The organism is Reyranella sp., from assembly GCF_036558665.1.
In the GTDB taxonomy this organism is placed as follows: domain Bacteria; phylum Pseudomonadota; class Alphaproteobacteria; order Reyranellales; family Reyranellaceae; genus Reyranella.
Genome location: NZ_DATBFE010000048.1, coordinates 1 through 46,096 on the forward strand (window position 1 = coordinate 1; position 46,096 = coordinate 46,096).

Annotated in this window: 47 protein-coding genes and 1 tRNA gene; 27 read left to right on the forward strand and 21 right to left on the reverse strand. The window is 66.1% G+C overall.

Annotated elements, in window-relative coordinates; all coding sequences use genetic code 11:
* The 4 genes from VH499_RS07085 to VH499_RS07100 all read right to left on the reverse strand — a co-directional run.
* The coding region (locus tag VH499_RS07085; RefSeq protein ID WP_332052001.1) for a hypothetical protein at window positions 1-327 on the reverse strand (327 nt) is incomplete at its 3' end.
* Between the two features lie 10 nt (window positions 328-337).
* Entirely contained in the window at window positions 338-1,546 is a 1,209-nt protein-coding gene (locus VH499_RS07090; RefSeq protein WP_332052002.1) for a CCA tRNA nucleotidyltransferase, read from the reverse strand.
* The gene (locus VH499_RS07095; protein ID WP_332052003.1) at window positions 1,543-1,776 is read right to left on the reverse strand and encodes a hypothetical protein; all 234 of its coding nucleotides are present in this window, start codon (window positions 1,774-1,776) and stop codon (window positions 1,543-1,545) included. The genes VH499_RS07090 and VH499_RS07095 overlap by 4 nt, the downstream gene beginning before the upstream one ends.
* Window positions 1,777-1,951: 175 nt before the next feature.
* Complete coding sequence (locus VH499_RS07100) at window positions 1,952-2,518, reverse strand: CoA pyrophosphatase (protein WP_332052004.1); 567 nt, start codon at window positions 2,516-2,518, stop codon at window positions 1,952-1,954.
* 132 nt (window positions 2,519-2,650) lie between these two features.
* On the opposite strand from VH499_RS07100, the gene VH499_RS07105 reads away from it, so the two are divergent.
* From VH499_RS07105 to VH499_RS07145, 9 genes are all read left to right on the forward strand, one after another.
* The gene (locus VH499_RS07105; protein ID WP_332052005.1) at window positions 2,651-3,664 is read left to right on the forward strand and encodes a MoxR family ATPase; all 1,014 of its coding nucleotides are present in this window, start codon (window positions 2,651-2,653) and stop codon (window positions 3,662-3,664) included.
* Between the two features lie 20 nt (window positions 3,665-3,684).
* Window positions 3,685-4,575 carry a DUF58 domain-containing protein gene (locus VH499_RS07110; protein ID WP_332052006.1) on the forward strand — a complete coding sequence of 297 codons (891 nt, stop codon included), beginning with the start codon at window positions 3,685-3,687 and terminating at the stop codon, window positions 4,573-4,575.
* A gap of 135 nt (window positions 4,576-4,710) precedes the next feature.
* Complete coding sequence (locus VH499_RS07115; protein WP_332052007.1) at window positions 4,711-7,521, forward strand: DUF4159 domain-containing protein; 2,811 nt, start codon at window positions 4,711-4,713, stop codon at window positions 7,519-7,521.
* A complete protein-coding gene (locus tag VH499_RS07120; RefSeq protein WP_332052008.1) occupies window positions 7,518-9,617 on the forward strand; it encodes a hypothetical protein in 2,100 nt (699 codons plus the stop codon). Before VH499_RS07115 ends, VH499_RS07120 begins: the two co-directional genes overlap by 4 nt.
* Before the next feature lie 81 nt (window positions 9,618-9,698).
* Window positions 9,699-10,145, forward strand: coding sequence for a nuclear transport factor 2 family protein (locus VH499_RS07125; RefSeq protein WP_332052009.1), 447 nt, complete (start codon window positions 9,699-9,701; stop codon window positions 10,143-10,145).
* 105 nt (window positions 10,146-10,250) lie between these two features.
* Window positions 10,251-10,967: a pirin family protein gene (locus VH499_RS07130; protein ID WP_332052010.1), complete on the forward strand. Its 717-nt coding sequence runs from the start codon at window positions 10,251-10,253 to the stop codon at window positions 10,965-10,967.
* Between the two features lie 65 nt (window positions 10,968-11,032).
* On the forward strand, window positions 11,033-11,806 hold the full coding sequence (locus VH499_RS07135; RefSeq protein WP_332052011.1) for an SDR family NAD(P)-dependent oxidoreductase: 774 nt from the start codon (window positions 11,033-11,035) through the stop codon (window positions 11,804-11,806).
* A 27-nt stretch (window positions 11,807-11,833) separates the two neighbouring features.
* Window positions 11,834-12,355 (forward strand): hypothetical protein, encoded by a 522-nt coding sequence (locus tag VH499_RS07140; protein ID WP_332052012.1) that lies wholly within the window; start codon window positions 11,834-11,836, stop codon window positions 12,353-12,355.
* 330 nt (window positions 12,356-12,685) lie between these two features.
* Window positions 12,686-13,777, forward strand: a complete 1,092-nt coding sequence (locus VH499_RS07145) for a serine hydrolase (protein WP_332052013.1) — start codon at window positions 12,686-12,688, stop codon at window positions 13,775-13,777.
* A gap of 27 nt (window positions 13,778-13,804) precedes the next feature.
* On the opposite strand, the gene VH499_RS07150 is transcribed toward VH499_RS07145, so the two are convergent.
* From VH499_RS07150 to VH499_RS07170, 5 genes are all read right to left on the reverse strand, one after another.
* Entirely contained in the window at window positions 13,805-14,791 is a 987-nt protein-coding gene (locus VH499_RS07150) for an NADPH:quinone oxidoreductase family protein (RefSeq protein ID WP_332052014.1), read from the reverse strand.
* A gap of 4 nt (window positions 14,792-14,795) precedes the next feature.
* Window positions 14,796-16,631, reverse strand: coding sequence for a carbamoyltransferase (locus VH499_RS07155; RefSeq protein ID WP_332052015.1), 1,836 nt, complete (start codon window positions 16,629-16,631; stop codon window positions 14,796-14,798).
* An 18-nt stretch (window positions 16,632-16,649) separates the two neighbouring features.
* Window positions 16,650-16,802, reverse strand: a complete 153-nt coding sequence (locus VH499_RS07160) for a DUF5989 family protein (protein WP_300783093.1) — start codon at window positions 16,800-16,802, stop codon at window positions 16,650-16,652.
* A gap of 22 nt (window positions 16,803-16,824) precedes the next feature.
* Window positions 16,825-17,256, reverse strand: coding sequence for an SxtJ family membrane protein (locus tag VH499_RS07165; RefSeq protein ID WP_332052016.1), 432 nt, complete (start codon window positions 17,254-17,256; stop codon window positions 16,825-16,827).
* A 75-nt stretch (window positions 17,257-17,331) separates the two neighbouring features.
* Complete coding sequence (locus VH499_RS07170) at window positions 17,332-17,991, reverse strand: TetR/AcrR family transcriptional regulator (protein WP_332052017.1); 660 nt, start codon at window positions 17,989-17,991, stop codon at window positions 17,332-17,334.
* Window positions 17,992-18,132: 141 nt separating this feature from the next.
* Here VH499_RS07170 and VH499_RS07175 point away from each other — a divergent pair, with 141 nt between their 5' ends.
* From VH499_RS07175 to VH499_RS07195, 5 genes are read left to right on the forward strand one after another with little or no spacing between them, the layout of a single operon-like run.
* Entirely contained in the window at window positions 18,133-18,774 is a 642-nt protein-coding gene (locus tag VH499_RS07175) for an HAD-IA family hydrolase (RefSeq protein ID WP_332052044.1), read from the forward strand.
* A gap of 14 nt (window positions 18,775-18,788) precedes the next feature.
* Window positions 18,789-19,343 (forward strand): regulatory protein RecX, encoded by a 555-nt coding sequence (locus VH499_RS07180; protein ID WP_332052018.1) that lies wholly within the window; start codon window positions 18,789-18,791, stop codon window positions 19,341-19,343.
* Window positions 19,344-19,378: 35 nt separating this feature from the next.
* Window positions 19,379-19,729 carry an arsenate reductase (glutaredoxin) gene (arsC, locus tag VH499_RS07185; protein WP_332052019.1) on the forward strand — a complete coding sequence of 117 codons (351 nt, stop codon included), beginning with the start codon at window positions 19,379-19,381 and terminating at the stop codon, window positions 19,727-19,729.
* 4 nt (window positions 19,730-19,733) lie between these two features.
* Entirely contained in the window at window positions 19,734-21,404 is a 1,671-nt protein-coding gene (locus tag VH499_RS07190; RefSeq protein WP_332052020.1) for an adenylate/guanylate cyclase domain-containing protein, read from the forward strand.
* A gap of 56 nt (window positions 21,405-21,460) precedes the next feature.
* The gene (locus tag VH499_RS07195; protein ID WP_332052021.1) at window positions 21,461-21,946 is read left to right on the forward strand and encodes a tetratricopeptide repeat protein; all 486 of its coding nucleotides are present in this window, start codon (window positions 21,461-21,463) and stop codon (window positions 21,944-21,946) included.
* A gap of 74 nt (window positions 21,947-22,020) precedes the next feature.
* Here VH499_RS07195 and VH499_RS07200 read toward each other — a convergent pair whose 3' ends face one another.
* Window positions 22,021-22,860 carry a universal stress protein gene (locus VH499_RS07200; RefSeq protein ID WP_332052022.1) on the reverse strand — a complete coding sequence of 280 codons (840 nt, stop codon included), beginning with the start codon at window positions 22,858-22,860 and terminating at the stop codon, window positions 22,021-22,023.
* A 159-nt stretch (window positions 22,861-23,019) separates the two neighbouring features.
* On the opposite strand from VH499_RS07200, the gene VH499_RS07205 reads away from it, so the two are divergent.
* Entirely contained in the window at window positions 23,020-26,532 is a 3,513-nt protein-coding gene (locus VH499_RS07205) for an indolepyruvate ferredoxin oxidoreductase family protein (RefSeq protein ID WP_332052023.1), read from the forward strand.
* Window positions 26,533-26,601: 69 nt separating this feature from the next.
* Here the strand turns inward: VH499_RS07205 and VH499_RS07210 are convergent, their stop codons facing one another.
* Window positions 26,602-27,201 carry a YqgE/AlgH family protein gene (locus VH499_RS07210; protein ID WP_332052024.1) on the reverse strand — a complete coding sequence of 200 codons (600 nt, stop codon included), beginning with the start codon at window positions 27,199-27,201 and terminating at the stop codon, window positions 26,602-26,604.
* 128 nt (window positions 27,202-27,329) lie between these two features.
* On the opposite strand from VH499_RS07210, the gene VH499_RS07215 reads away from it, so the two are divergent.
* From VH499_RS07215 to VH499_RS07230, 4 genes are all read left to right on the forward strand, one after another.
* The gene (locus VH499_RS07215; protein WP_332052025.1) at window positions 27,330-27,812 is read left to right on the forward strand and encodes a peroxiredoxin; all 483 of its coding nucleotides are present in this window, start codon (window positions 27,330-27,332) and stop codon (window positions 27,810-27,812) included.
* 172 nt (window positions 27,813-27,984) lie between these two features.
* Window positions 27,985-28,650 carry a hypothetical protein gene (locus VH499_RS07220; RefSeq protein WP_332052026.1) on the forward strand — a complete coding sequence of 222 codons (666 nt, stop codon included), beginning with the start codon at window positions 27,985-27,987 and terminating at the stop codon, window positions 28,648-28,650.
* Window positions 28,651-28,716: 66 nt separating this feature from the next.
* Window positions 28,717-29,592, forward strand: coding sequence for a shikimate dehydrogenase (locus VH499_RS07225; RefSeq protein ID WP_332052027.1), 876 nt, complete (start codon window positions 28,717-28,719; stop codon window positions 29,590-29,592).
* A 21-nt stretch (window positions 29,593-29,613) separates the two neighbouring features.
* Window positions 29,614-30,435 carry an SDR family NAD(P)-dependent oxidoreductase gene (locus VH499_RS07230; protein WP_332052045.1) on the forward strand — a complete coding sequence of 274 codons (822 nt, stop codon included), beginning with the start codon at window positions 29,614-29,616 and terminating at the stop codon, window positions 30,433-30,435.
* Here the strand turns inward: VH499_RS07230 and VH499_RS07235 are convergent.
* From VH499_RS07235 to VH499_RS07250, 4 genes are all read right to left on the reverse strand, one after another.
* Window positions 30,425-31,186, reverse strand: coding sequence for an SDR family NAD(P)-dependent oxidoreductase (locus tag VH499_RS07235; protein ID WP_332052028.1), 762 nt, complete (start codon window positions 31,184-31,186; stop codon window positions 30,425-30,427). The two genes, VH499_RS07230 and VH499_RS07235, sit on opposite strands and share 11 nt — an antisense overlap.
* Before the next feature lie 30 nt (window positions 31,187-31,216).
* Window positions 31,217-31,735 (reverse strand): methylated-DNA--[protein]-cysteine S-methyltransferase, encoded by a 519-nt coding sequence (locus tag VH499_RS07240; RefSeq protein WP_332052029.1) that lies wholly within the window; start codon window positions 31,733-31,735, stop codon window positions 31,217-31,219.
* 111 nt (window positions 31,736-31,846) lie between these two features.
* Window positions 31,847-32,497: a DNA oxidative demethylase AlkB gene (gene alkB / locus VH499_RS07245; protein WP_332052030.1), complete on the reverse strand. Its 651-nt coding sequence runs from the start codon at window positions 32,495-32,497 to the stop codon at window positions 31,847-31,849.
* Between the two features lie 140 nt (window positions 32,498-32,637).
* Window positions 32,638-32,714: transfer RNA gene (locus VH499_RS07250), tRNA-Arg, on the reverse strand.
* 132 nt (window positions 32,715-32,846) lie between these two features.
* Between VH499_RS07250 and VH499_RS07255 the strand changes: the two genes are divergently transcribed.
* The 4 genes from VH499_RS07255 to VH499_RS07270 are packed head-to-tail and all read left to right on the forward strand — an operon-like array spanning window position 32,847 to window position 35,722.
* On the forward strand, window positions 32,847-33,278 hold the full coding sequence (locus VH499_RS07255; protein WP_332052031.1) for a DUF4864 domain-containing protein: 432 nt from the start codon (window positions 32,847-32,849) through the stop codon (window positions 33,276-33,278).
* Between the two features lie 14 nt (window positions 33,279-33,292).
* Window positions 33,293-34,177: a DMT family transporter gene (locus tag VH499_RS07260; RefSeq protein ID WP_332052032.1), complete on the forward strand. Its 885-nt coding sequence runs from the start codon at window positions 33,293-33,295 to the stop codon at window positions 34,175-34,177.
* A gap of 28 nt (window positions 34,178-34,205) precedes the next feature.
* Complete coding sequence (locus VH499_RS07265; protein WP_332052046.1) at window positions 34,206-35,396, forward strand: molybdopterin-dependent oxidoreductase; 1,191 nt, start codon at window positions 34,206-34,208, stop codon at window positions 35,394-35,396.
* Window positions 35,397-35,407: 11 nt separating this feature from the next.
* Entirely contained in the window at window positions 35,408-35,722 is a 315-nt protein-coding gene (locus VH499_RS07270; RefSeq protein WP_332052033.1) for a cytochrome c, read from the forward strand.
* A gap of 7 nt (window positions 35,723-35,729) precedes the next feature.
* Here the strand turns inward: VH499_RS07270 and VH499_RS07275 are convergent, their stop codons facing one another.
* From VH499_RS07275 to VH499_RS07285, 3 genes are all read right to left on the reverse strand, one after another.
* The gene (locus VH499_RS07275; protein ID WP_332052034.1) at window positions 35,730-36,572 is read right to left on the reverse strand and encodes a GNAT family N-acetyltransferase; all 843 of its coding nucleotides are present in this window, start codon (window positions 36,570-36,572) and stop codon (window positions 35,730-35,732) included.
* A complete protein-coding gene (locus tag VH499_RS07280; protein ID WP_332052035.1) occupies window positions 36,573-37,916 on the reverse strand; it encodes an LLM class flavin-dependent oxidoreductase in 1,344 nt (447 codons plus the stop codon). It abuts the gene before it with no gap.
* An 87-nt stretch (window positions 37,917-38,003) separates the two neighbouring features.
* Entirely contained in the window at window positions 38,004-39,593 is a 1,590-nt protein-coding gene (locus tag VH499_RS07285) for an NAD(P)/FAD-dependent oxidoreductase (protein ID WP_332052036.1), read from the reverse strand.
* Between the two features lie 77 nt (window positions 39,594-39,670).
* On the opposite strand from VH499_RS07285, the gene VH499_RS07290 reads away from it, so the two are divergent.
* From VH499_RS07290 to VH499_RS07305, 4 genes are all read left to right on the forward strand, one after another.
* Window positions 39,671-41,974 carry a xanthine dehydrogenase family protein molybdopterin-binding subunit gene (locus VH499_RS07290; protein ID WP_332052037.1) on the forward strand — a complete coding sequence of 768 codons (2,304 nt, stop codon included), beginning with the start codon at window positions 39,671-39,673 and terminating at the stop codon, window positions 41,972-41,974.
* 62 nt (window positions 41,975-42,036) lie between these two features.
* On the forward strand, window positions 42,037-42,420 hold the full coding sequence (locus tag VH499_RS07295) for a hypothetical protein (RefSeq protein ID WP_332052038.1): 384 nt from the start codon (window positions 42,037-42,039) through the stop codon (window positions 42,418-42,420).
* An 84-nt stretch (window positions 42,421-42,504) separates the two neighbouring features.
* Window positions 42,505-43,269: an FkbM family methyltransferase gene (locus tag VH499_RS07300; RefSeq protein WP_332052039.1), complete on the forward strand. Its 765-nt coding sequence runs from the start codon at window positions 42,505-42,507 to the stop codon at window positions 43,267-43,269.
* A 166-nt stretch (window positions 43,270-43,435) separates the two neighbouring features.
* Window positions 43,436-43,654 carry a dodecin gene (locus VH499_RS07305; protein ID WP_332052040.1) on the forward strand — a complete coding sequence of 73 codons (219 nt, stop codon included), beginning with the start codon at window positions 43,436-43,438 and terminating at the stop codon, window positions 43,652-43,654.
* A gap of 12 nt (window positions 43,655-43,666) precedes the next feature.
* On the opposite strand, the gene VH499_RS07310 is transcribed toward VH499_RS07305, so the two are convergent.
* From VH499_RS07310 to VH499_RS07320, 3 genes are all read right to left on the reverse strand, one after another.
* Window positions 43,667-44,494: a hypothetical protein gene (locus tag VH499_RS07310; RefSeq protein WP_332052041.1), complete on the reverse strand. Its 828-nt coding sequence runs from the start codon at window positions 44,492-44,494 to the stop codon at window positions 43,667-43,669.
* Window positions 44,495-44,611: 117 nt separating this feature from the next.
* The gene (locus VH499_RS07315) at window positions 44,612-45,319 is read right to left on the reverse strand and encodes an ABC transporter ATP-binding protein (protein ID WP_332052042.1); all 708 of its coding nucleotides are present in this window, start codon (window positions 45,317-45,319) and stop codon (window positions 44,612-44,614) included.
* A complete protein-coding gene (locus VH499_RS07320; RefSeq protein WP_332052043.1) occupies window positions 45,316-46,077 on the reverse strand; it encodes an ABC transporter ATP-binding protein in 762 nt (253 codons plus the stop codon). Before VH499_RS07320 ends, VH499_RS07315 begins: the two co-directional genes overlap by 4 nt.
* Window positions 46,078-46,096: the final 19 nt, after the last annotated feature.

Below are 46,096 nucleotides of genomic sequence, written 5' to 3' on the forward strand. Positions count from 1 at the left end.
CCCCCACCAGAAGGCGAAGCGGTCGAGAAAGACGGTAGACTCGGTGCCGAAGGTGAGGCGGCCGTAGAGGTAGTCGACGAAGGCGGTCGAGGGTGGCCAGAGGAGCGCCGCGAGCAGCGCCGCCTCGAACCAGCGCGGGCCCCTGGTGCGGCGCGCGTGGATGATCGCCATCGAGATCACGTAGGGCAATGGCACCAGCACCTTGTACCATTCGACGGCGCTCTGCGAGAGCGCCATCGCGATCCAGGTGTCGCCGATCACGTCGTTCACGATCACCATGGCGGCGATCGCAAGCCACAAGAGCAGCGTCAGTCCCGGCCGGATCATGCGGCGTGGATCACGCCGCCCGAGCGCGACGCTGGAGTTCGGCGAGGCAGGCCGCGCGATCGGCCTCGAAGTCGCCCGCCACCCACCAGTCCTCGACGGCGGAAATCAACGCACCGATCCGGGGGCCGGGCGCGAGGCCCATCCTGAGCAGATCGCCGCCATTCACCGGCAATTCGGGCGGCGTCCAGCTTCCGGCGAGCGCGAGCGCGCCGCGCCAGTCGCCCGGCGTGTCGACCGCGAGCAACAGCCGGTCGACGTAGAGCTTGTTGCCGAGGCGATAGATGCCAGCGCGCCACGCCCGCAGGCCGCCGGAAAGATCGAGCACGGGCTCGCGCGCCAGCATCACGCCGAGCCGCAGCGAGTCCTGGGTCGAGAGTCTCAGCCGCTTGCCGATCGCCGTCGCATCCGTCCCGACGGGCAGGATCGCCGCCAGCCGGCGCAGCCTGTCCGGTGCGGACTCGCGCGCGATCAGCGTCCGGAGCCGTGCGGCCCCGGCATATTCCGGCAGCCAGCGATCGAGCGTACCCGCCTCGACCATCGCCTCGAGCGCATCGGCCGGCGCCGGCGCCTCGAGCAGGCGCAGCAGCTCCCTGGCGACGCGTTCGCCCGAGAGCGCGCCCAAGGTTCCGGCGTTGCGCCGGCAGGCCTCGAAGCCTGCCGCGTCGAGCGGCGGCCGGCCATACCAGGCATGGAAGCGGAAGAAGCGCAGCACGCGCAGGCGATCCTCGGCGATGCGCCGGTCGGCATCGCCGATGAAGCGCACGCGTCCGGCGGCGAGATCGGCGCGGCCGTCGAACGGATCGTAGAGCGTACCGTCGCGATCGGCATAGAGCGCGTTGAAGGTGAAGTCGCGGCGCGACGCATCCTCCAGCCAGTCGTCGGTGAAGGCGACGACGGCGCGCCGGCCGTCGGTCTCGACGTCGCGTCTGAGCGTCGTGAGCTCGAAGGTGCGGCCCTCGGCGAGGGCGGTCACCGTGCCGTGCTTCACGCCGGTCGGGATCGCCTTGACGCCGGCCGCCCCGAGGGCGGCGAGCACCGTTTCCGGCGCCTTGTCGACGGCGAGGTCGATGTCGTCGATCGCGCGGCCGAGCAGTGCGTTGCGCACGCAGCCGCCGACGAAGCGCGCCGTGATGCCGGCCGCTTCGAGCGCGGCGAACAGGCGGTGCGACGGTCCGTCGTCCATCCAGGCCGGCGGGTCGAGGCGCGCGCCGGGCTTCATGGCGCGAAGAGTCCGCCATAGCCCTGGCTCTGGGTGAAGAACATCAGGAGGACGCCGACGATGACGCAGACGAGGCCCGCGATCGCCAGCCAGGTGAGCGGGAGGTCCTGCCATTCCGGCAGGGTGCCGGCGAGCTTGCGCTCCTCCTTGATCTTGACGCCCCACGCCCAGAGGAAGAAGGCGGCGGTCGGCGCCGTCACCAGGACGATCACCAGCAAGAGGATGCGCATGGCGCCTTCCCGATCAGACCCTCCCCTTGGCGGGCGCCGCCAAGGGGAAGTCGATCCATCAACCGTGTCGTCCGGGTCGCGCGCGGCAACCCGTGCACCGGGGCGACCGACCCTTCGCGATGCTGATCAAGGATCCCTCGCCGCGCTCGGGATGACGCCTTCCTTGCCGCTCGAGTCATGTCCGGCCGCCGCTGGTCAGGATGAAGTGCAGGTTCTTCAGCATACCGGCGGTGGCGCCCCAGATGTAGCGCTCCCCATAGGGCATCGCGTAGAAGCGCCGCTCGCGGCCCTGGTAGAGGCGGCTGCCGATCTGGTGATTGACCTCGTCGAGGAAGTGGTCGAGCGGCACCTCGAAGACGTCGGCCACCTCGCGAGGGTCCGCGTGAAGGGTGAATCCGGGCCGCACAATGCCGACGATCGGTGTGATCTCGTACCCTGTCCCGGTTCGATAGGGATCGATGGCGCCGACCACATCGACGAAGCGGCGCGCCAGACCCACCTCCTCCTCGGTCTCGCGCAGCGCCGTCGCCACGGCGTCGGCGTCGCCTTCCTGGCGGCGACCGCCGGGAAAGGAGATCTGGCCGGCATGACTGGGCATGTCGTCGGTGCGCTGGGTGAGCAGAACCGTCACGCCCGGCGCGCGTTTGACCAGCGGCACCAGCACCGAGGCCGGCCGCCAGTCCTGCGGCGCGGACGCGATACCGCTCAGGGAAAGGTCGCTGCCGAGAGGAGGCGGGTCCACGGGCAAGCCCGATGCCAAGCGAGTGCTTCGTTCACGCACCCGGCGCACAATTTCGTCAACCGTCATGCCCTTGTTCCGGCCTCAATTCTGGGCTTCCCTCAATCCCGATCCCATCGACAACAGGAGCGCCTCGTGGCCCCCGACACCTCGACCGCCACCGACGCCGACGCCCAAGCCGCCCTGGCCGATATCGAGCGGCTGGGCGGCCAGTTGCGTGCCGCCCGGACCGCCATCGGCAAGGTCATTTATGGCCAGCAGGATGTCATCGATCAAACCCTGGTTGCGCTCCTGTCCGGAGGTCACATCCTGCTGATCGGCGTCCCGGGGCTGGCCAAGACCAAGCTGGTCGAGACGCTGGGCGTCGTGCTGGGCATGGATGCGAGGCGCATCCAGTTCACGCCCGACCTGATGCCGGCCGACATCCTGGGCTCGGAGGTGCTGGAGGAAACCGACGCCGGTCGCCGCTCTTTCCGCTTCATCCAGGGACCGGTCTTCGCCCAGCTCCTGATGGCTGACGAGATCAACCGCGCGAGCCCGCGCACCCAGTCGGCGCTCCTGCAAAGCATGCAGGAACGGCACGTGACGGTGGCCGGCAAGCGGTACGACCTGCCGCTCCCCTTCCATGTGCTGGCGACCCAGAATCCGCTGGAGCAGGAAGGCACCTATCCCCTGCCCGAGGCCCAGCTCGACCGCTTCCTGCTGCAGGTCGATGTCGGCTATCCGGACGAGGAGGCCGAGCGCCAGATCATGATCGCCACCACCGGCGCCAACATCCCGACGGCGACCCAGGCCTTGACACCGGGCGACCTGATGGCGGCCCAGGCCTTGGTCCGCCGCCTGCCGATCGGCCAGAGCGTGGTCGATGCGATCCTGAAGCTGGTCCGCGCCGGCCGTCCGGAGACGAGCGATCTCGATGTCGTGCGCCAGCGCATGGCTTGGGGACCGGGGCCGCGGGCCAGCCAGGCCTTCATGCTGGCCTGCCGCGCCCGCGCCATCATCCAGGGACGGCTGGCGCCCTCGGTCGACGACGTCGCGGCCCTGGCCGGACCCATCCTCCGCCACCGCATGGCGGTCAACTTCTCGGCGCGCGCCGAGGGCATCACCATCGATTCGGTGATCGACCAGATGTGCGCGCGCCTGGCCTAGGCATTGCAACGCCCGAACTGATGGCTGCGTCGACTTTCAATCGCTCGCTCGAGCTTGCCGGCACTCTTCCCCCGCTGATGGTGGCGGCCGATCGTGTCGCCGCGACCGTGATCCAGGGCGTACATGGTCGCCGCCGCGTCGGCCAGGGCGATGCCTTCTGGCAATACCGCCAGTATCGTGACGGCGACAGCGCAAGCCGCATCGACTGGCGCCAGAGCGCGCGCAGCCGCAGCCTGTTCGTGCGCGAGACGGAATGGGAAGCCGCGGCCAGCGTCTGGCTGTGGCGCGATGCCTCGCCCTCGATGCAGTACGCCTCGCTGCGCAACTTCGACACCAAGGCCCAGCGCGCCGAGCTGATCGTGCTGGCGCTCGCCAATCTCCTGACCGACGCCAGCGAGCGGATCGCCATCCTGGGTGGCGGCATGCGGCCGAGCTCCGGGCGCGTCGCGGTCCGTCGCCTGGCGGAGGCCTTCGCCGCCGAAATGCAGAACGGCGAGAAGCTCCCCAGCCTGCCGCCGCTGGTGCCCTTGCCGGCGCATGGAACGGTGGTGCTGGTGTCCGACTGGCTCGACCCTCTCGACCGGATCGAGGCGGTCGTGCGCCACTATGCGAGCGCCGGCGTGCGCGGCCATCTCGTCCAGATACTCGATCCGGCCGAGGAGGATCTGCCGTTCAACGGCCACGTGAAGTTCGAAGGCCTCGAGGCGGAAGGCCAGCACACGATCCGCCGCGTCGAGACCGTGCGCGAGGCTTATGGCGCCCGGCTCGCCGCCCAGCGCGAGGGCCTGCAGCGCCTCGCCCGTCCGGCCGACTGGACGGTGCATCTGCACCGGACCGATCGACCGGCGCAAACCGTGCTGCTTTCTCTTTACCTGGCGATGGCCGATCTGCGTCGCCTGAATGCGGCTTGACATGAGGTGCGCCTTCGGCATGGGCCGCTGCTTCTTCTTATGGACCGCGCGCATCTTGCGCGCTCATGAGCGAGCTGGAAGCTCGCGGTCCATAAAATGCGCCACTGCAGTGGCGCGCGCCGATGAACAGAGACCATGCTGAGCCTCGGCGCCTTCGCGTTCGCGGCGCCCGGCATGCTGGCGCTCCTGCTCGTGCTGCCCGTGATCTACTGGCTGCTGCGCATGATCCCGCCGTTGCCGCGGCTGGTGCGCTTTCCCGCGATCCGGCTGCTGATGGGGCTGGAACCGACCGAGCAGACGCCGATGAAGATCCCGTGGTGGCTGCTTCTGCTGCGCCTGCTGCTCGCCACCGCGCTGATCCTGGCCGTCGCCAAGCCGCTCCTCAATCCGCAGGCCGATTTGCCGGGCCGAGGGCCGCTCCTGCTGGTGATCGATGACGGCTGGGCGTCGGCGCCGGGCTGGACGGCGCGCATCGCCCATGCCGAGCGGCTGATCGACCGCGCCGAGCGCGGCGGACGCCCGGTCGTGCTGATGGGTACCGCGCCATCGCCGCTCGATGCCCCGGTGATGAAGCAGGGCGCCTTGCGGCCCGAGGAAGCGCGCACGCTTCTGCGGGCATTGCGGCCCAAGCCGTGGCCGACCGACCGGGCGGCGGCCGTCACCCAGCTCGATCGCATGGAGGTCGACGCGAGCGCCTACGCCGTCTGGCTGAGCGACGGTCTCGAGGACCCGGGCACCGACAAGCTGAGCGCGCGCCTGCGGCAGTTCGCCGGGCTCGAAGTCGTGCTGCCCGACCAGGCGACAACGCCACTCGTGCTCTTGCCGCCCGACACCGAGGGCCGCGACCTCAGGGTGCGTGCCTTGCGCCCTGCGGCCAATGGGCCGCGCAAGACGGCGATCCGGGCCGAGGATGACCAGGGCCGCGTCGTGGCGCGCATCGACCTCGACTTTGCGGCAACCAGCACCCAGGGCGAAGGGGTGCTGGCCGCGCCAGTCGAGTTGCGCAACCGGATGACACGCCTCGATATCGAAGGCCAAGGTGGCGCCGGCAGCACCGTGCTGCTGGACGAGCGTAGCCGCCGCCGGCCGGTCTCGATCCTGGGCGAGCGCGCCTCGGCCAACGGTCAGCCGCTCTTGCAGGAAGTCTATTTCCTCGAGCGGGCGCTCGATCCCTATGTGAGCCTGAGTGTCGGCGATCGCGAGAACGTCCTCACGCGCAACACCGCAGTCCTGCTGGTTCCCGACAGTTCGGCGCCGTCGCCTAACGACCGTGAGGAGATCGCCAAATGGATCGAGCAGGGCGGCGTTGCGGTGCGCTTCGCCGGGCCCAACCTCGCGGCGGGCGGCGACAATCTCGTGCCGACGCCGCTGCGGCTCGGCGACCGGGCGCTCGGCGGCGTCATGAGTTGGGGAACCCCCGCAACCCTGGCCGAGTTTCCGGCCAACAGCCCGTTCTTCGGCATTCCGATCCCGAAGGACGTCCGCATCTCGCAGCAAGTGCTGGCCGAACCGACACCTGACCTCAGCGACAAGACCTGGGCGCGCCTGACGGATGGCACGCCGCTGGTCACCGCAGAGAAGCGCGGCAAGGGATACCTCGTGCTGGTGCATACGACGGCCAACACCAATTGGAGCAATCTTGCCCTGTCCGGCCTTTTCGTCGACATGCTGCAACGGCTGGTGCTGCTGTCGCGCGGCATTGCGGGCGACGGGATCAACAAGGCATTGAAGCCGTGGCGCACCCTCGACGGCTTCGGCCGGCTCGGCGCGCCACCGGCGGGGGTACAGATGCTGCCGGCCGACGCGAACAGGAGCTTCAAGCCCAAGCCGACCACCCCGCCCGGCCTGTACGGCGACGAGAACGCCCATGTCGCGTTCAATCTCGGCGACCATGTCGATCCGCCCAAACCACTGGTTCTGCCCGCAGGTGTCGCCACCGATCGCCTGTCCGAAGGCGGCGAGACCGATCTGTCCCGTTGGTTCCTGCTTGCGGCGGCGATGTTGCTGCTGGGCGACTTCCTGATCTCGCTGTGGCTGCGCGGCATGCTGCCGCGCGCGGTACGGCTGCGGCGCGCCGCAACGGCAGCGCTCCTGATCGCCATGGCCGGCCTGCTCGCGATCCCGCAGCGTGCTCAGGCACAAACGTCGCCGGCGCCTCCTGCGCAAATCCAGCCGCCCGACAAGACGGGCGCCACGCCGACTGCAGAGAAGACCCCGCCGCCGCCACTTTCGGAGGAGGAGGCGCTGCGCGGCGCCCTCGACGTCCGGCTCGCCTATATCGTCACCGGCGACAAGGACGTCGACGATACCAGCCGCGCCGGACTCGAAGGCCTGAGCGAGGTGCTGCGCAGCCGCACTTCAGTCGAGCCGGCCGATCCTGTGGCGCTCGATCTCGATCGCGACGAGCCGCGGCTCTATCCCCTCATCTACTGGCCGATCACCTCGACACAGCCGAACCTGACGCCGCGTGCATCGGCTGCGCTCGACCGCTATCTGAGGACCGGCGGCATCGTCTTCGTCGACACGCGCGACCAGCAGATGAGCTTCGACCGGCCGGCCAACGGCAATCCCGACCTCAAGCGTCTGCTGGGGGCGATCGAACTGCCACCGCTGGTCAGCATGCCGTCCGACTACGTCTTGACCAAGTCGTTCTATCTCCTGTCCGACTTTCCGGGCCGCTGGCAGGGTGGCAAGATCTGGATCGAGGCGGGCAACGGTCGCGTGAATGACGGTGTCGCCACGATCATGATCGGCTCGAACGACTATGCCGGCGCCTGGGCCGTCGACCAGCGCGGCCGCGGCCTGATGCCGGTGTCGCCCGGTGGCGAGACGCAGCGCGAGATGGCGTTCCGCTTCGGCGTCAACCTCGTCATGGTGGCCCTCACCGGCAACTACAAGGACGACGCGGTGCATCTCCAGGACATCATGCAGAGGCTGCGCCGATGAACATGTCCTCGGCCGTCTCGGTCGCCTTCGACCCGCTGCTGTCCTGGGCGACATTGGCGGTGCTGGGCGGCATTGGACTGCTGCTCGTGCTGGCGGGTCTGCGCGCCAGCGCCCGGGGCACGTTGTGGCGGGTTGGCGCGGTCGCCGTCGTGCTGGCTGCGCTCGCCAATCCCTCGCTGGTGGAGGAGAAGCGCAAGCCGATCGCCGACGTGGCGCTCATCATGGTCGACGACAGCGATTCGATGTCGATCGGCGACCGTCGCCAGCAAGTCCAGGCGGCGCGCGAGATGCTGAAGCGCAAGTTCGGCCAGGAACAGGGGCTCGAAGTGCGCGAAGCCGTGCTGCCGCCCTCGCGCATCCAGCTCGGCAGCGAACGGCCGGGCGGCACCCGGCTGATCGAGGCGATGCGCTCGGCCCTGGTCGACGTGCCGCCCGAGCGACTGGCGGGTGTCGTGTTGCTGACCGACGGCCAGGTCCACGACGTGCCGGCCGCCCTGCCGCCGGAGCTGGGCGGCGCGCCGCTGCATGCCCTGATCGCCGGCAAGAAAGGCGAGCGCGACCGCCTGATCACGGTCGAGCAGGCGCCGCGCTTCGGCGTGGTCGGGCATCAGGTAACGACCAAGTTCCGGGTCGACGATCCCGCAGGCGGTACCGCTCCGGTGACGGTGACGGTGGGCGGAGAGGTCGTGCGCCACATGGCGGTGCCGGTCGGCAAACTGGTGGAGCTGCCCCTCACCGTCGCCAATCCCGGCGAGAACATCGTCGAGCTGGAAACCGCCCCCGGACCGAGCGAGCTCACTCTCGACAACAACCGCGCGATCTTCACCATCAACGGCGTGCGCGACAGGCTGCGCGTGCTGCTGGTCTCGGGCGAGCCCTACCAGGGCGAGCGGGCGTGGCGGAACCTCCTGAAGAGCGACCCGGCGGTCGATCTGGTGCACTTCACCATCCTGCGCACGCCGCAGAAGGATGATTTCACGCCGGTCCGCGAGCTGTCGCTGATCGTCTTCCCGATGCGCGAGCTGTTCGAGCAGAAGCTGAAGGAATTCGACCTCATCATCTTCGACCGCTACGAGTCGGGAAACCTGATCACGCGCGACTACTTCCGCAACATCGCCGAGTACGTCAAGGACGGCGGCGCCTTGCTGGTCTCCGTCGGGCCGGTCTTCGCCACCCAGCGCTCGCTTTATCGTTCGCCGCTCGGCGCCATCCTGCCGGCGGCGCCGTCAGGCGACGTGCTCGAGCAGAGCTTCAAACCCAAGGTCACCGACATCGGCCGGCGCCATCCCGTGACAGCCGACCTGCCGCAGGAAGGCGTGCCTGGCAAGGATCCGCAATGGGGCCGCTGGTTCCGCGTCGTCACGTCCCACGCCGAGAAGGGCCACACCATCCTCTCCGGCGCGGACGACCAGCCGCTGGTCGTGCTCGACCGCGTCGGCAAGGGCCGTGTGGCGCAGGTCATGTCCGACCAGCTTTGGCTCTGGAACCGCGGCATCGATGGCGGCGGGCCACAGCCGGAACTGGTGCGCCGCACGGCACACTGGCTGATGAAGGAGCCCGACCTCGAGGAGGAGGCGCTACGCACCAAAGCGGTCGGCGGCCATATCGAGATCACGCGCCGCACGCTCGCCACCAGCTTCCCGGACGTCACCATGACGGCGCCCGGCACGCCACCCAACGGCGGCGCCCAGCGCAAGCTCAAGCTCACGGAAGTCGAGCCCGGTCTCGGACGTGCCGTGGTCGACGTCGACAAGCCCGGGCTCTATCGCTTCGACGACGGCACGCTGCATACGGTCGCTGCCGTGGGCAATCCCGACCCGCTCGAATTCTCCGACGTGCGCGCGACCGACGCGAAGCTAAAGCCTCTCGTGGAGGCCTCTAATGGCGCCTTGATCTGGCTCGCTGACCATTCGAGCCCCGAGATCCGCTCGGTTCGGCCCGGCCGCGCGGCTGGCGGTTCCGACTGGATCGGCCTGCGCCGCAACGAGGGCTACACGGTCGCCGGCATCAACCAGACGCCCCTCCTTCCCGGCATCCTGGTCGCAGTCGCCTTCCTGCTGGCACTGGGCAGTGCCTGGTGGCGCGAGGGTCGCTGAGCGGCGCCGACAGTTCGGAATTCAGCGAAACATCTCGCATCCGTCCCGTGGCATCGATCCCCCTGGAAGGAGGACGTGGCCATGAACATGAAGAATCGTTTTCACTCCGACAATCGGCCTGCCATCGAAACTGCCCGCCGCATCTACCATGCCTGGGACGAGGCGCTCGGCCGCAAGGATCTCGAGGCATCGCTCGCCCTCTATGCCGAGGACTGCACCCTCGAAAGCCCGCTGGTCCGTCATCTGCTGGGCGCCGCCAGCGGTGTAGTCCGCGGCAAGGCCGATCTGCGCGCCTTCGTCGAAGAAGTCTTCAGGACCCAGCCACCACAGCGCAAGCGCGACCGTCACGGCTTCTTCACGGACGGCACGCGGCTGATCTGGGAGTATCCGCGCGTCACCGCCGACGGCGAGCAGTTCGATCTGGTCGAAGTCATGGAACTGGAGGACGGACTGATCCAGCACCACCGCGTCTATTGGGGATGGTTCGGATTGAAGCATCTGCAGGAAGGCGGCCATCGCGACAAGTGATCGACGCAGCTTTTCCTCCCGCACTTCATCCAGGGAGGAGCGCTTACCAATCCGAAACTTGATCGAGCCGGACCGGGCGCCATCTTGGGAGCCGAGAGGTATCCCATGATCGAACGCAGGCCCTTCGAGAAACTGGGCAAGTCGAACCACGGCTGGCTCGATGCCAATTTCCACTTCAGCTTCGCGGAGTATCGCGATCCCGCGCGCGTTCATTGGGGCGCACTGCGCGTCTGGAACAACGACCGCATCGCGCCGCAGTCGGGCTTCCCGCCGCATCCCCATCGCGACATGGAGATCGTGACCTACGTCATCCGGGGCGCGATCACCCATCGCGATCACCTTGGCAATCAGGGCCGTACGGACGCCGGCCAAATCCAGGTGATGAGCGCGGGCAACGGCATCCAGCACGCCGAATACAACATGGAGCAGGGCGAGACCGAGCTGTTCCAGATCTGGATCCTGCCCAACCGGCAGGGCGTGCCGGCACGCTGGGAGACGGTGCAGTTCCCCGCCGCGGCGCGCGACGGCAAGCTGGTGCCGCTGGCATCGGGCCGCGGCCACGAGGGCGCGATCCCGCTTTATGCCGATGGCGCGCTGTTTGCCGGAACACTGAAGGCAGGCCAGACGATCCACCAGACGCTCGACGGCAAGCCCGCCTACCTCGTGCCCGCCAAGGGCAAGATCGAGGTGGTGGGCCGCGACGGCAAGGTCGTGGCTGCCAATGCCCGCGACGGCGTGGCCGTCGTCGACGAGGCCGAAATCGAGCTCAAGGCGAGCGAGGACGCCGAGATTGTGCTGGTCGAAACCGACAAGCTGAACTGACCTCGACGGCCGCCCGCTTTCATGTTCATTCTCCAGGGGAGAGGAACACGAGAGGGAGCGGCTGCATGGCCTACAGAGGTTTCGATCTGACCGGCAAGGTTGCGCTGGTAACGGGCGGCAACGGCGGCATCGGTCTCGGGATGGCGGATGCACTGGCCGAGGCGGGCGCCGATGTCTGCATCTGGGGCACGCGCGCCGAGAAGAACGAGAGGGCCGCAAACCAGCTCAAGAGGCACGGCCACAAGGTCCACGCCCAGATCGTCGACGTCGGCGACGAAAAGCAGGTCGAGACGGCTTTCGCCGAGACGCTGAAGGTGATGGGCCATGTCGACAATTGCGTCGCGAACTCCGGCGTCTCGGGCCGGGGCAAGGGCTCGATCCTCGAGATGGACTACGAGGAATGGCGCCGCGTCATGCGCGTCAATCTCGACGGCGTGTTCTTCACCTTCCGTGCCGCGGCCAAGCACATGGTCGAGCGCGGCAAGGGTGGCTCGCTGGTCGCGATGGCGAGCACGGCGGCGATCGAGGGTGCGGCGCGCTCCAGCCACTATGGCGCCAGCAAGGGCGGCGTCTGCGCCATGGTGCGCGCCCTCGCCGTCGAGCTCGCCCGTTACAGGATCACGGTGAACTCGATCCTGCCGGGCTGGATCGAGACCGAGATGACGGCGAATGCCTTCGGCAATCCGAAGTTCGCAGGCAATGTGATGCCGCGCATCCCCGAGCGGCGCTGGGGCAGCGGCGCCGATTTTGGTCCGATCGCAGTCTATCTGGCGAGCGGCGCCACTCAATACACGACAGGACGCGACTTCGTCATCGATGGCGGCTATACCCTGTTCTAGATCTCGAATCGGCAGGGGAGCGACATGATGAACAAGTGGGCGAGCATGGCGGCGATTGTCCTCGCGGTTTCGGCGGCGCCCGCCTGGGCGCAAAGCACCAGGACCGCGGCTACGGTCAAGCCAGTGCCGACGCCCGGTGAGGAACGCTATGTCGGGTACTACTATCCCAAGCCAACCTCGACCGAGACCTATACATCCCAGATGCAGACGATCGCCGGCGTGGATCGCGCCCAGCGCATCCAGTTCGTGACGGTGGTTGCGCAAGGCACGCTGCAATCGAGCTATCGCGTTCCCTATGCCGTGTTCGCCAAGGGCGAGAAGGGCGACCATCTGATCATCGTCGGCCTGCAATCCGGCGAACTGAACACGATCTATCGCATCCGCGCGCTGCTGGCGAACATGACGACCATGTCGCGCACCTCGGCCTTCTTCCAGGAGCACACGGTCGCGGAGGATGCGACCTTCTTCGATCTCCTGAAGCTGCTCGGCTTCCACGACGTCACCGTGACCGACGGCGATAAGATCACGCACCAGGTGACGATCAAGTAGGATAGCGGCCGAGGGCGCGCGCCGCTCCAGTGGCACACTCCCTTTCGGGCGTCAGCACAACACCGATACAGGTCGCTGCCCCAACGGCTATGATCAAACTGGATTGATGGCAGGTGACAAGGGACTGATTTCCCGAAGCGTCGCGGAGAAGTCCGATGAAGGCGCTCGGTGTGCTCGTCCCTTGTCTCACACCGTTCATTGTCATCGGTATTGTCGGGAAGCGCTTCCTCCAGAAGCGCACGGAGGACGTTGATATCTCCAATGTCCGGCGCCGTAGCTCACCCTCTCCGTGATACCCTATGGCAGCTCCGCCAATAGGAGGGGACGATAGTGGAACTGCGCAGGCGATCGATTGTCCTCGGTCTTTCCGCGTTGACGTTTGCAGCAGCCGGGAGCCATCGAACCTCGGCCGCACCAGTACGAGCCGCGCCCGTCACCGACACCGACGATGAGTGGCAGGTTGCTTCGCCCGACAGCCAAGGTATCAGCGCGTCCGGTTTGGAAGAGGTGCTCGACGCGGGACATTCGGTCTACTCGCTGCGAAGCCTTGTCGTCGTCCGCAACGGATATCTGATCGCCGAGCGGTACTACGGCGCAGCCGCATACTCTCTGTTGACCATTTTTTCGATCACCAAGAGCATCTCTTCGTTGCTTGTGGGCATTGCCATTCACGAGGGCAAGATCAAGAACCTCGATCAGACCCTAGGCGAGTTGCTACCGGAGGCAGCTGCCCGTCATCCCGAAGCGAGGATCAACCAAGTCACGTTAGCTCGCATCCTTACTCAACGGACCGGACTGGAATACGACGACAACAATGTTGCGCCGCTCGTCGCTGCGAAGGACGCGGTGTCGTATGTCCAGCTCCTGCCCCTTGGTCGCAATGATCCGCCCAATTGGGTGTACAGCAACGCAGGTTGCTCCCTCCTGTCCCCCATCCTTCGCCGCGCCGTCGGTGAAGCTATCGATGAGTATGCAAAGCAACGCCTGTTCTCGCCGCTGGGCATCACGGACTTCGAATGGGAACGTGACAACACGGGCAACCCATTGTCGTGGAGGGGCCTTCGCCTTCGCACACGCGACCTAGCAAAGATCGCCTGGATAATGGCTGATGGTGGACAATGGCAGGGAAAGCAGGTCGTTCCGGCCGACTGGGTCAGGGACAGCACGACCTCCCAGGTTCAGGTCGGCACGACACTCCCTCCCATCAGCGATCCTGGCTATGGCTATCTGTGGTGGACCGGAACATTGAAAGGCCGGCCAGCAGCTTGGGGCTGGGGTCACGGATCGCAGTTTGCGATGATTGTACCGTCGCTGCGTTTGGCTATCGCGACTAACGCTCAAGCAGGCAGTTACCAGCGCACGCGCGCGCAAGATCAGCAGGTGATGGCTCTCCTGACGCAAATTGTCGAGTTGACGACATAGCGACTCTTCTCTGGACTTTAAGGTCCGCTATGCCTCCATCTCGAGCACGACCTTGCCGACCACCTTGCGGTCGAGGAGCGCCCGGAAGGCATCGGCCGCCCGCTCGAGAGGGAAGCGATGGGAGACGTGCGGGCGCATGACGCCGAGCGCCGCAAGCCGTGGCAGCTGCTCGAGGTAGTCGCGGCCCAGTTCTGGCGAAAGGCGTCGTGCGGTCTCCCCGGCGCGTACACCCAGGATCGATAGTCCCTTGATCAGCACGTGGTTGGACATGACCCTGCTCGGCCCGCCTGATGTGAAACCCACGACCAGCAAGCGCGCGCCGTAGGCGGCCGCGCGCACCGATTTCTCCAGTATCTCGCCGCCCACCGGATCGTAGATCACATTGGCGCCCTTGCCCGCGGTCAGCTCCTTCACCGCAGCGACAAAGTCGGCCGTGCGATAGTTCACGACTTCGTCGGCGCCCTTCGCCTTCACGATGGCGAGCCGCCGGTCGTTGCTGCCGGTCGCGATCACACGTGCTCCCAGATGCTTGCCGAGCTGCACGGCAGCGAGCCCGACGCCGCCCGACGCGCCATGCACCAGCAGCACCTCGCTTTCCCTGAGCTGGGCGCGATGGACCAGCGAATGGTAGGCGGTCTGCGCGCCGACGCGAAACCCCGCTCCTTCGGCATAAGACCAGCCGGCCGGCAGTCGGAGCAGCGGGCTCCTGGCCGGCACCTTCACATATTCGGCGAAGGCACCCGGCCGCACACCGAAGATCACCCGGTCGCCTTTCCGCCAATTCGTTACCCCGACACCGAGAGAATGGACCACGCCTGCGCCTTCCACGCCCGGAATGAATGGAAGTTCCGGCATGTGCTGATAGGTGCCGGCGACTGTGAGAATGTCGGGAAAATTGACACCTGCGGCCCCGACCCTGATCACGATCTCGGCCGGACCCGGCTCGGGATTCGGCCGTTCCTCGATCTTCAGGACAGACGGTTCACCCAGTCGGTCGCACACGACAGCGCGCATGGCGCTAGTCGAGCTCGAAGGCGTTCTTGTAGTCGAGCTTGAGCGACGGGTCCTGATCTTCCTTCTTCAGGAAGCAGTTGCCGACCACCAGCACCTCGATCTCGCTGCCCATGAAGCAGCGGAAGGCGTCCTCGGGCGTGCAGACGATCGGCTCGCCGCGCACATTGAACGAGGTATTCACCAGCACCGAGCAGCCGGTCCTGGCCTTGAAAGCCTGCAGGAGAGCGTGGAAGGCCGGATTGGTCTCCTTGTGCACGGTCTGGACGCGCGCCGAATAGTCGACATGCGTCACCGCCGGGATGTCCGAGCGCGGCACGTTCAGCTTGTCGATGCCGAACAGCTTTTCCTCTTCGGCCGTCATCGCGCGGCGGCGGCGCTCTGTCACCGGCGCCACCATCAACATGTACGGGCTGTCGCTCTTGATGTCGAAGTACTGATCCACATCCTCGCGCAGCACCGCGGGCGCGAAGGGCCGGAACGACTCGCGGTACTTGACCTTGAGATTGAGCGTCTTCTGCATCGTGGGCGAGCGCGCATCGCCCAGGATGGAGCGCGCCCCGAGCGAGCGCGGGCCGAATTCCATGCGGCCCTGCATCCAGCCCACGGCTTTCGCGTCGGCAAGCGCCTGGGCCGTCTGGTCGATGATCTGGTCGCGCGTCAGCCGCGTGAACCTGGCACCCGCCTCGGCGAGGCGCTTGGCGATCTCCTCCTCACCGAACTCGGGACCGAGGTAGGAGCCGGCCATACCGTCCATATGCCCGTTGAGCTTGCGCGGCTGCCCCATGAAGCCGTGGTAGGCCGCAAAGGCGGCGCCCACCGCGCCGCCGGCATCGCCCGCCGCGGGCTGCACCCAGATATCGTCGAACAAGCCCTCGCGCAGGAGCTTGCCGTTGGCGACGCAGTTCAGCGCGACACCGCCGGCGAGGCAGATCTTCTTCGCTCCGGTCTCCTTCTTCACCGAGCGCCCGAGCCGCAGCACGATCTCCTCGGTCACGGCCTGCACCGAGGCGGCGAGATCCATATGGTGCTGGGTGAGCAGCTCCTCGGGCTTGCGTGCCTTGCCGCCGAACAGCTCGCCGAACCTGTCGTTGGTCATGCGCAGGCCGGTGCAGTAGTCGAAATACTGCTGGTCGAGGCGAAAGGTGCCGTCCTCCTTGAGATCGACGATCTTGTCGAGGATCAGCTCCTTGAACCTGGGCTCACCATACGGGGCGAGCCCCATGACCTTGTATTCGCCGGAATTGACCTTGAAGCCCGTGTAATAGGTGAAGGCCGAGTAGAGCAGCCCGAGCGAATGCGGAAAATGGATCTCCCGCAGCATCTCGAGCTTGTTGCCCTGGCCCCAGCCGAGCGACGTGGTCGCCCATTCGCCGACGCCGTCCATGCAAAGGATGGCGGCCTCCTCGAACGGCGACGGAAAGAAGGCCGAGGCGGCATGGCTCTGATGGTGCTCGCCGAACAGCAGGCGCCTCTGCCAGTCGAAGTCCGGCTGCCACTTCTTCATCTCGTCGCGCAGCAGCGTCTTCTGGAAAAGCTTCTCCTTCAGCCACAGCGGCATGGCCATGCGGAAGGAATTGAAGCCGCGCGGCGCAAAAGCGAGATAGGTCTCGATCAGCCGCTCGAACTTCAGGAACGGCTTGTCATAGAAGGCGACGTAGTCGACATCGGCCAGCTTGATGCCCGCCGCATCGAGGCAATACTGGACGGCATTCTGCGGAAAGCCCGAATCGTGCTTTTTGCGCGTGAAGCGCTCTTCCTGCACGGCCCCGACGAGGCTGCCGTCCTCGATCAGGGCGGCGGCGCTGTCGTGGTAGAAGGCGGAGATTCCCAGCACACGCATGACAGGCGTCTCGACTGCCTAGAACAGGGTATAGATGAACGGCGCGATCGCCGAGCCCTTCGTCAGCACGATCAGGCCGCCGAACACGACCATCATGATCAGGATCGGCAACAGCCAGAACTTCTTGCGCTCGCGCATGAAGGCCCAGAGTTCGACGATGATGGCGCCCATTTGCCTAACGATCCTTTCGAAATCAGAACTGGTTGCGCATCGATTGCGGAGGCGGTCCCGGCGGCGTCCGGTCGATCCAATAGCTCCTGGCGCTGCCGTCGAGCTTCAACCGCAGGAAGTCCTTGCCGAAGGCCCGCATGACGATCCCGATCGGCGTGATGGTGACGAAGAACAGCAGGCCGAGCACGATCGGGTTGACGACCTTGTAGAGCAGCAAGCCGAACTTCAGCCACAGCTTGTTGAGCGGATTGAGAATCCGCGGATAAACCAGCGCCACGGCCAGGAACGCCGCCGCCAGGGGCAGCGTCCAGTGCCAGCCCGAATGGCCGCGCCACCAGGAAAGGGCGCTCACCAGTGCAAAGAAGCCGGCGAAAACGAACCCGAAGCCTCGGTCAGTACCTGCCTTGACGTGATCGTCGCGCGAAAAGTCTTCGTGGAGCTGGCTGGTCGCCATCGATGTCGCTGGATCCCCTGAACGGGCCCTTAACTCTCTGATCGCCAACGCCAAGTCAATCGCCGGACCGTGCTCTTATTGCCGGGCTTTCCCCAGCTCGTGCTCCAGCAGTGCCGTAAGCGTCAGGCGCCAGATCGCACCAGCCCGCTCGACGCTCAGCCCGTCCCGGCGACGCAGCACGATCCAGGCGTCCAGCGACAAGGCCGCCCCGATCGCGTCGGCCAGTTCCTCGCGGGCCGCCTGATCCGCCAATGCCGCAAATTCGGGCTCGAATGCCTTGAACGTGGCATCACGCAACTGCTGGCGCAGTGCCAGACCGCGCTCCAGGAGCGCCGGATGACCGGCGAACTGGCCGGCCGCCACTCGCAAGGGAACGATCTTGTCGAAAAGCTCGACGAGACCCTGGATCAGCGCCTCGACGCGCGCCTCCAATGGCCGGTCGATGGTCGGCGGGGCCGTCATCTGGACGTTCTCGCCAACACTGTCGACGACAGTTACAAAAAGTGACTGTACGTCGCCGAAATGCTGGAAGACTGAGCGGACCGACACGTCCGCGCGCTTGGCCACCCCCACGACCGTGGGCGCTTCGCTGGTCTCCTCGATCATCGCCTTGGCGGCCTCGATGATCTTGCGGCGCGTGGCAGCGGCCCGCCGATTGCGCCCATCCGTCCGGACCATGTCGCTCACCTCTGCTGGCACGGCGTTGCCGCGCGGCATAACGGCTGCTTCGCTCATTTTCACTTTCCCGATCGTGTGAAGGAAAGACGGGTAGTCAAGGACCTCGCCCGTCGCCTATGGAGGGCGTGAGATAAAAGCCGACTGCGGCAGGAACAAGGTAAAGACGGTCGCACCGTGAAAAATATCAGCCATGCAAATATGCCCAGGGCGATCCTGTGGGATTTCGGCGGCGTAATTCTCAGCAGCCCTTTCGAGGCCTTCAGGCTCTATGAACGCGAAAGTGGACTTCCCGAAGATTTCATTCGCGGACTGAACGCGCGCAATCCAGACACCAATGCCTGGGCGAAAATGGAGCGAAGCGACGTCTCGCTCGAGGAGTTCGTCCGTCTGTTCGAGGCGGAAGCGCTCGATGCCGGGCACAAGATCGACGGTTGGCGTGTCCTGAACGCCGTCAGTGGCGACATTCGGCCGCAGATGGTCGAGGCCTTGCGCCGCTGCAAGGCCGCGTTCCGCGTCGCCTGCATCACCAACAACATGAAGTCCGGCGAAGGTCCGGCCATGACGCGCAGCCCGGAGAAGGCCGCTGCGGTTGCCGAGGTCATGGCGCTCTTCGAGCATGTGATCGAATCGAGCAAGCTCGGCATGCGTAAGCCCGACCCGCGCATCTATCGCCACGCTTGCGATCTTCTCGGCGTCGAACCCGAGCAGTGCGTCTATCTCGACGACCTCGGCATCAACCTCAAACCGGCGCGGATGCTCGGCATGCGCACCATCAAGGTCGGCGACCCCGATCTTGCGGTCGCCGAGCTCGAGGCGATGGTCGGCATTTCGTTGCGCTGACGAACGGAGGTTCCTTGAAACGGCCGCCTCGGCCTATCACCGCCAAGTACCTGCAGAACGCGGCGACGTTCTATCTCGAGCGCTACCCCGCCACTGCCGAAGGCTTGCGCCGCGTCCTGCAGCGCCGCGTACGCAAGGCGCACATCGCCCAAGCCGAGATAATGGACAACGTGCAACAGGCGATCGACGCCATCGTTGCCGGGTTTGTCGACGCGGGCCTGATCGACGACAAATCCTTCGCCCAGACCAAGGCCCGTGCCCTTCACAGGCGCGGTGTCTCGACCAAGCTCATGCGCCACAAACTGCGACTTGCCGGAATCGACGGCGACACTCTCGACCAGGCAATGGCCGGCCTCGACGAGGAGCTGCACACCGATCCGCGCCAGCGCGAATGGAAGGCCGCCGCTGCGCTCGCCCGCCGACGGCGCCTTGGCCCCTACCGGCCGGAAAAGGAACGCAAGGAGGCGCGGGCACGAGATCTGGCGACCATGGCGCGTGCCGGCTTCGACTACGACCTCGCGCGAAAAGTGATCGACGCGCCAAGCCTCGCGTCTCTGGACGAATCTTGAAGACCCGGCCAAGGTAACCCGCGGGGAGTTGAAGCATGACCGTCACTATCTGGCATAATCCGCGCTGCAGCAAATCCCGGCAGACGCTCGAACTGTTACGGAAGAAGGGCGTGACGCCGGTCGTTCGGGAATATCTCAAGGAGCCGCCGAGTAAAGCGGAGGTGGAAACCCTGATCGATCTGGTGGGCGGCGATCCCGCCGAGCTCATCCGCGATGGCGAGGCCGAATTCAAGGCCCTCAAAAAGAACGCGCGCGAACTCGGCAGAAGCGATATCGCCAGGGCAATTGCAGCTCATCCGATCCTGCTGCAGCGGCCGATCGTCGTCGCCGGCAAGCGCGCCGCCATCGGCCGGCCGCCCGAAGCGGTGTTGCCGCTCCTGAAGTAGATCCATGATCGGGCGCCTGCGCCTCTGGTCGGGTTACGTCCTCCTCGCCTACGTCACGACGCATCTGCTCAATCACGCGCTCGGCCTGGTGTCGCTGCGCGTGCTGGAGGCGGGCCGTCACTGGTTCGTCTTCGTCTGGCAGAGCCTGCCTGGCCAGACCATCCTCTATGGCAGCTTGCTCCTGCACCTTTCGCTCGCCTTCTGGGCGCTGTTTCGCCGCCGCACCCTCATGCTCTCGCGATGGGAGTGGACGCAGCTCGGCCTCGGCGCGCTGATCATTCCCTTCGGAGCCTTGCATGTGGTCGGCACGCGCATCGCCCACGACTACTTCGGCGTGCAGAGCGGCTATCCGTGGGTTCTGGGTTCACTCGTCGTCGGAACCTGGCTGGGGATCGTTCGCCAATTCGGCCTGGTCCTCTTGGTCTGGATCCACGCCTGCATCGGCATCCACTTCGCCTGGCGACTGAAGCCTTGGTATCGCACGTGGCTGCCGTTCCTCTACGCAGTCGCGCTGCTGGTACCGGCGGCGGGTCTCGGCGGTGCGGCCATTGCTTTGCGCGACTTCGCCGAGCTGGCGCAACGGCCGGGTTTTCTGAGGAGTGTCTTCGAACAGGCGCATGCGCCCGGCGCCGCGGGCGCGGCGTCTCTCCATGCGATCTCCAATACTTTGATGGGTGTCGCGATCGTCTTGTTGCTGGCGTGCCTCGTCGCTCGGCCGCTGCGCGATTTCTGGGAACGCCGCGCCGGTGCCGTAGTGCTCGCCTACGGCGACCGCAGAACCGCCTCGGCGCCGACCGGATTGAGCATCCTGGAGATGAGCCGGATCGCAGGCATACCGCATGCGTCGGTTTGCGGCGGCCGCGGCCGTTGCTCGACCTGCCGGGTACGCATCCGCGGCCCCGACCGTGCCCTGCTGCCGCCGGCCTCGCCGGAGGAACAGAAAGTGCTGGCCCGCGTCGGCGCGCCCGATGACGTCCGCCTCGCCTGTCAGCTCCGTCCCCCGCCGGGTCGCTATCGTATCACGCTGCTGCTGCCCGCCTCGGCGGGCCCGGTTGAAGCCTACCGACGGCAGCCCCAGGCGCATGGCGGCGAACGGTATGTCGCCATCCTGTTCGCCGACATGCGCGGTTTCACATCGATCTCCGAAGGTCGTCTTCCCTACGACGTCGTATTCATCCTGAATCGCTACTTCCGTGCGACCGGTCAGGCGGTGCAGGCTGCGGGTGGCAGGATCGACAAATTCATCGGCGACGGCGTGATGGCGATCTTCGGCCTCGATGCCGAGCCGCAAGCCGCCTGCCGTCAGGCGCTGGACGCCGCCCGCCGCATGGCCGTCGCGCTCGACGACCTCAACGAGGCCTTGTCGGGCGACCTCGACCAGCCGCTGCGCATCGGCATCGGGCTGCACGCGGGCTCGGCGATCGTGGGCGAGATGGGCTTCGAGCGCACGTCGTCCCTGACGGCGATCGGCGACACCGTCAACACGGCGAGTCGGCTCGAAGCCCTCACGAAGGATTTCGACGTCGAACTCGTGGTGTCGCAGGATCTGCTCGACCGCGCCGGCATGGACCTGCCGACTGCGGCGCGCCACGACGTCGAAATACGGGGCCGCCAGGGAAAGTTGACGGTGTGCGCGATGACCCACGCCACCGATCTCACGAGCTTGTCATCTTAATTTCGTTGCGTCGGCCGGTACGTCCAGAACAATCGGTCCAGCAAAGGGAGGCACTCATGCGTTCGACCCTACTCTCCGGCGTCGCGTTTCTTGCGTTGGCGCTTGCCGCGCCGGCCTACGCCGCAGGCGGCGGGAGCGACGGCGTGGACAGCACCCCCGCCAAGGTCACCGACTCCGGCTATGCGCGCGCCAAGGCCATGATCGAGGCGAAGGATTACAAGGGCGCCATGCCGCTCTTGCAGCAGGTCGTCGCCAAGGATCCGAAGAATGCCGACGCTTACACGCTCATGGGATATGCGACCCGCAAGTCGGGAGATCCCAACGGCTCGCTGCAGTATTACAACCAGGCACTCTCGCTCGATCCCAAGCACATCGGGGCGCACGAGTATATTGGCGAGGCCTATTTGATGCTGGATCGGCCAGCCGAAGCCGAACAGCAGCTCGCGCGCCTGGATACGATCTGCGTCTTTGGCTGCACCGAGTACCGCATGCTGAAGACGGCAATCGCGAGCTACAAGGCCGGCAAGAAGCCGACCAACTAGGGCTCTTCTCCGTGGCGTACGGCTCGCGCGCTCGGCGCATCCAAGCGCGCGAGGGCGCGTGCCGCCTCGAAAGCCTAATGCGCCATCAGCACCGGCACGGTCATGCTCGACAGCACCGTGCGGCTCGCGCCGCCCGTCACCATCTCGCGCGTGCGCGAATGGCCGTAGAGGCCCATCACGACCAGATCTGCCGAGCTGTCGGCCGCGCGCGAAAGGATGATGTCGCCAATGTCGGAATCGCTGGCGCTGTCGTGCAGCAGGGACGCCTTCACGCCATGGCGGCCGAGCCAGGCCATGAACTCGGACGCCGAGGCGGCGTTTGCCTCTTGCTCGTCCTTGGAGGAATCGATCGTCAGCACGGAGACGGTCTCCGCCTTCTTGAGGAGTGGCAGAGCGCCCATTGCCGCCCGTCCGGCCTCGCGACGACCGTTCCAGCACAACAGCACCTTGCCGCCGGGCACGCTGCTCACGCCGATATAGGGCACCACGAGCAGCGGGCGCTCGCTGGCCAGCGCCAACCGCTCCGGGAGATCGGGCTGCGCTCCCATCGTCACGGCGTCGCGCTCGCGCTGTCCGACCACGACGAGATCAGCGCCGTGCGCCAGTTGGGCCAGCGCCTCGTCGGCATAGCCGTCGGTTGTCCGCCACTGGGTCGGGCGGCCCTTGCCGGCCGTGCCTTTGTCGAACAGCGCCGCTGCAGCGTCCTCGTCGGTTTTCACCGAGGTTTCGTAGTTCCGGTAGAGCGCGTCCATGGCGAAGCTGCCGTCGCCGAAGACGGGAGCCTCGAACCGGGGACGGACGTAGGCGCCGATCAGATGCGCATCGAAGCGCGCGGCGAGGTCGAGCGCCACGCCGATGCGAACGGCGGCGGTTTTGCCGGCATCGCAATGCACCAGAATTGTCCTGTACCCCATGACTCCTCCCTGACGGTCGCGGCCGTACAATGCAGATAACGCCCGTGGGCTGCGAAATTCCATCTCAAAGGCCGGGCCTACGGTCTTTCCCCGCATCGGTCCGGACCGCTATTCTCCGGTGAACGTCGGTTCAGTCCCCTTGCGGGAGGACATTCAGCGATGAGCACCGCCCTCACCCCTATTCCCCTCGTCTTCGGTGACTATGCCCTCGAGGACCGCTACCGGCTCGACAAGGGCCGCGTCTACCTGACCGGGATCCAGGCGCTGGTCCGCCTGCCGATGATGCAGCGCCAGCGCGACCTCCGGGCAGGGCTCAACACTGGTGGATTCATCTCGGGCTATCGCGGCTCGCCACTGGGCATGTACGACAACGCCCTTTGGGGTGCGAAGCGATACCTGAAGGAGAACAACATCCACTTCCAGCCCGGCCTCAACGAGGATCTCGCTGCGACCGCGGTGTGGGGCAGTCAGCAGACCAATCTCTTTCCGTCAGCCACCGTCGACGGGGTGTTCGCGATCTGGTACGGCAAGGGTCCGGGCGTCGACCGCTCGATGGACGTGCTGAAGCACGGCAATGCTGCCGGCACCTCGCCGCACGGCGGCGTGATTGCCCTGGCGGGCGACGATCACGGCTGCCAGTCCTCGACCTTGCCGCACCAGAGCGAGCAGGTATTCGCCGCGGCGATGATCCCGGTGGTCAACCCGGCGACGGTGCAGGAGTATCTCGACTTCGGCATCCTGGGCTTCGCCCTGTCGCGCTACTCGGGCTGCTGGATCGGCTTCAAGGCGATCTCGGAGACGGTCGAATCGGGCGCGTCGGTCTGGGTCGATCCCGAGCGGATCCGGATCGTGCTGCCGACCGACTTCCAGTTGCCGCCGGGCGGGCTCGGCATCCGTAATCCCGATCCGCCACTGGAGCAGGAGAGGCGTCTGCACGGGCCGAAGATGGCGGCCGTGCAGGCATTCGTGCGTGCCAACGGCTTCGACCGCACCGTGATCGATCCGCCACGCGCGCGCATCGGCATCATGACCACCGGCAAGGCCTATCTGGACACGCGCCAGGCGCTGGAGGACCTCGGCATCGACGACGAGCGCGCCAGGGCGCTCGGCATCCGCCTTCACAAGGTCGGCCTCACCTGGCCGCTCGAGCCGCAGGGCGCCCGCCGCTTCGCCGAGGGTCTCGACGAGGTGATCGTGGTCGAGGAGAAGCGGTCGAACCTCGAGGATCAACTGGTCCGCATCCTCTACAACCTGCCGGCCGACCGCCGTCCGCTGGTGATCGGCAAGGCCGACGAGACCGGGCGCATCATCCTGCCGAGCGAGGGCGAACTGACGCCGACCGGCGTCGCCATGGTGATCGCCAACCGCCTGATGAAGCATGGCGGCGACTCGCCCGAGCTCAAGCAGCGTCTCGCGCGTCTCGAAGCGAAGGAGAAGCTTCTGGCCGCACCGCCGCCCAAGGTGGCGCGCACGCCCTATTTTTGCTCGGGATGCCCGCACAACACCTCGACGCGTGTGCCCGAAGGCAGCCGCGCCATGGCCGGCATCGGCTGCCATGGCATGGCGATCTGGATGCCCGAACGGCGCACTTCACTGATCAGCCACATGGGCGGCGAAGGCGTCTCCTGGGTCGGGCAGGCGCCGTTCACCTCCGAGAAGCACATCTTTCAGAACCTGGGGGATGGCACCTATTACCATTCCGGCCTGATGGCGATCCGCCAGTCGGCGGCCGCGGGTATCAATATCACCTACAAGATCCTCTACAACGACGCGGTCGCCATGACTGGTGGGCAGCCGCATGACGGGCCGCTGAGCGTTCCCGAGATCACCCGACAGGTCGAGGCCGAAGGGGCGAAAAGGATCGTCGTCGTCACCGACGAGCCCGACAAATATCCGCCCAATGCCGGCTTCGCTCATGGCGTCAGCATTCGCCATCGTGACGAGCTCGACGCCGTGCAGCGCGAGTTGCGCGACATCCCCGGCCTCACCGTGCTGGTTTACGACCAGACGTGCGCCGCCGAGAAGCGCCGCCGCCGCAAGCGCGGGACGTTCCCCGACCCGGCCAAGCGCGTGTTCATCAACGATGCCGTCTGCGAAGGCTGCGGCGATTGCTCCGATCAAAGCAACTGCGTGTCGGTCAAACCCCTCGAGACCGAACTCGGCCGCAAGCGCCAGATCGACCAAAGCAATTGCAACAAGGACTTCTCCTGCTTGAAGGGCTTCTGTCCGAGCTTCGTTTCGGTGCATGGCGGCACGCCGGCCAAGGCGAAGCGCCCGCAGCTCAAGGTGGTGCAGGACGATCCATTCGCCGCCTTGCCGATGCCGACGCTGCGGCCGCTCTCCGAGGCCTACGGCATCCTGGTGACCGGCATTGGCGGCACCGGCGTGATCACCGTCGGCGCGCTGATCGGCATGGCGGCGCATCTCGAAGGCAGAGGTTGCACCGTGCTCGACTTCACGGGCCTTGCGCAGAAGAACGGTGCGGTCATGAGCCACGTGCGGCTGGCGCCCGCGCCGGAGGACCTGCATGCTGTGCGTATCGCGGCCGGTGGCGCCAACCTCGTGCTGGGCTGCGATATGGTCGTGGCGGCATCTCCCGCCGCGCTGTCGCGCATCGAGCCCGGCGTCACCAGGGCCGTGATCAATGGCTATATGCAGCCGGTGGCGGCGTTCGTGATGAACGGCGACATGGATCTCGGCGCGGAATCGATGATGAAGGCGATCCGCGACGCCGCGGGCAACGAGGCTACCTCGTTCGTCGACGGCACCGGCCTGGCTACGGCGCTGCTCGGCGATTCGATCGCCACCAATCTCTTCATGCTGGGCTACGCCTGGCAGAAAGGCCTGGTGCCGCTGTCACTCGAGGCCCTCACCCGGGCCATCGAGCTGAATGGCGTCGCGGTCGAGACCAGCAAGCGCACCTTCGCCTGGGGACGGCTGGCCGCGCACGATCTCCCGGCCGTGCAGTCGGCCGCCAAGCCGACGCTGCGCGTCGAGAAACCGGTCGCCCGCGCGCTGCCCGAGATCGTCGCCAAGCGTGTCGAGCTGCTGACCGCCTACCAGGACGCGGCCTACGCCGAACGCTATCGCGCCTTCGTCGACAAGGTCGCGAAAGTGGAGAAGGAAAAGGCCAAGGGTCGGTCCGGGCTTGCCGAAGCCGTGGCCAAATCGCTCTACAAGTTGATGGCCTACAAGGACGAGTACGAGGTCGCGCGCCTTTATACCGACGGCGAGTTCCTGAGGAAGCTCGGCAGCCAGTTCGAGGGTGATTACAAGCTCACCTTCCACCTCGCGCCCCCGCTCCTTGCCGAGCGAGATGCGAGCACGGGTCATCTGAAGAAGCGCGAGTACGGGGCCTGGATGATGTCGGCCTTCCGACTGCTCGCGTCGATGAAGAGGCTGCGCGGCACAGCCTTCGACATCTTCGGCCGCAGCGACGAGCGCCGTATGGAACGGCGCCTGATCGGCGAGTACGAGGCGACGATCGACGACATTCTGGTCACGCTCGACCAGAGCAATCACGCGGTGGCGGTGCAGATCGCGCAGGTCCCGGAAAGCATCCGCGGCTTCGGACACGTCAAGGAGAAGAATGTACAGGCGGCCAAGGCGCGTGAGGCGTCGCTGCTGGCGGCGTATCGTGCTCCTGCCAGCGCGCAGGTCGCGGCAGAGTAGTCGTCCTCGAGTGGGAGACGGCATGGCCCATATCGGGAAGTACGGGCGGAGGACCGACTGCGCGCGTTCTCAGGCGCGCCCGGTCTGATGCGAATAGGACGCCAGATCGAAGCGGCCACTTCCATCGCCCTTCCCGCCCAGCAGATCGAGCGCGCGCTGCCACTTCGCGCCGAAATCGGCGTCGAATACCAGGTTGGGATCGGCGTCGACCACCAGCCAGGCATTGTCCTGCATCTCGCGATCGAGCTGGCCCGGCGCCCAACCCGAATGCCCCAGCGCCAGCCAGGCTTTCTTGGGCCCGCTCCCGCCGGCCATGTCCTTCAGGATCTCGAGCGAGGCGGTCAATGCCATGCCCCCTTCGATCAGCAGCGTCTCCTCGCGCTTGTAGTCGGCCGAGTGCAGCACGAGGCCCCGCGAGGTTTCGACCGGCCCGCCGAACAGGACCGGTTGGTGACTCGTCATCGCCGGCACGTCGATGCCGAGCTGCTTGTACACCTGGCCGAGCGGCAGATCGTCGACGGCATTGTTCACGATGATGCCGAGCGCACCATCGTCGTCGTGCTTGCAGATGAAGACCACGCTCCTCTGAAAACGCTCATCCGGCATGGATGGCGCTGCGACCAGGAAGCGGCCGACGAGCGAAGCCGCAGGCGAGGACCCGGACATCATCTTATGTTCCTCCAAATCCATGGGGATTGTCCGGGCAAAGATCAAGCCCTTGCAGTGGGAGGGGTGCATGGACAAGGACGGGTCTGCATCCTAGGGTCCGACCGTCCCCATTCTTCAGGAGCAGAGACATGGCCAAAGTCGGCGACAAGGTCCCCAACGCGACGTTGCGCATGTTGGGTCCCGAAGGGCCCAAACCGATTACCACCGAGGAGCTGTTTGCCCCCGGCAAGAAGGTCGTGGCCTTCGCCCTGCCCGGCGCTTTCACGCCGACCTGCTCGGCGAAACACGTTCCGGGCTTCGTCTCGGAGTTCGACAAGCTGAAGGGCAAGGGAGTCGACACCATCGCCTGCATCTCGGTCAATGACGCCTTCGTGATGGGAGCCTGGGGCAAGGACCAGAAAGTCGGCGACAAGGTGATGATGCTGGGCGACGGCAACGGCGAATTCACCCAGGCAATGGGCCTCACCATGGACGGGTCCAAATTTGGCCTCGGCACGCGCAGCCAGCGCTACGCCATGATCGTCAATGACGGCGTCATCAAGGATCTGTTCGTCGAGAAGCCGGGGGCCTTCGAGGTGTCTTCGGCCGAAAACGTGCTGAAGCACCTCTGATTTTTCCGTCACAGGCGCGGAAAATACCGGCGGCGGGACTGGAGCAGGTCCTGCCGTTCTTGCTCGTCAACCGGCAAATATCGGCCGGGATCAAATATTGGAAGCGCTTCTCCCTTGGGAATATGCTTGCATCCTGCAGGGTATTGAACCTGCACTACGAGGGAGATGTGCAATGATGAGTGTTGGGCGCCGTACGACGTTGAAATATTTCGGGCTCGCGACGGTCGCGACGTCCGCCCTGTCGGCAGTGCCACTGCCGGCCCTGGCGGACGAAGACCTGTACATCGCGACCCGCTACCAGAATTTCAAACGTGGCACGATCCACAGTCTCGATCCGAAGACCCGCGGACTGGTTGTCATGTTCGACGATCTCGGCCGGGTCAAGATGAAGGCTTCGGACATGGTCGTGAAGACGACCAGCGGCTACCCGGGCAATGCCTATGACGAACTCAAGGTCGGTCAGACGGTCGATGTCCATTGGTACGACTATATCGACTTCCTGATCGCCAAGACGACGCCCGAGGCGTCGGCCCATGCCAAGGCGATGGTTGCCCAGGGCGCGCGGATCGAAGGCTTCCCGGGGAGCCTGCACAAGGTCCGCCTGTTCGAGATGACCGGCATGGTAGTGGCGACCGATCCGTCGCACTCCACGGTCGATATCATCAATGCCTCGACCGGCGAACCCGACGCGCCGGCGCCCGACAGCGGCGAAGTCATTCGGCTGCCGGTGATCCAATCGGAGCAGGGGAAAGCGGCGTTGGCGACGTTGAAGCCTGGCGACAAACTGACCGCGGTCTACAGCGTGCAAAGCGCCTTCACCATCGCCATCGTCCGCTAGGGCGCGGCGCATATCGACATGACGGCGGGGCCTCGCGGTCCCGCCGTTTTCGTCTATGGTGCGGTCATGGATCTGCCCGAGCCGCCTCTCTTCACCGGCCAGTTCGCCGTCAATGGCGCAACCCGGCTCTACGGCACGATCGGCGATCCCATCCGCCAGCTGCGCATGACCGGCATCATGCCGCAGGTCTTCGCGGCGGTCGGCGCCAATGCCGCATGGCTGCCGTTCGAAGGCGCGGCCCCGCTGCTGCCGCTGATGCTCGACGCGCTTGGCAAGATGCGCAATCTCGGCGGCTTCACCGTGACCATCCCGCACAAGACGGCGATCCTGCCGCTGCTCGGCCGCGTCACCCGCCGCGCCCAGGCCGCGGGCAGCGTCAATCTGGTGAAGCGCGAGGCCGACGGTACACTGGCGGGCGACATGGCCGATGGCGCGGGCTTCGTGGCCGGCCTCGAAGCCCAGGGGCATCGCGTACGCGGCGCCAGCGTCTGGCTGGTCGGCCTCGGCGGCGCGGGCGGCGCCATCGCGGCAGCCTTGTGCGAGGCCAAGGTCGGCCGCCTGCTCGTCACCGAGCTCAAGGCCGATCGTGCCGAGGCCGGGCTCGACCGGCTGTCGCGCTTCTATCCCGACGTGCCGGTAGCCGGCATCGCGGCCGAGCATCCTCCCAAAGGCATCCACTACGCGATCAATGCCACACCGCTCGGCCTGCGGCCGGGCGATCCCCTGTCTTTCGATCCGATGACGCTCGATGCCGACGCCGTGATCGCCGAAGTGATCATGAGTCCGGTGGAGACGCCGTTGCTGCAGCGCGCCAGGACCCACGGCCGGCGCATTCATCACGGCCGCCACATGCTCGACCACCAGATCCCGATGTATCTCGATTGGTTCGGCATCGACAGCAAGGGTGTCGATGTCGTTCGCCTGGTGCGCTCGATTGCCTGAAGACAAGCGGAGTTCGGCATGATGCAGCACAAGGGACAGACGGCCCTCGTGACGGGCGCGACCGACGGCGTCGGTCGTGTCGTCGCCGTGCGGCTAGGAGCGGCCGGCTTTCGGGTCCTCGTGCATGGTCGCGACCGCGCGAGGGGTGCGGCGGTCGTGCGCGAGGTCGAGCAGGCGGGCGGCAGCGCCACCTTCCTGCGCGCCGATCTCGCCTCGCTCGGCGAGGTGCGCGAGCTTGCGAAGGCGGTCGCGGCCACCACGGACCGGCTCCATCTCCTGGTCAACAATGCCGGCATCGGCACCGCCGGCAACAAGCCAGGGCGGCAGGTGAGCGCGGACGGGCACGAGTTGCGCTTTGCCGTGAACTATCTCGCTGGCTTCCTGCTCACCCGCCTGCTCTTGCCGCTTCTCAAGACGAGCGCGCCGGCCCGCATCGTCAACGTCTCCTCGGCCGGTCAGCGGGCGATCGACTTCTCCGACGTGATGCTCGTCGAGCATTACAGCGGCGTTGCCGCCTACTGCCAAAGCAAGCTGGCGCAGATCCTGTTCACGATCGATCTCGCCGACGAGATCAGGATCTCGGGTGTGATCGTGAACGCGCTGCATCCGTCGACGTACATGAACACGACCATGGTGCGCCAATCCGGCACGACGCCGACCAGTCGCGTCGAAGACGGCGCCGAGGCGATCCTCAATCTCGCGATCGGGCCCTCCGTCGAGGGCAGAAGCGGCCTCTACTTCAACGTGCTGCGCGAAGCCCGGGCGAACGGCCAGGCCTACGACGCCGAAGCGCGCGCCAGGCTGCGCAGGCTCAGCCTCGAACTCACCGACCTCAAAGGGTGAGGCCTCCGTTGACGTGGATGGTCTGGCCGGTGACGTAGCTGGCGGCCGGCGAGCACAGAAAGGCGATCACCGCTGCGACCTCGTCCGGCCTGCCGTAGCGACCCATCGGGATCGATTCGCTGACCTTGGCCATGCGCTCGCGCGGCACGGCGGCGTGCGCGCCGGCATCCTTCTCGATGAAGCCCGGCGCCACGCAATTCACCGTGACACCCGCGGAGGCGAGGTCGGCAGCCAGGGCGCGCGACAGCGCCTCGAGACCGGCCTTGGCAGCGGCGCTCGCGGGAAAGCTCATGACGCCACGGGCAAAGGCATGCGCCACGAAGGACGAGACACCCACCAGGCGGCCGCCCGCGCCCGCGTTCACAAGAAGCGGCTTGGCAGCCGTGGCGAGCTCGAAGAACGCGGTGGTCATCGCGGCGAGACTCGCGTCCCATGTCGCGCGATCGATCTCGCCGATGGCACGGCTGTCGGCGAAGCCCGCATTGCTCACCACCACGTCGAGCCGGCCGAATCGCCTCACCGTCTCACCAACCAGACGTCCGGCCGCGCCGGGATGGGCGAGATCGGCCTCGAGGAGAAACGCCTCGCCCCCCGCCTCGCACACCGAAGCGGCGACCTTCTCCAGGCCGGCCTTGTTCTTGCGGGCATGCAGGACGATCGCGCTTCCCGGAGCGGCGATCGCCCGCGCAGTGGCGGCGCCGATCCCTGACGAGGCGCCGGTCACGAGGCAAACACGAGTGATCGCGGTCATGGGGCGCCACCCTACCCTCCGCTCGCATGATCACGCCAGTTGAAAGGAAACGGCGCGCCGTTCGCGTTCGAGCAGAGTGCGCTTGCGCTTCGTCCCCCAGCGGTAGCCCGACAACGAACCATCCTTCTTCACAACCCGGTGGCAGGGAATGAGAAGCGCGATCGCGTTGGCGGCGATCGCTGCGGTCACGTCGCGCGCATCGCGGCTGCCGAGCTTGGCCGCGAGAGCGCCGTAGGTCGTGGTCTCGCCGGCGGGGATTTCCTGCACGATCGACCAGACTGTCTTCTGATAGTCGTCGCCGCGCGGATCGAGGGCAATGCGGGGCATGCGCTCGGGCCGTTCGATCAGCGCCCGTAGCATGACCACGAGCTCCGAGAGCGCCTTGCCGTCGGCTTCCAGGACAGCGTCCGGGAATCTGATACGCAGTGCGTCCATTGCGGCATCGCGCCGATCGACGAACTCGAAGGCCACGACGCCCTTCTCCGAGGCCGCGACCAGGAAATCGCCGAGCGAGCTGTCGCCCCATGTGTAGCGAAGGATTTCCGACATGATGGTCTCCCTGCGAGGAAGACCTCATCTAGGGGATCTGGAGATCAGCGACACTCCGGCGTTTGCCGCGAATTCGGGCGGTTTCCTCGTTGCGTTCGAGATGACACAGCATTAGAGCGCGGCGCGGAAGGTGAGATTGATGCGTTGGCGGCCGAGTTTCGGATGATCGCCATCCCTGACCGTGAGCACTCCGTGATGGACGAGCCGCGACGGTCCGCCCCACACCGCAATGTCGCCGTGGCGCATCGGATGCCTGACGACCGGATCGGCGCGCCTGATGCCGCCGAACTGGAACGTCGCCGGCAGGCCGAGCGACACCGAGACGATCGGCTGGGCGAAGTCGCGCTCGTCCTTGTCCTGGTGCAACGAGAGTCGCGCACCCGGCAGGTAGCGGTTGATGAGGCAGCTGTCGGGCGTGAAGTTGGCATAGCCCGCGTCAGTCGCCGCCTCGCTCGCAAGCCGGCGGAAGCTTTCCGGCATGGTTGGCCACGGCTTTCCGGTCGCGGGATCGGTGCGGTCGTAGCGATAGCCGGTCCGGTCGGTCACCCAGCCCGCAATACCGCAACTGGTCATGGCGGCCGACATGACGAAGCCGCCCGGCGTCGTCATGTGCCGGAAGGGCGCGATCGCAACCACCGATTCGAGGCCGGCCAAGATCTCGTCCTCCAGGGCGAGCGCCCGGCCGCGCAGCAGGACCGCGCCCGCCGCCATCTGCTCGCGGGCGGAAAGCGTCGCTGCAACGTCCTCGAAAAGATCGTTCACGTCTCACCCCGCGCTTCGCGATAGCAGCTGATGGCCAAAGCAAACGCGGTCCAGCAATCTCTGCCCTACCCAGCTGAGCGACGGGGACGTGGCAGCGGTTACACCGACGGGAAGGCCAAGCTTGGAAATCAACAAGAAAGTGGCGCGCCCGAAGAGATTCGAACTCCTAACCTTCTGATCCGTAGTCAGATGCTCTATCCAGTTGAGCTACGGGCGCGGCGGGACTTCTCTAATGAAGATGTCCCGGGCTTGCAAGCCGGGCCGAAAGGGCGGCTTCGGGCGGCCCATCGCAATCAAGTGGCGCAAAGTCTTGGCAAATCATCACTTTCGGTCTAACCGCTCGATCATCATGACGTTGTGGCGGGTTCTTGCCTTGATCGGGCTGCTGGCGGGCCTTGTCCGGCCGTCGTTGGCGCAGGAAGCGCTGTCGGCGGCCGATCGCGGCGCCATTCGCCAGACCATCGAGGCCCAGGTCGACGCCTTCCGGCGCGACGACGGAGATGCCGCGTTCGATTATGCATCGCCCGCCATCCAGGCCATGTTCGGCACGTCCGCCACCTTCATAGCGATGGTGCGGCAGGGCTATCAGCCGGTCTACCGTCCGCGATCCTTCGACTTCCGCGAGATCGTGACCTTAAACGGTGCGCCTACGCAGAAGGTCGACGTGATCGGCCCGGACGGCCGCGCCGTCACCGCGTTCTACCCGATGATGCGGCTGCCCGACGGCAGGTGGCGTATCGACGGCTGCTATCTGCGCGCGCCCGACGATCCCCAGGCCTGACTCTCCCGTAGCGTATGACCCGCCTTTCGCCCAAGGTGCTGGCGTTGCTGGCTGGCCTCACTCTGGTCTGGGGAACCAACTGGCCGCTGTTCCGGATCGCGCTCGCAGAGTTGCCGGTCCTCACCTTCCGCAGCGTCGTGCTGACGGTTGCGATCGTCGTTCTGTACGTCGTGCTGCGCCTGCGCGGCGAGTCCCTCACGGTCCCGCGTGGTAAGTGGCCGACGCTCATTCTGGCGTCTCTGATGAACCTCACGGTCTGGAACATCGCCACCTCGCTCGCCGTGCTCTACATCCCGTCCGGCCATGCCTCGGTGCTCGCCTACACCATGCCGCTCTGGGTGGCACTGATCGGCTTCGTGGTGTTCCGCCAACCGCTGACCGGCCGGCTGCTGGCGGCGATCCTGATCGGGGCCGCCGCCGTGGTCGCTCTTATGGCACCCAATTTCGCAAGCTACGCCGGGGCACCCTGGGGCCTCTTCTGGGGACTCCTCGCCGGACTCTGTTGGGCGATCGGCACCTTCGTCGTCAAGCGCACGTCCTGGCCCGGCATGGGCCTCTCCCTCACCTTCTGGCAGGTCGCGGCCGCCTGGCCGCCCATCGTGCTGGGTGCAGTCGTGATCGACGGGCCGCCGGCGCACCTGCCCTCGACACTGGTCATGGTCGCGACGCTCTACACCGGCGCGATCCCCATGGCGCTGGGCACGGCGGCGTGGTTTGCCCTTGTGAAGCTTCTGCCCGCCCAGGTCGCGGCGCTTTCCTCGATCGCCATCCCGATCGTCGCCGTGTTGAGCGGCATGATCCTGCTGCACGAGCCGCTGTCGCCGCTGCAGGCGGTGGCGATCGGCTCGACCGTAATCTCGCTCTGGCTGGCGCTGGTCCCCGGCCGGAGCGTTGGATAGAATCGGCATGACGACCCGGGAGGATGCCGTGATCAACAGACGAGGTCTGATCAAAGGTTCCAGTGCATTGGCCGCCGCATTCGGTCCGCTGCAGGCGCTCGCCGACACGGTGACCCTGCCGATCGGCAACGGCGAACGGCCAATCGTCAAATACCCGCAGAAGCGGCCAATGATCGGCCTCACGTCCAGGCCGCCGCAGCTCGAGACGCCGTTCTCCGTCTTCAACGAAGGCGCGATCACGCCCAACGACGCCTTCTTCGTACGCTACCATCTCGCCGGACTGCCGCTCGATATCGACCCCGATACCTTCACGGTCGAGATCAAGGGCAAGGTGAACAAGCCCCTGAAGCTCAAGCTGGCCGACCTGAAGCGCATGCCGTCCGTCGACATCGTCGCGGTCAACCAGTGTTCGGGCAACAGCCGCGGCTTCTTCGAGCCGCGCGTGCCCGGCGGCCAGTCGGGCAACGGCGCCATGGGCAATGCGCGCTGGCGCGGCGTACCGCTCAAGGCGGTGCTCGACCAGGCCGGCGTCCAGGCCGGGGTCAAGCAGGTGACGTTCAACGGCATGGACGGCCCCGTGCTCGAGACCACGCCGGACTTCGTGAAGGCGCTCGACATCGACCACGCACGCGACGGTGAGGTCATGTTGGCCTACCAGATGAATGGCGCCGACCTGCCGTTCCTGAACGGCTTCCCCCTGCGCCTCGTCGTGCCGGGCTACTACGGCACCTATTGGGTGAAGCACCTGAACGAGGTCACCGTCATCGACACGGTGTTCGACAATTTCTGGATGAAGTCGGCCTACCGCATCCCCGACAACGACTGTCACTGCGTCGAGCCTGGCACCGCGCCCAAGGCGACGGTGCCGATCAACCGCTTCGATGTGCGCTCGTTCATCACGAGTGTGGCCGACGGCGCCAAGGTGAAGGCCGGCGAGTTGACGCTGAAGGGCATCGCCTTCGATGGCGGCAGCGGCATCAAGGAGGTCGCGGTTTCCACCGACGACGGCAAGAGCTGGACGCCGGCCAAGCTCGGTCAGGATCTCGGCAGGTACTCGTTCCGCGAATGGCAGTTGCCGGTGAAGCTCGCGGCCGGGGCGCATGTGTTGAAGGCGCGCGCCACCAGCAACAAGGGCGAGACGCAGCCCGCGACGGCGAGCTGGAATCCGGCGGGCTACATGCGCAACGTCATCGAAGCCGTCCACGTGACGGCAGGTTAAGGAGACCGGCCATGAATCGCTTCGCTTTGGTTGGCCTTCTTGTCGCCGGCAGCGCCGCTATCGCCCTCCCGGTCAGCGCCAAGCCGCTGAACTACGACCTGCCGGAGGAAACGGCGACCCTCAAGCCCGGACCCAACCTCGACGTCGTGCAGGGCAATTGCGGCGCCTGCCACTCGTCCGACTACATCCAGACCCAGCCGCGCGGCCCGAAATTCAAGAAGGATTTCTGGCAGGCCGAGGTGACCAAGATGATCAAGGTCTATGGCGCGCCGATCAAGGAGGAGGACGTGCCGAAGATCGTCGACTACCTGTCGGTGACCTACTGATCGACCCTTAGCCGAGTTCGAAGCTGGTCACGCCGAAAAGCCCGGCCCGATCGATCAGGGGATCGGGACCGGTGTACATGCGCGCGGTCTCGAACGAAGGCTTGAGCCCGAGATCGGCAGCGAGCGCCACCGCCGGCTTGTTGATTTCCGGCACGTCGAGCGCCACGTCGCGCACGGCGAGACGCCCCGCCAGGGCGGCGACGAGCGCCCCCGCGATATCGGGCGACGCGGCATAGAGCGGCCCGAGTCGGGCCTCGGCTTTCGACCGTCGGATCACGCCGAACCCCGCCATAACACCGTCCTTCACCGCGACGAGCGCGGCCCGCTCGGGCAAGGAAATCCAGGCCGCGAGAAAAGAATCGCGGGGCTCGGGAAAGAAGCGCCGGTCATAGGCCGCGAGCTTGTCGAACGGTATGGCGGGCGCGTCGTCGAGAGTGACGCCGGATGGCAGCGGTACGGTTGCCGGGGCTGGGCCGACATGGCGGACGTTGTTCCAGGCGAGGCGGAAGCCTGACTTGCGGTAGTTGTCCTGCTGGGCCACGACGCCGTCGAGCCCGACGTTGCGGCCGTCCAGGCGCGCCATGCCGGCCTGCCAGATCCGCAGACCATGACCTTTCCCGCGCCACGGCGGCCGCACGATATAGAAGCCCAGGAAGCCGAAGGCCGCGCCGTACCTGACGACCGAGATGCAGGCGATCGGCTCGCCGCCGAGGCGGCCGATCAGGAAGGCCCCGGGATCGGTGGCAAAGAAGGCCTGCATGTCTGCGTTGCCGGGATTCCATCCCTCTTCCGCCGCCCATTCGGCCATGCGCCATGCGTCCGCCGCGCTGCCGACACCGACCTCGAACATCTATTCCGCCGCCTTCGCGGCCGAGGCGAAGAAGCGGTTGCCGGGCCGCGGCAGGCCGAGATTCTCGCGCAGGGTCCTGCCCTCGTACTCGGTGCGGAACAGCCCGCGGCGCTGCAGCTCGGGCACGACCTTGTTCACGAAATCGTCGAGCCCGCCCGGCAGATAGGGAAACATGACGTTGAAGCCGTCCGAGGCGTTCGTGGTGAGCCATTCTTCCATCTGATCGGCAATCATCTCGGGCGTGCCCATCATGCCCAGTCCGCCATAACCGCCGAGGCGCCCCGCGATCTGGCGCACGGTGAGGCCCTCGCGCTTCGCCAGCGCGACCACGCGCTCGCGGCCGCTCTTGCTTTGGTTGGTTTCCGGAATCTCGGGCAGCGGCCCGTCGGGATCGAACTTGCGCGCGTCGACGCCGGCAGCGATCGAGAGCGCGGCGATACCGCTGTCGTAGCTCACCAGGCTATCGAGCCGTGCCCGCTTCTCCTTCGCCTCGTCGAGCGAGCAACCCACGACGGTGAAGGCGCCGGGCAGGATCTTGATGTGGTCGGGGTTGCGTCCGATCCTGGCGGCGCGGCTCTTCACATCGGCATAGAAGGCGCGGCCGGTCTCGATCGGACCGCCGGCGGCGAACACCACCTCCGCCGTTTCGGCCGCGAGCTGGCGACCGGCATCCGAGGCGCCCGCCTGCACCATCACCGGCCAGCCCTGGATCGGCCGCGCGATGTTCAAGGGCCCGCGCACCTTCAGGTACCTGCCCTCGTGGTTGAGCACATGGAGCTTGGCCGGATCGAAGTAGATGCCGCTCTCGACGTCGCGGATGAAGGCGTCGTCGGCCCACGAGTCCCAGAGGCCGGTGACGACATCGAAGAATTCTCGCGCGCGGGCATAGCGCTCGGCGTGCCCCATCTGCTCGTCCATGCCGAAATTCAGCGCGGCGTCCGGATTGGAAGTCGTCACCAGGTTCCAGCCGGCGCGGCCGCCCGAGATATGGTCGAGCGAAGCGAAGCGGCGCGCGATGGTGTAGGCCGGCTCGAAGGTGGTCGACGCCGTGGCGATCAGCCCGAGATGCTCCGTGTGCTGGGCGAGCGCGGGCAGTAGCGTCAACGGGTCGAAAGAGGTAACGGTCGCCGAGCGCTTCAGCGCCTCCATCGGCATGTTCAGCACGGCGAGATGGTCGGCCATGAAGAAGGCATCGAACTTGCCGCGCTCCAGCGTCCGGGCGTAGTCGATCAGCGCCCTGAGATTGAAGTTGGCGTCGGGCGTGCCGCCAGGATAGCGCCATGCTGCGGTATGGATGCTGACCGGGCGCATGAACGCGCCGAGACGAAGCTGGCGTTGGGTCATGCGATCAATCTCGGCCCCGCTGCGCCGTTGCGCAAGATGGGCCCGAACGACAAGAACTCGCGCTGCCATTACATGGCGGTCAGCCGTCTAGGAGAACGCGAAGCCCTTGTAGCTGCCGGCGACGACCTCCTCGCACGCCGCGATATAGGCGGGCAACCCGCCGATATAGGGCATGAAGACGCGCGGCTTGCCGGGAATGTTGGCGCCGACATACCACGAGCTGCAGGTCGCACGCAGCGTGATGCTGGCCGAGTTGCCGACCTCATGCACCCAGGCCTCCTGCGCCGGCCCGGTCGCTTCGATCACGGTTTGGCCCCTGGTGCGCATCGCCTCCAGGCAGTCGGCGATCCATTCGACATGCTGCTCGATCGACGGAAGCATGTTGGTGAGCACGGACGGGCTCCCAGGCCCGGTGATGGTAAAGAGGTTGGGGAAACCCGCGACTGTCAGGCCGAGGTATGTTTTCGGACCGTCACGCCACGCCTCGTTCAGCGCGATGCCGCGACGGCCACGGAAATCGACGTTGAGCAGCGCGCCGGTCATGGCATCGAAGCCGGTCGCCAGCACGAGGCAGTCGAAATCGTAGTCGGACCCCTTGGCACGCAAGCCGCTCGGCGTGATGCGCTCGATCGGCTCATCGCCGATATCGACCAGCGTGACGTTCGGCCGGTTGAAGGTCTCCCAGTAGCCGGTATCGACGCACAGACGCTTGCAGCCGATGATGTTCCTGGGCGACAGGATCTCGGCTGTCCGGGGATCCCTCACGATCTCGCGGATCTTGGCGCGCACGAAGTCCGCCGCTGTCTTGTTCGACTGGTCATTCAGCAGGAGATCGGCGAAGGAGGCGATGAAGCCCAATCCGCCGTAGGCCCACCGCGTTTCGAAGACGCGCGCGCGCTCGGCCTCGGACGTCTCGACGGCCGAAGCCCAGTTGATGTCGAAGTCGATGCCCGCCGGTTTGGTCTTGGCCCGCGCCCGCATTTCGCGATAGTCCGCCTTTACCTGCCGAACATAGTCGGGAGCGAGCGGCGCGTTGTGCGCGGGGACAGTGTAGTTGGCGGTGCGCTGGAACACCGTGAGGTGCTCGGCCTGCCGAGCGATGAGCGGGATCGACTGGATGGCCGAGGAGCCGGTGCCGATCATGCCCACCGTCCTGCCGCTGAAATCGACGCCTTCGTGCGGCCAACTGCCCGTGTGGTAGGTCGGGCCCCTGAATTCGGAAAGGCCGGGGATCTTCGGCGTATTGGGCGAGGAAAGGCAGCCCATCGCCGTGACGACGAAGCGGGAGACCAGCCTCTCGCCCGCGCCGGTCTCGATTATCCAGAGGTTCTCCTGCTCGTCGAATGTCGCCCTGGTGACGCGCGTCTCGAACTGGATGTCGCGCCGGAGGTCGAACCGGTCGGCAACATGGTTGGCATAGCGCAGAATCTCGGGCTGGGTGGCGTAGCGTTCGGTCCATTCCCATTCCTGCTCGAGCTCGGGCGAGAACTGGTAGGAGTACTGGACGCTTTCCACATCACAGCGGGCGCCGGGATAGCGGTTCCAGTACCAGGTCCCGCCCACGCCCTTGCCCGTCTCGAGAACGCGGGCCGAGAACCCGCCCTGGCGCAGGCGATGGAGCATGTACATTCCGGCGAAGCCCGCGCCGACGATCACTGCATCGAAGTCCATATCCATGATCGAATTGGACCCCGACAGCCCACGGGACGCAAGCCGGCTCTTGCCTCGGGCCGACCGCCACGCGAGATTGCGTCATGGCCGTATCGATCATCGGCGACTCGCCGAAACGACGCGAGGATGCGCGGTTTGTCACCGGGCAGGGCGCCTATCTCGACGATCTGCGCTTCGACAGGCTCGCGCACGCAACGGTTCTGCGCTCGCCGCACGCGCACGCACTGATCCGCTCGATCGACATCTCGGCCGCTGCACGAGCACCCGGCGTGCTGGCCGTTCTCACGGCCGCCGCCGGCGAGGCCGACGGACTGAAGCCGCTCAGGCCCTATGTCGAAGCCAACGTGCAGACCGGCGAGCCGTTCATCTTCGCGCCACAGCCGTTGCTCGCTGCCGGCAAGGTGCGGTTCGTGGGTGAGCCGATCGCAATGGTCGTGGCCGAAACGCTCGCCCAGGCACTCGATGCGGCCGAGCTGATCGTCGTCGACTATGAAGCGCTCACCGCGATCACCTCGCCCGAGATGGCGTCTGCACCAGGCGCGCCGGCGATTTCGTCGGAGGTGCCGGGCAATCGCTGCATCGACTGGCGCACCGGCGACTGGAAGGGAGCGGAAGCGGCGTTCGCGCAAGCGGCGCAGGTCGTCCGCCTGCGGCTGGACAATCACCGTGTGGTCACCAACCCGATGGAGCCGCGCGGTTGTGTCGGCCAGTTCGACCCGGCGAGCGGCCGCTACACGCTCCACGTCGCGAGCCAGAACATCCACATCAATCGCGATCACATCGCGCGCTGCCTCGACGTCGAAGCGAAGAACGTGCGCTTCATCGCGCCCGATGTCGGCGGCGGCTTCGGCGCCAAGAACTTCGCCTATGCCGAGCACGCGCTGGTTCTGTGGGCAGCGCGCCGCACGGACCGGCCGGTGAAATGGGTGGCGAACCGCGGCGAGGTCTTCCTGTGCGACCATGCCGGCCGCGACATGCAAGCCGAGGCTTCTCTCGCACTCGACGCCTCGGGCAAATTCCTGGCGCTAAAGGTCGAGAGTTTCGCCAATCTCGGTGCCTACATGGCCGGCGCCGGGGGAGGCGTGCAGACCTACCAGTACATACACCTGCAAGGGACGGTGTATCGCATTCCCTCCATCGCACTCCGCGTCGTCGCCGTCCTCACCAATACCGCACCGATTGGCGTGACGCGCGGGCCGGGCTTTGCCGAGGCCGTGAACATCGTCGAGCGACTGATCGACGCCGCCGCGCCGCAAGGCGGTTTCGATCGGATCGAGCTGCGCCGACGAAACATCGTGCCGGGCCATGACATGCCGATGACCAATTCCTTCGGCTTCCAGGTCGACAGCGGCGCCTTCGACGGCACGCTCGACAAGGCGTTGGCCCGTGCCGATGTTGCGGGCTTTCCGGCGCGCCGCAGGGATAGCGAACGACGCGGGCTCTTGCGCGGGCTTGGCATCGCCTACCACATCAAGGGCACCGGCGGCTCGCCGGAGGAGAATGTCGATATTCGTTTCGAGGGCGATGGCACGGTGTCGCTCATCACGGGCACCCAGCATATCGGCCAAGGCCACGAGACGACCTTTCCCCAGATCCTTGCCCATCGTCTCGGCATCGCGAACGAACTGATTCGCCTGCGCCAGGGCGACACCGATCTGATCGCCGCAGGCGGCGGCCATGGCAGCTCCCGTGCGACTTATATGGGTGGCACGGCGATCTGGCGTGCTGCTGACGCGATCATCGCCAAGGGCCTGGCGCTGGCCGCGGAAGCCCTGGAGGCCGCTGAGGCCGATATCCGCTTCGAAGACGGCCGCTTCACAGTCTCGGGCACCGATCGCGGTATTGCCCTGCTCGACGTCGCCGTCCTCGGCCGCAAGAAGAAACAGCCACTCGACACCTACCATTTCTGGAAGCGCGAGCATCTCACCTTCCCCAACGGCGCACATGTCGTGGAGGTCGAGATCGACCGCGACACAGGAACCGTCGATCTGGTGCGCTACACGGCGATCGACGACTACGGCGTGCTGGTCAATCCTATGATCGTCGAAGGTCAGGCCCATGGCGCCATCGCTCAGGGCGTCGGCCAGGCATTGATGGAGCATGCCCTCTACGATGCCGGATCCGGCCAGATGCTCGCGGCCTCTTTCATGGACTATCCATTGCCTCGTGCCGGACAACTGCCGTCGTTCGATCTCGGTTTCAATTCCACCCGCTGCACCACCAATCCGCTGGGCGTGAAGGGCTGTGGCGAAGCCGGCGCGATCGCCGCTTTCCCTGCCATCGCCAACGCGGTCCTCGACGCGTTGACGCCGCTCGGCGTGAAGAAATTCGACGGTCCGGCGACTCCGGCCCGCATATGGCAGGCCATCCAGATGGCGCGGACCTGATCCCGACTGCCGGGTGCCCGGAGGATACGATGCCAAGGACTTCGCTTCTTCTTGTCGGGGGCATGCTGGTCGCCTTGTCGCAGACGGCACTGGCCGCCGGTCCTTTCGACGGAACGTGGAGCGTCACGCAGGATTGCCTTCCTGCCGCCGACGGCGCGCGCGGCTACCAATTCCTGTTCGACGCTACCGTGGAGGACGGCCAGCTGACGGGACAATACAGCAATCGCAGCACAAGTGCGTCCGAGACGTTGAGCGGCCGCATCGAGCCGGACGGCTCGGCAAAGCTCATCGCCCGGGGAACGAACGGCAAGGCCGAGCACACCACTGGCTTCCAGCAACCCGGCTCGCCTTTTTCATTCTCTGTGACTGCGCGCTTCGAAGGCAACCGCGGCACCGGTGCCCGCACTGCCGGTCGAACATGCAATTTCACCTTCGTGAGAAAGTAGGATATGGCGCCACATCTTGATCACAGGCAGGCCAAGCCACGTTCCCTAACAATAGGATCTCAGCTGTGACGGGAGAAGAATAGGGTGGCCTATGTTCCTTCCTGGGCGGCCGCTTCGGCGCGCCGGGGCGTGATCTCTCGTCTCAAGAATGCCCTCCGTCCGCTGGAGCCTTATCTTCCCCTGCCGTCGCCGCGTTTGTCGTGGCGTCAATCGATCGGCGTGCTGCGACAGCATGGCTTCCGGCCGGCTACCATATTCGATGTCGGGGTCGGATTCGGCACCTTCAACCTCTATCGTCTCTTTCCCGACGCCTTCTACCATCTGATCGAGCCGACCCGGGAGGCGTTGCCCCACGTCGAGAAACTTGCGCGCCGGCTGAGATGCGAGGTTCATCCGGTGGCGCTGGGAGATCGCGACGGCGAGGCGCAACTCGAGATCCGGTCGGACATCCAGGGCTCGACCTTGCTCGAGGAAGTGGGTCAACGCGATTTCCTGCGCTTCGACCGAGTGCCCATGCGTCGTTTCGACTCGCTGTTCACCGCCGTCGAGCGGCCCGCTCTCTGCAAGATCGACGTGCAGGGCGCCGAACTGATGGTGTTGGAAGGCATGACCGGCCGCGTTGCCGATATCGATGCCTTCATCATCGAGACCAGCACAATCGCCACCGTCAAGGGCGGGGCGGAGGTCCATGGCGTCGTCGGCTTCATGCACGATCATGGATTCGCCCTGGCCGACGTGGTCGGGCTGAAACGCCGGCCGCTCGACGACGCGACGGCCCAGCTCGATCTCCTGTTCGTCCCGGAAAACTCGCCGTTAAGGGCCGACAGGCGCTGGGCGATGAAATCCTGAGCCGGTCTCAGCGGCTCGTCATGGCGACGGCCCGCCGGACCACGGGTGTAGCACGAGGTAGAGCCGAAGCCCGGCAACGCGTAGTCTCTCTTCCGGTCGACCGTCCTGCAGCGCCAGCATGCACTGCCACAATCGTAATTCTTCGTGACGAATTGAGGAGAGGCAGATGACTACCAACCGGACCTACGTGAAAACCGAAGTGGTCGGCAGCTCCGACAAGTCAGTCTCCGACGCCATCGATTCGGCGATTGCCACGGCATCGCGATCACTGCGCAATCTCGATTGGTTCGAGGTGGTCGAAGTCCGAGGCAACATTCGCGACAGCAAAGTCTCGAATTACCAGGTCACCCTCAAGCTGGGCCTGAGATACGAACCAAAGGCGTAGCGCGGCCGCCGCTCAGGGCGACCGTGGACAGGCGGCGAAGGCGTCGCCGCCGATCGTCTCGATGTAGCTGTAGCTCGGGTCGGGCGCGCTCGCATACGTCTTGGCCACGGTAGCGGCGAAGCACTTGCAGTAGCTGGCCCACTGGCGTTCGGTCGCGCCCTTCATCTTCTGCAGCAGGTTCATCCTCGACACGTCCTTGAAGCAGTAGTCGTACATGTAGGTGATGATTCCCTGCGGATTGACGCATTCCTTTCGGATTTCGAAGCCGATTTCCTCGCCGGGCTGCCCGGGATCGCGGAGCCTGGCCTCGACAAACTTCCCGGCGAGGCACTGGCAGTCGTGAAAGGACGCATAAAGTGGCCAATCCGAGCGACACCTCTTGAGCATCTCGGCGACGTCCGTGGCGATCTTCTGCCGCATCTCGGGCGGGACCGACCCTGGAATCGCAACTGTCTCGTGGCTCGGCTCCTTCGCAGCCGCAGCCACGCTTCGCACGATCGCCACCTTGAAAGCCTCGGCATCGACGCCGCGCATGAGCTGGCCGACGACGATCTTGTAGCTCTTCGATTCCGCGGTGAAAGTCAGCCGGTCGCGGGCGTCGGCCACGCCCGCGACCGAGAAGACAATGTTGTCGCCCTGGATCACGTTCAGCGTGAAGCTCTCTCCCGCCTCGGCCTCGAGGCGATAGCAGGCCTCATCCTCTGGCTTCACCGTCCCGCCGACCGTTGTCACGTCCTCGCCGTGCTCGAACTCGATCGTCGGGCAATTTTGCTGGGCGCTGAGTGGCAGCGCCGTCAATTGACCGGCGACCGCCGCAAGAATCGCGAGACGTACCCGCATGGCGTCCCCCAATCTTGTGGGAGTTTCGCGCTATTGCGCCGGCTTCGCAAACCGCAGTCGCAGGAGCTTTGCGGACATCCCGATCATGCGAAGGTCCGTCGCGCCTTCAGTGCCGCGTCAGAGCGCCAGCAGCTGATCGAGCAGCGCCCGGTCGGACTTGAGTGCGGCCGCCGGGCCGGCAAAGCGCACGGCGCCCTTCTCCAGGACGTAGACCCGGTCGGCCAGTGCCAGCGAGAACTCGATACCCTGCTCCGCGAGCAGGATCGTCAGACCCTGCGCCTTCAGCTCGCCGATCTTGACGAGCAGCGCCTCGACCACAAGCGGCGCGAGCCCCTCCGACGGTTCGTCGAGCAGCAGCAGATCGGGATTGCCCATGAGCGTGCGGGCAATGGTCAACATCTGCTGCTCGCCGCCCGAAAGAAACCCGCCTTGCCGGTCGCGCAGCGCGCCGAGCACCGGAAAGAGCTCGGTCACGGCGTCGATCGTCCAGCGTCCCGGCCGCGCCGCAGCCCGGCGCGCCACGTCGAGATTCTCCCACACCGAGAGCTCGGCGAAGATGCGGCGGTCCTCGGGGACGAAACCGATACCGGCGCGAGCGACGCGATACGGCGACCAGCCGGTAATGTCGCGCGACTTGAAGCGGACATGGCCGGCGTTGGGCGGCGTCAGCCCCATGACGGAGCGCATGGTAGTGGTCTTGCCGACGCCATTGCGGCCGAGCAGGCAGACGCACTCCCCCTCGTTGACCTCGAGCGAGATGCCAAACAGCACACGACTCAACCCGTAGGCCGCATGCACGTCCTGCAGCGCCAGCAGCGCGCTCACGATCGCGGGCTCATCGGCCGGTCACCCAGATCGCCCAGATAGACGCGACGGACCTCGGCATCCGCCCGAACTGTCGTCGGATCGCCGTGGGCGATGACGCGTCCCTGGTGCATCACCGTGATCTTGTGCGAGATCGAGAACACGACCGCCATGTCGTGCTCGGTGAACAGGAGTGTGAGCCCGCGCTCGCGTGCGATGCGTTCGATGAGCGCGATCGTCTCGTGCGTCTCGCCGGCGGACATGCCCGCCGTCGGTTCGTCGAGCAGCAGGATCTTGGGATCGCTCGCCAGCGCGATGCCGAGCTCGAGCTGCTTCTGATTGCCGTAGGAGAGCGTTCCCGCCGTGGCTTGCGCCCGGCCGGCGAGGCCGATCGAGGCGAGCAGCGCCTCGCTTTCGTCACGACAAAGTCGCTCCGAGCGGGACCAGAAATTCGCGCCTTGGCCGCGGTGGGCGAGAAAGGCAGCCTGCACGTTCTCCAGCACGGTCAATCTCGGAAAGATGTTGGTGCGCTGGAACGACCTTCCGAGCCCCATGCCGCAGATCTTGTGCGGTGCAACGCCGGTGATATCGCGCCCCTCGACGAGCACGCGACCGGCAGTCGGCTGCAAATGCCCTGTCATGAGGTTGAACAGGGTCGACTTGCCGGCGCCGTTGGGGCCGATGACAGCCGCGATCTCGCCTTCGGCGACGGCCAGGTCGACCTCGCTTACGGCGCGGAAGCCACCGAACGACTTGGAGAGGCCCTTCACCTCAAGCACGCTTCACCTCGACGCGGGT

Bases quoted from the DNA above. Each gene is read 5' to 3' on its own strand.
- VH499_RS07195 (WP_332052021.1), top strand. From the start codon at position 21,461: ATGCGTTCGACCCTACTCTCCGGCGTCGCGTTTCTTGCGTTGGCGCTT.
- VH499_RS07240 (WP_332052029.1), bottom strand. From the start codon at position 31,735: ATGTCGGAAATCCTTCGCTACACATGGGGCGACAGCTCGCTCGGCGAT.
- VH499_RS07125 (WP_332052009.1), top strand. From the start codon at position 9,699: ATGAACATGAAGAATCGTTTTCACTCCGACAATCGGCCTGCCATCGAA.
- VH499_RS07135 (WP_332052011.1), top strand. From the start codon at position 11,033: ATGGCCTACAGAGGTTTCGATCTGACCGGCAAGGTTGCGCTGGTAACG.
- VH499_RS07290 (WP_332052037.1), top strand. From the start codon at position 39,671: ATGGCCGTATCGATCATCGGCGACTCGCCGAAACGACGCGAGGATGCG.
- VH499_RS07270 (WP_332052033.1), top strand. From the start codon at position 35,408: ATGAATCGCTTCGCTTTGGTTGGCCTTCTTGTCGCCGGCAGCGCCGCT.
- VH499_RS07150 (WP_332052014.1), bottom strand. From the start codon at position 14,791: ATGCGCGCTGTCGTGTGCGACCGACTGGGTGAACCGTCTGTCCTGAAG.
- VH499_RS07215 (WP_332052025.1), top strand. From the start codon at position 27,330: ATGGCCAAAGTCGGCGACAAGGTCCCCAACGCGACGTTGCGCATGTTG.
- VH499_RS07295 (WP_332052038.1), top strand. From the start codon at position 42,037: ATGCTGGTCGCCTTGTCGCAGACGGCACTGGCCGCCGGTCCTTTCGAC.
- VH499_RS07275 (WP_332052034.1), bottom strand. From the start codon at position 36,572: ATGTTCGAGGTCGGTGTCGGCAGCGCGGCGGACGCATGGCGCATGGCC.
- VH499_RS07130 (WP_332052010.1), top strand. From the start codon at position 10,251: ATGATCGAACGCAGGCCCTTCGAGAAACTGGGCAAGTCGAACCACGGC.
- VH499_RS07190 (WP_332052020.1), top strand. From the start codon at position 19,734: ATGATCGGGCGCCTGCGCCTCTGGTCGGGTTACGTCCTCCTCGCCTAC.
- VH499_RS07205 (WP_332052023.1), top strand. From the start codon at position 23,020: ATGAGCACCGCCCTCACCCCTATTCCCCTCGTCTTCGGTGACTATGCC.
- VH499_RS07155 (WP_332052015.1), bottom strand. From the start codon at position 16,631: ATGCGTGTGCTGGGAATCTCCGCCTTCTACCACGACAGCGCCGCCGCC.
- VH499_RS07280 (WP_332052035.1), bottom strand. From the start codon at position 37,916: ATGACCCAACGCCAGCTTCGTCTCGGCGCGTTCATGCGCCCGGTCAGC.
- VH499_RS07235 (WP_332052028.1), bottom strand. From the start codon at position 31,186: ATGACCGCGATCACTCGTGTTTGCCTCGTGACCGGCGCCTCGTCAGGG.
- VH499_RS07255 (WP_332052031.1), top strand. From the start codon at position 32,847: ATGACGTTGTGGCGGGTTCTTGCCTTGATCGGGCTGCTGGCGGGCCTT.
- VH499_RS07260 (WP_332052032.1), top strand. From the start codon at position 33,293: ATGACCCGCCTTTCGCCCAAGGTGCTGGCGTTGCTGGCTGGCCTCACT.
- VH499_RS07110 (WP_332052006.1), top strand. From the start codon at position 3,685: ATGGCTGCGTCGACTTTCAATCGCTCGCTCGAGCTTGCCGGCACTCTT.
- VH499_RS07220 (WP_332052026.1), top strand. From the start codon at position 27,985: ATGATGAGTGTTGGGCGCCGTACGACGTTGAAATATTTCGGGCTCGCG.
- VH499_RS07140 (WP_332052012.1), top strand. From the start codon at position 11,834: ATGAACAAGTGGGCGAGCATGGCGGCGATTGTCCTCGCGGTTTCGGCG.
- VH499_RS07160 (WP_300783093.1), bottom strand. From the start codon at position 16,802: ATGGGCGCCATCATCGTCGAACTCTGGGCCTTCATGCGCGAGCGCAAG.
- VH499_RS07230 (WP_332052045.1), top strand. From the start codon at position 29,614: ATGCAGCACAAGGGACAGACGGCCCTCGTGACGGGCGCGACCGACGGC.
- VH499_RS07175 (WP_332052044.1), top strand. From the start codon at position 18,133: ATGCCCAGGGCGATCCTGTGGGATTTCGGCGGCGTAATTCTCAGCAGC.
- VH499_RS07210 (WP_332052024.1), bottom strand. From the start codon at position 27,201: ATGATGTCCGGGTCCTCGCCTGCGGCTTCGCTCGTCGGCCGCTTCCTG.
- VH499_RS07090 (WP_332052002.1), bottom strand. From the start codon at position 1,546: ATGAAGCCCGGCGCGCGCCTCGACCCGCCGGCCTGGATGGACGACGGA.
- VH499_RS07095 (WP_332052003.1), bottom strand. From the start codon at position 1,776: ATGCGCATCCTCTTGCTGGTGATCGTCCTGGTGACGGCGCCGACCGCC.
- VH499_RS07285 (WP_332052036.1), bottom strand. From the start codon at position 39,593: ATGGATATGGACTTCGATGCAGTGATCGTCGGCGCGGGCTTCGCCGGA.
- VH499_RS07200 (WP_332052022.1), bottom strand. From the start codon at position 22,860: ATGGGGTACAGGACAATTCTGGTGCATTGCGATGCCGGCAAAACCGCC.
- VH499_RS07170 (WP_332052017.1), bottom strand. From the start codon at position 17,991: ATGAGCGAAGCAGCCGTTATGCCGCGCGGCAACGCCGTGCCAGCAGAG.
- VH499_RS07115 (WP_332052007.1), top strand. From the start codon at position 4,711: ATGCTGAGCCTCGGCGCCTTCGCGTTCGCGGCGCCCGGCATGCTGGCG.
- arsC (WP_332052019.1), top strand. From the start codon at position 19,379: ATGACCGTCACTATCTGGCATAATCCGCGCTGCAGCAAATCCCGGCAG.
- VH499_RS07120 (WP_332052008.1), top strand. From the start codon at position 7,518: ATGAACATGTCCTCGGCCGTCTCGGTCGCCTTCGACCCGCTGCTGTCC.
- VH499_RS07165 (WP_332052016.1), bottom strand. From the start codon at position 17,256: ATGGCGACCAGCCAGCTCCACGAAGACTTTTCGCGCGACGATCACGTC.
- VH499_RS07305 (WP_332052040.1), top strand. From the start codon at position 43,436: ATGACTACCAACCGGACCTACGTGAAAACCGAAGTGGTCGGCAGCTCC.
- VH499_RS07225 (WP_332052027.1), top strand. From the start codon at position 28,717: ATGGATCTGCCCGAGCCGCCTCTCTTCACCGGCCAGTTCGCCGTCAAT.
- VH499_RS07310 (WP_332052041.1), bottom strand. From the start codon at position 44,494: ATGCGGGTACGTCTCGCGATTCTTGCGGCGGTCGCCGGTCAATTGACG.